This window comes from Streptomyces sp. NPDC057424 (assembly GCF_042803315.1).
In the GTDB taxonomy this organism is placed as follows: domain Bacteria; phylum Actinomycetota; class Actinomycetes; order Streptomycetales; family Streptomycetaceae; genus Streptomyces.
Genome location: NZ_JBHVCP010000032.1, coordinates 1 through 57,671 on the forward strand (window position 1 = coordinate 1; position 57,671 = coordinate 57,671).

The 57,671-nt window shown below is 70.9% G+C and carries 45 protein-coding genes and 2 pseudogenes (1 of these 47 running past the window's edge); 25 read left to right on the top strand and 22 right to left on the bottom strand.

Annotated elements, in window-relative coordinates; translation table 11 throughout:
* Positions 1 to 80 precede the first annotated feature (80 nt).
* The 5 genes from ACFU3E_RS23795 to ngcE all read right to left on the bottom strand — a co-directional run bounded on the left by ACFU3E_RS23795 (position 81) and on the right by ngcE (position 6,384).
* A complete protein-coding gene (locus ACFU3E_RS23795) occupies positions 81 to 1,190 on the bottom strand; it encodes a substrate-binding domain-containing protein (protein WP_384161823.1) in 1,110 nt (369 codons plus the stop codon).
* 134 nt (positions 1,191 to 1,324) lie between these two features.
* Positions 1,325 to 2,536 (bottom strand): ROK family protein, encoded by a 1,212-nt coding sequence (locus ACFU3E_RS23800; RefSeq protein ID WP_384161615.1) that lies wholly within the window; start codon positions 2,534 to 2,536, stop codon positions 1,325 to 1,327.
* Positions 2,537 to 3,033: 497 nt separating this feature from the next.
* On the bottom strand, positions 3,034 to 3,957 hold the full coding sequence (locus ACFU3E_RS23805) for a carbohydrate ABC transporter permease (RefSeq protein WP_384161618.1): 924 nt from the start codon (positions 3,955 to 3,957) through the stop codon (positions 3,034 to 3,036).
* Between the two features lie 3 nt (positions 3,958 to 3,960).
* Positions 3,961 to 4,887 (bottom strand): carbohydrate ABC transporter permease, encoded by a 927-nt coding sequence (locus tag ACFU3E_RS23810; protein WP_384161621.1) that lies wholly within the window; start codon positions 4,885 to 4,887, stop codon positions 3,961 to 3,963.
* Positions 4,888 to 4,929: 42 nt separating this feature from the next.
* Positions 4,930 to 6,384 (bottom strand): N-acetylglucosamine/diacetylchitobiose ABC transporter substrate-binding protein, encoded by a 1,455-nt coding sequence (ngcE, locus tag ACFU3E_RS23815; protein WP_384161625.1) that lies wholly within the window; start codon positions 6,382 to 6,384, stop codon positions 4,930 to 4,932.
* 368 nt (positions 6,385 to 6,752) lie between these two features.
* Here ngcE and ACFU3E_RS23820 point away from each other — a divergent pair, with 368 nt between their 5' ends.
* On the top strand, positions 6,753 to 10,550 hold the full coding sequence (locus tag ACFU3E_RS23820; protein ID WP_384161628.1) for a GH92 family glycosyl hydrolase: 3,798 nt from the start codon (positions 6,753 to 6,755) through the stop codon (positions 10,548 to 10,550).
* A 69-nt stretch (positions 10,551 to 10,619) separates the two neighbouring features.
* Positions 10,620 to 10,939, top strand: a pseudogene (locus ACFU3E_RS23825) (alpha-glucuronidase); the annotation flags it as partial.
* Positions 10,940 to 11,057: 118 nt separating this feature from the next.
* Here the strand turns inward: ACFU3E_RS23825 and ACFU3E_RS23830 are convergent.
* The gene (locus ACFU3E_RS23830) at positions 11,058 to 11,468 is read right to left on the bottom strand and encodes an MmpS family transport accessory protein (protein WP_384161631.1); all 411 of its coding nucleotides are present in this window, start codon (positions 11,466 to 11,468) and stop codon (positions 11,058 to 11,060) included.
* A gap of 452 nt (positions 11,469 to 11,920) precedes the next feature.
* On the opposite strand from ACFU3E_RS23830, the gene ACFU3E_RS23835 reads away from it, so the two are divergent.
* From ACFU3E_RS23835 to ACFU3E_RS23860, 6 genes are all read left to right on the top strand, one after another.
* Positions 11,921 to 13,012, top strand: coding sequence for a lytic polysaccharide monooxygenase (locus tag ACFU3E_RS23835; RefSeq protein ID WP_384161634.1), 1,092 nt, complete (start codon positions 11,921 to 11,923; stop codon positions 13,010 to 13,012).
* A gap of 600 nt (positions 13,013 to 13,612) precedes the next feature.
* The gene (locus ACFU3E_RS23840) at positions 13,613 to 16,459 is read left to right on the top strand and encodes a SpoIIE family protein phosphatase (protein ID WP_384161637.1); all 2,847 of its coding nucleotides are present in this window, start codon (positions 13,613 to 13,615) and stop codon (positions 16,457 to 16,459) included.
* A complete protein-coding gene (locus ACFU3E_RS23845; protein WP_384161640.1) occupies positions 16,459 to 17,538 on the top strand; it encodes a substrate-binding domain-containing protein in 1,080 nt (359 codons plus the stop codon). Before ACFU3E_RS23840 ends, ACFU3E_RS23845 begins: the two co-directional genes overlap by 1 nt.
* 14 nt (positions 17,539 to 17,552) lie before the next feature.
* Positions 17,553 to 18,332, top strand: coding sequence for an ATP-binding cassette domain-containing protein (locus ACFU3E_RS23850; RefSeq protein ID WP_384161643.1), 780 nt, complete (start codon positions 17,553 to 17,555; stop codon positions 18,330 to 18,332).
* Complete coding sequence (locus ACFU3E_RS23855) at positions 18,329 to 19,582, top strand: sugar ABC transporter permease (RefSeq protein ID WP_384161646.1); 1,254 nt, start codon at positions 18,329 to 18,331, stop codon at positions 19,580 to 19,582. The genes ACFU3E_RS23850 and ACFU3E_RS23855 overlap by 4 nt, the downstream gene beginning before the upstream one ends.
* 84 nt (positions 19,583 to 19,666) lie before the next feature.
* On the top strand, positions 19,667 to 21,022 hold the full coding sequence (locus tag ACFU3E_RS23860; RefSeq protein WP_384161649.1) for an ABC transporter substrate-binding protein: 1,356 nt from the start codon (positions 19,667 to 19,669) through the stop codon (positions 21,020 to 21,022).
* Between the two features lie 101 nt (positions 21,023 to 21,123).
* On the opposite strand, the gene acnA is transcribed toward ACFU3E_RS23860, so the two are convergent.
* Positions 21,124 to 23,841 (bottom strand): aconitate hydratase AcnA, encoded by a 2,718-nt coding sequence (gene acnA / locus ACFU3E_RS23865; RefSeq protein ID WP_384161652.1) that lies wholly within the window; start codon positions 23,839 to 23,841, stop codon positions 21,124 to 21,126.
* 292 nt (positions 23,842 to 24,133) lie between these two features.
* Between acnA and ACFU3E_RS23870 the strand changes: the two genes are divergently transcribed.
* Positions 24,134 to 24,886: a TnsA-like heteromeric transposase endonuclease subunit gene (locus tag ACFU3E_RS23870; RefSeq protein WP_384161655.1), complete on the top strand. Its 753-nt coding sequence runs from the start codon at positions 24,134 to 24,136 to the stop codon at positions 24,884 to 24,886.
* Between the two features lie 493 nt (positions 24,887 to 25,379).
* Here ACFU3E_RS23870 and ACFU3E_RS23875 read toward each other — a convergent pair whose 3' ends face one another.
* Entirely contained in the window at positions 25,380 to 25,850 is a 471-nt protein-coding gene (locus ACFU3E_RS23875; protein WP_384161658.1) for a hypothetical protein, read from the bottom strand.
* A 201-nt stretch (positions 25,851 to 26,051) separates the two neighbouring features.
* Between ACFU3E_RS23875 and ACFU3E_RS23880 the strand changes: the two genes are divergently transcribed.
* Positions 26,052 to 26,774, top strand: a complete 723-nt coding sequence (locus tag ACFU3E_RS23880) for a Mu transposase C-terminal domain-containing protein (protein ID WP_384161661.1) — start codon at positions 26,052 to 26,054, stop codon at positions 26,772 to 26,774.
* Positions 26,775 to 26,902: 128 nt separating this feature from the next.
* Here the strand turns inward: ACFU3E_RS23880 and ACFU3E_RS23885 are convergent, their stop codons facing one another.
* The 5 genes from ACFU3E_RS23885 to ACFU3E_RS23905 all read right to left on the bottom strand — a co-directional run bounded on the left by ACFU3E_RS23885 (position 26,903) and on the right by ACFU3E_RS23905 (position 30,940).
* Positions 26,903 to 27,262, bottom strand: a complete 360-nt coding sequence (locus ACFU3E_RS23885) for a hypothetical protein (RefSeq protein WP_384161664.1) — start codon at positions 27,260 to 27,262, stop codon at positions 26,903 to 26,905.
* A gap of 197 nt (positions 27,263 to 27,459) precedes the next feature.
* Positions 27,460 to 27,849, bottom strand: coding sequence for a hypothetical protein (locus ACFU3E_RS23890; RefSeq protein WP_384161667.1), 390 nt, complete (start codon positions 27,847 to 27,849; stop codon positions 27,460 to 27,462).
* A gap of 606 nt (positions 27,850 to 28,455) precedes the next feature.
* Positions 28,456 to 29,016, bottom strand: coding sequence for a nitroreductase family protein (locus ACFU3E_RS23895; protein ID WP_384161670.1), 561 nt, complete (start codon positions 29,014 to 29,016; stop codon positions 28,456 to 28,458).
* Positions 29,017 to 29,799: 783 nt separating this feature from the next.
* Positions 29,800 to 30,012, bottom strand: coding sequence for a hypothetical protein (locus tag ACFU3E_RS23900; protein ID WP_384161673.1), 213 nt, complete (start codon positions 30,010 to 30,012; stop codon positions 29,800 to 29,802).
* A 37-nt stretch (positions 30,013 to 30,049) separates the two neighbouring features.
* Positions 30,050 to 30,940, bottom strand: coding sequence for an aminoglycoside phosphotransferase family protein (locus ACFU3E_RS23905; RefSeq protein ID WP_384161825.1), 891 nt, complete (start codon positions 30,938 to 30,940; stop codon positions 30,050 to 30,052).
* 279 nt (positions 30,941 to 31,219) lie between these two features.
* On the opposite strand from ACFU3E_RS23905, the gene ACFU3E_RS23910 reads away from it, so the two are divergent.
* Complete coding sequence (locus tag ACFU3E_RS23910) at positions 31,220 to 31,420, top strand: DUF4236 domain-containing protein (RefSeq protein WP_030838640.1); 201 nt, start codon at positions 31,220 to 31,222, stop codon at positions 31,418 to 31,420.
* An 83-nt stretch (positions 31,421 to 31,503) separates the two neighbouring features.
* Positions 31,504 to 33,033 (top strand): helix-turn-helix domain-containing protein, encoded by a 1,530-nt coding sequence (locus tag ACFU3E_RS23915; protein ID WP_384161677.1) that lies wholly within the window; start codon positions 31,504 to 31,506, stop codon positions 33,031 to 33,033.
* 220 nt (positions 33,034 to 33,253) lie between these two features.
* On the opposite strand, the gene ACFU3E_RS23920 is transcribed toward ACFU3E_RS23915, so the two are convergent.
* Both ACFU3E_RS23920 and ACFU3E_RS23925 read right to left on the bottom strand, forming a co-directional pair.
* Positions 33,254 to 38,536 (bottom strand): sacsin N-terminal ATP-binding-like domain-containing protein, encoded by a 5,283-nt coding sequence (locus tag ACFU3E_RS23920; RefSeq protein WP_384161680.1) that lies wholly within the window; start codon positions 38,534 to 38,536, stop codon positions 33,254 to 33,256.
* Positions 38,537 to 38,612: 76 nt separating this feature from the next.
* Positions 38,613 to 38,813: a hypothetical protein gene (locus ACFU3E_RS23925; protein ID WP_384161683.1), complete on the bottom strand. Its 201-nt coding sequence runs from the start codon at positions 38,811 to 38,813 to the stop codon at positions 38,613 to 38,615.
* 75 nt (positions 38,814 to 38,888) lie between these two features.
* Between ACFU3E_RS23925 and ACFU3E_RS23930 the strand changes: the two genes are divergently transcribed.
* Positions 38,889 to 39,443, top strand: a complete 555-nt coding sequence (locus ACFU3E_RS23930) for a DUF488 family protein (protein ID WP_384161686.1) — start codon at positions 38,889 to 38,891, stop codon at positions 39,441 to 39,443.
* A gap of 5 nt (positions 39,444 to 39,448) precedes the next feature.
* Here ACFU3E_RS23930 and ACFU3E_RS23935 read toward each other — a convergent pair whose 3' ends face one another.
* Positions 39,449 to 40,090: a hypothetical protein gene (locus ACFU3E_RS23935; protein WP_384161690.1), complete on the bottom strand. Its 642-nt coding sequence runs from the start codon at positions 40,088 to 40,090 to the stop codon at positions 39,449 to 39,451.
* Positions 40,091 to 40,378: 288 nt separating this feature from the next.
* Between ACFU3E_RS23935 and ACFU3E_RS23940 the strand changes: the two genes are divergently transcribed.
* From ACFU3E_RS23940 to ACFU3E_RS23960, 5 genes are all read left to right on the top strand, one after another.
* Entirely contained in the window at positions 40,379 to 41,845 is a 1,467-nt protein-coding gene (locus ACFU3E_RS23940; protein ID WP_384161693.1) for a Y4yA family PLP-dependent enzyme, read from the top strand.
* Positions 41,842 to 43,161 (top strand): pyridoxal-phosphate dependent enzyme, encoded by a 1,320-nt coding sequence (locus ACFU3E_RS23945; protein WP_384161696.1) that lies wholly within the window; start codon positions 41,842 to 41,844, stop codon positions 43,159 to 43,161. The genes ACFU3E_RS23940 and ACFU3E_RS23945 overlap by 4 nt, the downstream gene beginning before the upstream one ends.
* Before the next feature lie 5 nt (positions 43,162 to 43,166).
* On the top strand, positions 43,167 to 44,363 hold the full coding sequence (locus ACFU3E_RS23950; protein WP_384161699.1) for an aminotransferase class V-fold PLP-dependent enzyme: 1,197 nt from the start codon (positions 43,167 to 43,169) through the stop codon (positions 44,361 to 44,363).
* 90 nt (positions 44,364 to 44,453) lie between these two features.
* Entirely contained in the window at positions 44,454 to 45,215 is a 762-nt protein-coding gene (locus ACFU3E_RS23955; RefSeq protein ID WP_384161702.1) for a class I SAM-dependent methyltransferase, read from the top strand.
* Positions 45,216 to 45,361: 146 nt separating this feature from the next.
* Positions 45,362 to 45,661 carry a hypothetical protein gene (locus tag ACFU3E_RS23960; RefSeq protein ID WP_384161705.1) on the top strand — a complete coding sequence of 100 codons (300 nt, stop codon included), beginning with the start codon at positions 45,362 to 45,364 and terminating at the stop codon, positions 45,659 to 45,661.
* Between the two features lie 48 nt (positions 45,662 to 45,709).
* Here ACFU3E_RS23960 and ACFU3E_RS23965 read toward each other — a convergent pair.
* Positions 45,710 to 46,096, bottom strand: a pseudogene (locus ACFU3E_RS23965) (ATP-binding cassette domain-containing protein); the annotation flags it as partial.
* A gap of 75 nt (positions 46,097 to 46,171) precedes the next feature.
* Complete coding sequence (locus ACFU3E_RS23970) at positions 46,172 to 46,612, bottom strand: DUF6299 family protein (protein ID WP_384161708.1); 441 nt, start codon at positions 46,610 to 46,612, stop codon at positions 46,172 to 46,174.
* Positions 46,613 to 46,857: 245 nt separating this feature from the next.
* On the opposite strand from ACFU3E_RS23970, the gene ACFU3E_RS23975 reads away from it, so the two are divergent.
* Entirely contained in the window at positions 46,858 to 47,052 is a 195-nt protein-coding gene (locus ACFU3E_RS23975) for a DUF5999 family protein (protein ID WP_384161712.1), read from the top strand.
* 30 nt (positions 47,053 to 47,082) lie between these two features.
* On the opposite strand, the gene ACFU3E_RS23980 is transcribed toward ACFU3E_RS23975, so the two are convergent.
* Together ACFU3E_RS23980 and ACFU3E_RS23985 are read right to left on the bottom strand one after the other, a co-directional pair.
* Positions 47,083 to 47,481 carry a RidA family protein gene (locus tag ACFU3E_RS23980; RefSeq protein ID WP_384161714.1) on the bottom strand — a complete coding sequence of 133 codons (399 nt, stop codon included), beginning with the start codon at positions 47,479 to 47,481 and terminating at the stop codon, positions 47,083 to 47,085.
* Positions 47,478 to 48,659 (bottom strand): acyl-CoA dehydrogenase family protein, encoded by a 1,182-nt coding sequence (locus ACFU3E_RS23985; RefSeq protein ID WP_384161717.1) that lies wholly within the window; start codon positions 48,657 to 48,659, stop codon positions 47,478 to 47,480. Before ACFU3E_RS23985 ends, ACFU3E_RS23980 begins: the two co-directional genes overlap by 4 nt.
* Before the next feature lie 127 nt (positions 48,660 to 48,786).
* Here ACFU3E_RS23985 and ACFU3E_RS23990 point away from each other — a divergent pair, with 127 nt between their 5' ends.
* From ACFU3E_RS23990 to ACFU3E_RS24015, 6 genes are all read left to right on the top strand, one after another.
* The gene (locus tag ACFU3E_RS23990; protein WP_384161720.1) at positions 48,787 to 50,397 is read left to right on the top strand and encodes an AMP-binding protein; all 1,611 of its coding nucleotides are present in this window, start codon (positions 48,787 to 48,789) and stop codon (positions 50,395 to 50,397) included.
* Positions 50,398 to 50,412: 15 nt separating this feature from the next.
* Positions 50,413 to 51,225 (top strand): PaaX family transcriptional regulator C-terminal domain-containing protein, encoded by an 813-nt coding sequence (locus ACFU3E_RS23995; protein ID WP_384161723.1) that lies wholly within the window; start codon positions 50,413 to 50,415, stop codon positions 51,223 to 51,225.
* A gap of 174 nt (positions 51,226 to 51,399) precedes the next feature.
* Complete coding sequence (locus ACFU3E_RS24000) at positions 51,400 to 52,170, top strand: ribonuclease BN (protein WP_384161726.1); 771 nt, start codon at positions 51,400 to 51,402, stop codon at positions 52,168 to 52,170.
* A 144-nt stretch (positions 52,171 to 52,314) separates the two neighbouring features.
* Positions 52,315 to 53,130 carry a molybdate ABC transporter substrate-binding protein gene (gene modA / locus ACFU3E_RS24005; protein WP_384161729.1) on the top strand — a complete coding sequence of 272 codons (816 nt, stop codon included), beginning with the start codon at positions 52,315 to 52,317 and terminating at the stop codon, positions 53,128 to 53,130.
* On the top strand, positions 53,127 to 53,978 hold the full coding sequence (modB, locus tag ACFU3E_RS24010) for a molybdate ABC transporter permease subunit (RefSeq protein WP_384161732.1): 852 nt from the start codon (positions 53,127 to 53,129) through the stop codon (positions 53,976 to 53,978). Before modA ends, modB begins: the two co-directional genes overlap by 4 nt.
* The gene (locus tag ACFU3E_RS24015; RefSeq protein WP_384161735.1) at positions 53,975 to 55,057 is read left to right on the top strand and encodes an ABC transporter ATP-binding protein; all 1,083 of its coding nucleotides are present in this window, start codon (positions 53,975 to 53,977) and stop codon (positions 55,055 to 55,057) included. The genes modB and ACFU3E_RS24015 overlap by 4 nt, the downstream gene beginning before the upstream one ends.
* A 104-nt stretch (positions 55,058 to 55,161) precedes the next feature.
* On the opposite strand, the gene ACFU3E_RS24020 is transcribed toward ACFU3E_RS24015, so the two are convergent.
* The gene (locus ACFU3E_RS24020) at positions 55,162 to 57,582 is read right to left on the bottom strand and encodes a bifunctional salicylyl-CoA 5-hydroxylase/oxidoreductase (protein WP_384161738.1); all 2,421 of its coding nucleotides are present in this window, start codon (positions 57,580 to 57,582) and stop codon (positions 55,162 to 55,164) included.
* Positions 57,567 to 57,671, bottom strand: the end of a protein-coding gene (locus ACFU3E_RS24025; RefSeq protein WP_384161741.1) for an enoyl-CoA hydratase family protein. It continues 723 nt past the right edge of the window; 105 of the gene's 828 nt are visible here — the last part of the coding sequence; its start codon lies off the right edge, out of view — the gene reads right to left on this strand; it ends in the stop codon at positions 57,567 to 57,569. Before ACFU3E_RS24025 ends, ACFU3E_RS24020 begins: the two co-directional genes overlap by 16 nt.

The window sequence follows — 57,671 nt, forward strand, 5'->3', positions numbered from 1 at the left end:
GGGGGGGGGGGGGGGGGGGGGTGGGGGTGGGGGGGGGCCCCCCCGGGGGGGGGGGGGCCGGCCCCACGACCGCGGGACCGCTACTTGAGGCCGAGCTTGTCGCAGGCCGCCTTGAACTTGGCGGTGCAGATCTCGTTGACGGTGTAGACGCCGTCCTTGATGACGGTGTCCTGGATGTTGTCCTGGGTCAGCGAGACGACCGGGACGAGGACGGAGGGGACGCCCTTGGTGGTGGGGCTGTCGACCTTGTCCTTGGCGACGGAGTCGAGCGACTCGCCGTGAGCCAGCGCGACGGCCATCTTCGCGGCGGCCTCGGCCTCGGGGGCGTACGGCTTGTAGACGCTCATGTACTGCTCACCGGCGACGATGCGCTGCACACCGGCGAGTTCGGCGTCCTGGCCGGTCACGGGCGGCAGCTTGTCGAAGCCGCCGGCCTTGAGCGCGGTGATGATACCGCCGGCCATGCCGTCGTTGGCGGAGTAGACGCCGACGATCTTGTCCTTGCCGAGGGCGGAGATGGCGCCCTCCATGTTCTTGTTGGCGTTCTCCGGCTTCCACTCCTTGGTGTCGTACTCCTTGCCGATCTTCACCTTGCCGTCGAGCACGGAGTGGGCGCCCTTCTTGAACAGGGCGGCGTTCGGGTCGGTGATCGACCCGTTCATCATGACGATCTGCCCGTCCTCGGCCTTGTCGCCCAGGGCCTCGAGCAGGGCCTCGCCCTGGGTCTTGCCGACCTGCTCGTTGTCGAACGAGGTGTAGGCGTCGATCGGGCCCTCGGCCAGACGGTCGTAGGCGACGACCGGGATGCCGGCGTCCTTGGCCTTCTTCACCGAGTTGGCGACGGCCTTGGCGTCCACCGCGTCCAGGATGAGCACGTCCACCTTGTTGGTGATCATGGTCTCGACCTGCTGGTTCTGGGTCGTGGCGTCCTGCTTGGCGTTGGCGTAGACGACCTCGCCCTTGTTGTTCGTCAGCTCCTTGATCTGCTTCTCGATCAGGGGCCGGTCGAACTTCTCGTAACGAGCGGTCTGGTTCTCCGGGAGCAGGAGACCGACCTTGATGTTGTCGCCCTTCTTGGCGGCCGCGTCCGACGAGGAGTCACTACCGCCGTCGGCCTCCTTGGCACTGCCACAGGCGGCGAGGGAAACGGCCATGGCGGTGGTGGCAACGGCAACGGCGGCACGGCGCATACGGGTGTTCACTTCTAGAAACCTCCCTGACGAGGCCGCGACATTGCGGCCGAGGTGGCTGGAAGTCAACTCGGCCACACGTGCGACGTCAAGAAGTAAATCCTTAACGAGATGGCAACGGTGCCATCCGTTCTCTAAGTGAAGGCAGGGGTCGCCGCCTGCAGCGCTCCGGCGGCAGTCCCGTCCAAAAGGGTCGAATCACCCATCTCACTGAGTGCGAGAGCGAGCGCTCCGAGCACCTCCGCACGGCCGCCGAGAGCCCCGGGGAGAACGGACAACTGGCGCGCCGCACTGGGAATGGCGTAGCGGCCGACGGACTCCCGGATCGGCCCGAGCACCAGCTCACCGGCCTCGGCGAGATCACCACCGAGGACCACACGGCTCGGGTTCAGCAGGTTGCAGAGATTGGCCACTCCACTGCCGATGTGACGGCCGACGTCGGCGATCACCCGACGGCAGCCCGGGTCTCCGTCCCGCGCGAGCCGTACGACGCCTTCCATGGTCAGGTCGGTGCCGTGGCTGGACTGGAGGAGCGGGAGCACGTAGCGCGCGGCCGCGAAGGTCTCCAGGCAGCCGCGGTTGCCGCAGCGGCACACGGGGCCGGATTCGTCGAGTGTAATATGCCCGATTTCTCCAGCGGTGCCGCCGGGGCCTCGGTAGATCCTGCCGTTGATCACCAGGCCGGCGCCGACGCCACTGGCGACCTTGATGTATGCCAGATCGCGGACACCCCGGCCGCTGCCCCAGACCATCTCGCCCAGGGCCCCGAGGTTGGCGTCGTTGTCCACGTGCACGGGGACGCCGAGGCGGCCGTGGAGCTCCTCGGCGGGCTTGGTGCCCGTCCAGCCGGGGAGGATGGCGGTCGAGCCGAGGGTGCCGGACTCCACGTCGATGGGGCCGGGGACGCCGAGGCCGACGCCGGCGATCTTGGAGCGGTCGACGCCGGTGGCCTCGATCAGGCGTGTGACCAGCTGTTCCGCGCGGTCGAAGCCCTGGGTGGAGGAGGCGTCGACGTCGAGGGGCTCGGACTCCTCCGCCAGGACCTGGTGGGCCAGGTTGCCGATGGCGACGCGGAGGTGGGTGTGGCCGAAGTCGACGCCGATGACGATGCCGGCGTCGCCGCTCAGCGACACGCTGCGGGCCCTGCGGCCGCCGGCGGAGGTCGGTGTGACCTCGACGGTGCCGCCGTCCTTCAACTCCCGGACGATGTTGGAGACCGTCGCCGCGGACAGACCTGTCGTCCGCGCGATCTCGGCCTGGGTGAGGGAGCCCGCCAGGCGCACGGCTCGTACGACCCGCTCCAGGTTGGCTCGGTGCAGCGATGACTGCGACCCCGGAGTCTCCACGACGACCTCCTGCGCACGGGGCCGCTTCGATGAGGCCCCGTCTATGTCCAACTAGTGAACTCTAAGCTGAGCCGTTCGGGTTGCCTCCCGTCAAGAGGTTGAACTGATTCCGGGGGGTGTGCGGGTGATTGCGGAGGGCTACGTGGTGGTTCGCGCTTTCTGTCGGCGGGTGCCTGCCGGGTGCCTGCGGCGGCCTGTGCGGTGAAGTGGGGGCGCGGGTCTGCGCCTCTGTGCCGGGTGGTGGGTCGGGGCCGCGCCGGGGGGTGTCCGTCCTCGGAACGGCGCGACGGGGTTGCGTGCCGACTGACTGTTCGGGGACGCGCCGACCGCTGCGGGCGGGCACCCCCCGACACGTCCCCTTCTCGCCGTACGCGGCTGCAGGCCGTCGTGGTCCCGCCCAGCCACGGACGACGGCCCCGCGCGGCGTCCGGCGGCTGCGGGCCCCTCGTGGTCCCGTCCGGTTCCCCGGGTGCGGGCATCGTGCCGCGTGGGCCGGGCTACTTCAGCGCGCCCGCCGTCAAGCCCTGTACCACCTGGCGCTGGAAGATGATGTACGCCGCGAGCACCGGCAGCATGGCCATCACCAGGCCCGCGAAGAGGCCCGACCAGTCGCCCTTGTAGCCCTGGCTGACCGCCAGCTGGACCAGGCCCTGGGTGAGGACGCGTTTGTCGGGGTCGGTGTTGAGGACCGTGGGGAGCATGTACTGGTTCCACTGGCCCAGGAAGTTGAAGATGCCGACGCTGATCAGGCCCGGCTTGGCCATGGGGAGCATGATCTGGAAGAACGTGCGGCTGTGGGACGCGCCGTCGACGAAGGCCGCTTCGGCGATCGACGTCGGCAGTGTGCGGAAGAAGGCCGTCAGGAAGAACACCGTGAACGGCAGCGAGTAGGCGATGTAGACCAGGATCAGGCCGTGGATGGTGTTCAGCAGGCCCATGTTGTTCACGACGTAGAACAGCGGGACCAGCGCGAGCATGATCGGGAAGCTCATACCGCCGATGAACAGGTAGTAGATGAAGCGGTTGCCCGGGAAGTCGAAGCGGGCCAGGACGTAGGCCGCCATGGAGCCCAGGACCAGGGTGCCGATGAGTGAACCGCCCACCACGAGGACGGTGTTGAGGAAGTAGTCGCTCATGTTGGCCTGGGTCCACGCCCGTGACCAGTTGCCGAAGTGCAGGGAGTCCGGGAGCGACCAGGGGGAGCTGAAGATGGAGCGGTCGTCCTTGAAGGACGTCATGACCGCCCAGAGCAGCGGAAGAACCACCATGAACGCCCAGATGACCAGGACGCCGTGGGAGAAGACGTTGAGGACCGTGCCCTCCTTCTTCTCCTTCGGGGGTGGAGGTGGTGGCGTGTCCGTCTTGGCGATCGGTGCGCCGGACTCGGCCGGGAGCGGGGCGGGGGTTTCGGTCGTCTTCATCGATCAGTACTCCAGCCGCTCGCGACGGCCCAGCCGCATCACCACGGCGGCGAAGGCCAGCGTGACGACGAGCAGGGCGACACCGATGGTGGTGGCGTAGGCGGCCTGCCCGTCGCGGAACGCCTTCTGGTACACGTACAGGACCATGACGGTGGTCGAGTAGTCGGGGCCGCCCGGCCCGGTCGTCATGATCTGCACGACCGCGAACGACTCGGCGCCCAGGGCGAGGATGCCCATGTAGACCCAGCCGGACTGCACGGTGTCCCACAGCAGGGGCAGGGTGACCCGGAAGAAGGTCGTGACACGGTTCGCGCCGTCCAGGAGCGCGGCCTCGTACATCTCCGCCGGGATGGAGGCCATGCCGGCGGAGAAGAGGACGACGAAGAAGCCGACCGTGGACCAGACGAGGACCGCCATGACTGCCCAGAGCGCGAGGTCGGGGTCGCCCAGCCAGAGGGGCTGGAGGTTGTCGAGCCCGATGCCGCGCAGGAGCGAGTTGATCGCGCCGCTGTCCGGGTTGTACGCGAACGCGAACAGCAGCGCGACGATGGCGATCGAGAGGACCTGCGGGAAGAAGTAGACGATCTTGTAGAAGGAGGAGCCGCGGACTCCGGTGATGACCGGGCCGTTCTTTCTCTTTCTGCCGCCCACGTTGATCATGAAGGCGAAGAACAGCGCGAGGCCGATCGTCACCACCGGCAGCAGGAGGGCGAACAGCAGGCTGTGCTGCAACGACTTCCAGAAGATGTCGTCGTCGAGCATGCGGCTGTAGTTGTCGAAACCGACCATCGTGAATTCGGGGCTCAGGCCGGTCCAGTCCGTGAAGGAGTAATAGATGGACTGGATGAACGGCCAGACCACGAAGAGCGCGTACAGTCCCAGGGGCAACGCGAGGAAGCCCACGATGAACCGGTACTTGCCGTGCTGCATCGCCACTCCGGTGCCGTTGCGGAAATCGGGTTTCCGGTGCCGTTACTGGTGCTTGTAGTGCTTGATGGAGTCGTCCTTGGCCGCCTCGTCGGCAAAGCCCTGGATCTTCTTGACGGCCTCGGCCGGGGTGAGGCGGCCGGCCATCATCTCGCCCAGACCGGACACGCCGATCTTCTCCTTCTGCAACTGCACGTACCAGTCCTGGAGACGGGGATTCACCACGTTCTCTCCGGCCTTGTCCAGCGCCGCGACACCCGACTTCAGGCCGGGGGTGAGGGAGATGCCGTCGGTGCCGCCGTCGAACGCGGTCAGCGACTTCACCTTGCCGGTGAAGTTCTTCGAGGAGGCCTCGCTGAGCATGATGCGCAGCTGCTCCATGCCGCCGGCGGCGTTCTTCGCCTTGGCCGGGACGATGAAGGGCTCGCCGCCGGAGGCCCAGATGGTCCCGAAGGGCAGCTTGTCGGAGGAGTCGAGGCCGGTGGGCGCTGAGACGGCCAGGTCGAAGTCCTCGGGGATGACGTTGGCCGACTCGTTCTCCACCCAGGAACCGTTCGGGATGAACAGCGCCTTGCCCTCGGCCCACGCGGTCTGCGACTGGATGTGGTCCAGGCCGGGGGTGCCCTTGAGGACGTAGCCCTTCTTGTAGAGCTCGTAGTACGCGTCGAAGCAGGCCTTGACGGCCGGGTGCTTCCAGGCGCCCGGCTCCAGGTTGTCGATCGCGTCGAGGACCTCGCGGCCGCCGACCTTGCCGATCATCGGGTAGAGCGAGAAGGGGAGGTAGTACGGGTATTTGCCCGCGTACGTCCAGCCCGCCATGCCCTTCTTCTTGGCCTTCGCGCAGACCGCGAGCATCTGGTCCCAGGTCTCGGGGTACTGCTCGTCGAGCGAGTCAAGGGCCTTCTGCGAGTACCAGACGCCGTACACCGTGTAGGCGTAGTACAGGATCCAGACCTTCTCGCCGTCGAACTGGCCCATCTCCACGATGCCGGGGCGCAGCGTGTCGCGGACCTTCGTGTCCGGGTCGTCGTAGGAGGGCGCGTCCAGCAGCGGGGTGAGGTCGGTGAGCTGGCTCTTGCCGACCAGGACGCCCATGTCCATCTGCTCGGCGCCGGAGTTGTCGATGAGGTCCGGCGGGGTGCCCTGGTTGAACCGGGGCTGGAGCGTGGACTGGATCTTCTGCGTGGCGGCGAACTTCACCTGCGCCTCGGGGAAGTTCTTCTCGTAGATCTCCACGGCGTCCTCGGCGTACTCCTTGCCGAAGCCGCCGTCGAAGAGGACGAATTCCATGCCGGCCGTGTCGTTGACGGCGAGCGGGTTCTTCGCCGTCTTCTTGCCGGCCTTGGCCTTGTCTCCGCTGTCGCCGCCGCCGCTGCTGGCGCAGGCGGACAGGAAGCTCATGGTGGGGACGGAGATCAGCCCGAGCGCGGCGGACCTTCTGATCAGATCACGGCGGCCGACACCTTCGGTGCCGTGGCTCTCGGCGGAAGTGGATCCCATGCTCAAGTCCTCGCCTTCTCCAGGACTCAGGCGGTGAACCGGATCCTTCCCGGCACCGCGATCGGGTCGAGCTGGTTCGTGCAGGAAAGTGCGGGTGGTGATGTGCGGATCGTGTGAATCGCCCGACAGGTATAGTCCACTTCCCGTCAGCGGATCAAGATCGAACACAAGGTTGGCCGTGGGTCTTATCCGAGTTGAGACCTCGCGGAAGTATGAGCGGCCCGCGGGTGCTCCGCCGGAAATACCCCGGTCGCCGCGCCCGAATTCCACAGGCAACACCCTTGACACTCCTCGCCACTTGGGCAACTACTGGTCCTTGCGCATCGAAGGTGACAACGTTGTCCACTGCGCAGGGAGGGTACCCGTTGATGCAACGGAAAGCTCGGCACAGATGGGGATCGGCGGTCGTGTCGGCGACCGCCTTCGCTTTGGCCCTGGGCTCACAGGGCGTTGCGGTCGCACTGCCTCAAGCCCCGGAGAAGCCCGATCGGGAGTTCACCTCCTCCTTCGAGCCGGACGACCCGGTTCCGGACTGGCTGAGCACCGTTGACACCACCCCTGGCGGTGACAGGAGGGCGTCGGGCGTCGACGGCGGCTACAGCAGTGGCATACCGGGCAATGTGACGGACCAGGTGACGGACGTCCGGGCCAGCGCCGAGAACGCGAGCGGCGGCGAGGTGAAGGAGAATCTCGTCGACGGCGAACCGAGCACCAAGTGGCTCGTCTTCGAGCCCACCGGCTGGGCCGAGTTCGACCTGGACAAACCGGTCAGAATCACGCGTTACGCACTGACGTCCGCCAACGACCACGCCGAGCGCGACCCGAAGGACTGGACCCTCAAGGGCTCCGCCGACGGCAAGGACTGGAAGACCCTGGACACCCGCTCCGGTGAGTCCTTCCCGGAGCGGTTCCGGACGAAGACGTACGACCTCGCCGAACCCGGCGAGTACCGGCACTTCCGGCTGGACGTCACCGGGAACAACGGCGGCGCCCTCCTCCAGCTCGCCGACCTCCAGCTGTCCACGGGCGGCAGCGACGGGCCCGCGCCGCAGGACATGCTCTCCCTGGTCGACCGGGGCCCGAGCGGCTCCCCCACCGCCAAGGCGGGCGCCGGATTCACCGGAAAGCGCGCCCTGCGTTACGCCGGCCGGCACACCGCCGACGGGCGGGCGTACTCGTACAACAAGGTCTTCGACGTGAACGTGGCCGTCGGCCGGAACACACAGCTGGCCTACCGGGTCTTCCCGTCCATGGCGGACGGCGACCTCGACTACGACGCGACGAACGTCTCCGTCGACCTCGCCTTCACCGACGGCACCCACCTGAGCGACCTGCGCGCCACCGACCAGCACGGCTTCCCGCTGACCCCGCAGGGGCAGGGCGCGGCGAAGATCCTCTACGTCAACCAGTGGAACGACGTGGCCTCGCGAATCGGGTCCGTCGCGGCCGGGAAGACCGTGGACCGGATCCTGGTGGCGTACGACTCGCCCAAGGGCCCGGCGAAGTTCCGGGGCTGGCTGGACGACGTGACCATCGGGTCCGTCGCCCCCGAGCGGCCGAAGGCGCATCTGTCGGACTACGCGGTGACGACCCGCGGGACCAACTCCAGCGGCGGCTTCTCCCGGGGCAACAACTTCCCGGCGACGGCGGTGCCGCACGGCTTCAACTTCTGGACGCCGGTGACCAACGCGGGTTCGCTGAGCTGGCTGTACGACTACGCACGCGCGAACAACGCGGACAACCTGCCGACGATCCAGGCGTTCAGCGCGAGCCACGAGCCGAGTCCCTGGATGGGCGACCGGCAGACCTTCCAGGTGATGCCGTCCGTCGCCGCCGGCACTCCGAAACCGGGCCGGGAGGCCCGGGAGCTCGCCTTCCGGCACGAGAACGAGACCGCCCGGCCGTACTACTACGGGGTGCGCTTCGAGAACGGGCTGAAGGCCGAGATGGCGCCGACCGACCACGCGGCGGCGCTGCGCTTCACCTACCCCGGCGACGACGCGAGCGTCCTCTTCGACAACGTGACCGACCAGGCAGGGCTGACCCTCGACAAGGAGAACGGGATCGTCACCGGCTACTCGGACGTGAAGTCCGGGCTGTCGACGGGCGCGACCCGGCTGTTCGTGTACGGCGAGTTCGACAAGCCGGTCACCGGGGGCGACTCCAGTGGCGTCAAGGGCCACCTGCGCTTCGAGGCCCACGACCGGACCGTCACCCTGCGCCTGGCGACCTCGCTGATCAGCGTCGACCAGGCCGAGGACAACCTCCGCCAGGAGATCCCGGCGGGCAGGTCCTTCGAAGCGGTGAAGAAGAGCGCCCAGCGTCAGTGGGACCGGCTGCTCGGCAGGGTCGAGGTCGAGGACGCGACCCCCGGCCGGCTGACGACGCTGTACTCCAGCCTGTACCGGCTGTACCTGTACCCGAACTCCGGCTTCGAGAAGGTCGGCGGCAAGCACCGGTACGCCTCGCCCTTCTCCCCCATGCCGAACCCGGACACCCCGACGCACACCGGCGCGAAGATCGTCGACGGCGAGGTGTACGTCAACAACGGCTTCTGGGACACCTACCGGACCACGTGGCCGGCGTACTCGTTCCTGACTCCGTCCCGGGCGGGCGAGCTGGTCGACGGCTTCGTGCAGCAGTACAAGGACGGCGGCTGGACCTCCCGCTGGTCCTCCCCCGGCTACGCGGACCTCATGACGGGCACCTCCTCGGACGTGGCGTTCGCGGACGCGTACGTCAAGGGCGTCGACTTCGACGCGAAGGCGGCGTACGAGGCGGCCGTGAAGAACGCGACGGTCGTGCCCCCGGACTCGGGCGTCGGCCGCAAGGGCATGACCACTTCCCCGTTCCTCGGCTACACGAGCACCGACACCCACGAGGGCCTGTCCTGGGCGCTGGAGGGCTGCCTCAACGACTACGGCATCTCCCGCATGGGCCGGAAGCTCTACGAGGAGACCGGTGAGCGGCGCTACAAAGAGGAGTCGGAGTACTTCCTGGACCGCGCACAGGACTACGTGAACCTCTTCGACGCGAAGGCCGGGTTCTTCCAGGGCCGGGGCGCCAAGGGCGACTGGCGGGCCGAGTCGTCGACGTACGACCCGCGGGTGTGGGGCCACGACTACACCGAGACCAACGGCTGGGGGTACGCCTTCACCGCACCGCAGGACAGCCGTGGCCTGGCGAACCTCTACGGCGGCCGGAAGGGCCTCGCCGACAAGCTCGACGAGTACCTCTCCACCCCGGAGACGGCCTCCCCCGAGTTCGCCGGCTCCTACGGCGGGGTCATCCACGAGATGACCGAGGCGCGGGACGTGCGGATGGGCATGTACGGGCACTCCAACCAGGTCGCCCACCACGCCCTCTACATGTACGACGCGGCCGGGCAGCCCTGGAAGACGCAGAGGAACGTCCGCGAGGTGCTGTCCCGGCTGTACACGGGCAGCGAGATCGGGCAGGGCTACCACGGTGACGAGGACAACGGTGAGCAGTCGGCCTGGTTCCTGTTCTCCGCCCTCGGCTTCTACCCGCTGGTGATGGGCAGCGGCGAGTACGCGATCGGCTCGCCCCTGTTCACCGAGGCGACCGTGCACCTGGAGAACGGGCGCGAGCTGGTGGTCAAGGCGCCCCGGAACAGCGCGAGGAACGTCTACGTGCAGGGGCTGAAGGTCAACGGCCGGACCTGGACGAAGACCTCTCTGCCCCACTCACTGGTCGCCAAGGGCGGTGTCCTGGAGTTCGACATGGGCGCGCGGCCCTCGTCATGGGGCACCGGCAAGCACGCCGCACCCGTGTCGCTCACCCGGGACGACGAGGTGCCCACCCCGCGCGCCGACCTGCTGAAGGGCGACGGCGCCCTGTTCGACGACACGTCGGCGACGGAGGCCGCGGTGACCTCCGTGGACCTGCCGGTCTCCAAGGGTGCCGAGGCGGTGCAGTACACGCTGACCTCGTCGGCGGACCGGGCGAAGGCACCGGCCGGATGGACGCTCCAGGGCTCCTCCGACGGCACGGGCTGGCGGACGCTGGACCGGCGCTCCGTGGAGTCCTTCGCCTGGGACAGACAGACCCGCGCGTTCTCCGTGAGATCGCCGGGTACGTACGAGAGGTACCGCCTGGTCCTCGACGGTGAGGCGACGCTGGCGGAGGTCGAACTGCTCTCCTGAGCAGCCGAGTTGGGGGGTCCGATGCCGCTTCCCGTGCCCGTCCTGCCCGAGGGGGTCGACCCGGCCTGACTGCCGCCCGCGGCCTTCCGGGCAGCCGGCCGCCGGCGGACGCTGATCCGCGGATCGGGTGCGCTGGTGGAGACGGTGCACGGGGAGGTGGCCGAGGCCTGCCGGAGGTTCGGGGGCCGGGTCGTGCGGGACGCCGTGCCGGACGGCGCGTACGACCTGGTCCTCGACGCCGGTGCCGACGGCCTGAGGCTCCTCGGCGGGAGGGTCTCGACCTCGCCGGCGAGGGCGGTACGACGACCGTCACCGCCTCCGGTGGACGCGGGCTCCTGTACGGGTTGTTCCATGTCGCACGGCTCGGGGAGGCGGCGTTCAGCGGTGAGTGGCCGCCGGCCCGGCGCGGCCGGGCCCGCTGGTGCCGGTGGCAGACGGCACCGGTCCAGCCGAGAACGCCGATGGCGCAGCACGGAGGCTGCGCCATCCCGCCGGTACCGCCCCGGGTCACCCGGTGATCGGGGACTCCGCGGTGCAGCCACCGGCGGTCACCAGGCCGTCGGCACTCTGCTCCTCGAGCACCTTGCCCTTGTGGATGATCTTGCAGGTGACCTGGGAGCCGTCGGGGTCCGCGGCGACCGGCATGACCGCCGCGGGCATGATGCCGCGCAGCGTGACCGTCTTCTTCCAGGGCAGCTCGGGCTTCGACACCGACTCGATCTTGGGCTCCATGGCCTTGCCGCCGCCGCCGTGGAATTCGATCGAGTCGACGTTCTTCCCCGTGACCTCGTACGTGACCGTGTACGTCTCGTTCACGGCCTTGTCGACCTGGTCGACGGCCTCGGAGCAGGAGCTGAGGCCCAGCGCGAGACCGGTGACTGCGACGGCGCAGCCGACTGCACGGATGGTGCGGTTCAAAGGGATCCCCCGGATCATGATGGTCGGATCCGCAGCCAACCGCACAGGTATGGCGAAGTCAACTTCCGCTGTGCGGCGGCCTCCTGAGGCTGACGCAGGCGATGCCCCGGCGAACGGACCCTTGCGCCGCTCCGGCCGTCGAATCGGCCGGAGGGCCGGGACGTCCCACTCCGGCACACGAGGCGCCCGCAGAACCGGGCGCACGCCCGTGGACCATCGCACCCGTACGACCCGGCACACGCGTCGCCGACACGGGACACGGGGTTCCGGCGGGCGCCCTTTCGCGCGAGCCGTTTACATCTGCGCCGCCGAGCGCTACCTTCCGCAGCAGGCGGGATGGGAGCGCTCCCATATCGGTGGACCGGAACCCGCCCCTACGAGTCGCTCCCATCCCGCGCATCCGTGCACACGCATCCGCAGGCCCGTACCCCCACGAAACGGATGATGCTGTCATGATCCTGACAAGAAAGCCCGGAGGCTCCACGATGCCCCGATGGGCGCTCCCCACCCGGGCCAGAGCCCTCTTCCTCGTACTGCTCTCCCTCCTCGTCACCGTCCCGGCCATCGGCCTGGTCATGACGGCCGGGGGTGAGGCCGAGGCACACGGCACCCCCATGAAGCCCGGCAGCCGCACATTCCTGTGCTGGCAGGACGGGCTGACGGACACCGGTGAGATCAAGCCGGTGAACCCGGCGTGCAGGAGCGCGCAGCAGGTCAGCGGCACCACGCCGTTCTACAACTGGTTCTCGGTGCTCCGCTCGGACGGCGCCGGCCGCACCCGGGGCTTCGTCCCGGACGGCGAGCTGTGCAGCGGCGGCAACACCAACTTCACCGGATTCAACACGCCCAGCAACAACTGGCCGCTCACCCACCTCACCTCGGGCGCGACCGTCGACTTCTCGTACAACGCCTGGGCAGCACACCCGGGTTGGTTCTACGTCTACATCACCAAGGACGGCTTCGACCCGGCCAAGACGCTCACCTGGAACGACATGGAGGAACGGCCGTTCCTGAGCGTCGACCACCCGCCGCTGAACGGCTCCCCGGGCACGGTCGAGGCCAACTACTCCTGGTCCGGCAAGCTCCCCGACAACAAGTCGGGCCGCCACATCATCTACATGGTCTGGCAGCGCTCCGACAGCCAGGAGACCTTCTACTCCTGCTCCGACGTCGTCTTCGACGGCGGCAACGGCGAGGTGACCGGCATCAAGGAGCCGGGCAACCCCTCCGAGCCGGTGCCCGGCACCTGCACGGCCACCCGGAAGACGACCGGCAGCTGGAACGGCGGGTACCAGTCCGAGGTGACCGTCACCAACACCGGCACGGTCCCCATGCTCGGCTGGATGGTCGACTGGACGCTCCCGGCGGGCCAGAGGGTCGACAGCGTGTGGAGCGGCAGCGCGACCTACAACGGCCGGGCGGTGATGGTCCACAACGCCGACTGGAACGGATCCCTCGCGCCCGGCGGGAGCACGACGTTCGGTTACGTCGTCTCCGGGGCGGGGGGTGACAGTACGAGCAGTCTGCCCTGCCGGGTGGGCTGAGACGCCGGATGGGGGCCCGGTCACCGGAGAGGTCCGGCGGCCGGGCCCGTCGTGCGTGTCCGTCGTGGTGTCGTCGCGGCCGCGTGCGCCGAGCCGCACCGGGCGAACGGCCGGGTCGGGGGCCTGGTCGCGCAGCAGGTTCCGAATCCGGTTGCACGGTGCTCCCGATCGCCGTGTGAGCCCTGCGGCGCCACGCGGGCCGAGCGGCGCCCCGGCCGCCGGGTGTGGGATCGGAGCCCGCGAGGCGTGCCGGCCGGGCCGACCTGGCCGCCCCATATGTCGCGGTTATCCAGGTGTGCGATTCTGTTGTGTGGGTGCCCTGCCGCTCATGAGCGGCGTGGATCCGCCATGGGAGGCGCAACCCCGCGCCGCCGGTCCCGTGCCCGCGTCGTCGTCGCCTGAGTTCCGGGGACTCCCACCTGCCGGTGGCTGCGGCATGGACGGGAGGTGGATGCGGACATGCCCCATTACGGCAACGCCCGGGCCGCTGCCCCCGGACTCCGGGCGCCGGGGAACGGAGGCGCCGGTCCGCCTCGCCCCGCTCCGGAGCCTGCTGCGCGAGCGCGGCTGCTGGCGTTCGCCGGGGTAGCACTGGCGGCGGTGTACGTGCGCAGTGAGGACGGGACGGAACTCCGGCTGGTGGAGTCGGCCGAGGCCGAGTCCGAGCAGCGGTACCCGATGCCGGCGCGTGTGACGGTCCCGGGGTCGGGGGCATCTCCTGGCACGGGCACGAGGCCGAGCGCCTCCCCCGGGCAGGATCCACACGTCGCTTCCCACGGCGCCCCCGCCTCGGTGCCCCCGGGCCCGGCCGACGCTGGAGGCGGCGGCCCTGTCATCGCGGAGGCCTATCTGCGGGGCCGGGCCGTGTGGCTCGCGGGTGCGGTGCTCGGCGGGCGGGAGGAAGGCGCAGCCGCCTCCGCTCCGCTCGGGGCGTTGCCGCTGGGGGCCGCGGGCGGGTGGCTGGGATGTCTCGCCGTGGTGGGAGAGGCCGGGGAGGGGTTCGGGACCGAGCAGCGGGAGTTCCTGGAGCGGTACGCCGAGGCCGTCGCCGAGCGGCTGCGGGGCGAGGCGGACCGGTCGGCGCCCTCCCCCCTGCTGGATTCCGCCCTGCGCGCCATGGGGGTCGGTTCCTTCGCCCTGTCGCCCGGCACCGGGCTGGTCGAGACGGACCCGGCCCTGCTCGAACTCGTCGGCATCCCCGAGGGCGGCTTCGACGGCAAGACCGACACCCTGCTCTCGTACAGCGTCCCGGAGGATGTCCCCGCCCTGATGTCGGTCATCGAACCGTCCGCGCAGACCCCGGGCCGCCGTGAGCTGGAGTTCCGTATCCGCAGGCCCACCGGCGAACTGTGCTGGCTGCGGCTGAGCTGCCGTGTGCTGAAGGGGCCCGACGGCGCCCCGGAGCGGGTGCTGGGTGTGATGAGCGCGGCGCACGTGCTGCGCCGCAGCGCCAGCGACGTCGCCCGGATCCAGTGGCTGACGGCCGCGCTCGACGACGCCGCGACCGTCCGGGACGTCAGCCGTGTCGTGGTCGCCGCGCTGCGCGAGCCGCTGGGTGCCGACCGGGTGGCTCTCGCCGAGCTGCTGGAGGACCGGCTGGCGGTCACCGTGCTCGATCCGCCGGGTGCGGGTGCCTGGCCGGAGCTGTGGCGGAGCGAGTGGCGCTCGGAGTGGCCCGACGCGCCGGTCACCGCACTGCCCACGCTCCAGGCTGCGCTGCGGGACGGGCGGATGAGCCTGTGGCCGGCGGGCTCCGTGCTGGAACCGGGGCTCGCGGGGATCGGCCCCGGCGGGCTCGCGGTGCTGCCGCTGCCGGCCAGGAACGGGGTGGCCGGGGTGTGCCTGGTCGGCTGGGACACCCCGCACGCGTTCGCCCCCGAGGAGCGGGCCCTGCTGACCGCCACCGCGGGCCTGGTCGGGCAGGCCCTGAAGCGCGCGCACGCCTATGACGCCGAGCAGGAGCTCGCGACGATGCTCCAGCGCAGTCTGCTGCCGCGGCGGCTCCCCAAGCTGCCCGGAGGCACCGCCGTGGCCCGCTATCTGCCCGCCCGGCGCGGTCTCCAGGTCGGGGGCGACTGGTACGACGTGATCGCGCTGTCGGAGAACAAGGTGGCGCTGGTCATCGGGGATGTGCAGGGGCACAGCGCCGGAGCCGCGACGATCATGGGCCAGATGCGTACGGCGGTCCGGGCCTACGCCGTGGAGGGGCATCCGCCGGACGTGGTCGTCGCGCACGCCAACCGCCTGCTCGTCGGCATGGAGACCGACCTGTTCGCCACGTGCTGCTACGTCGAGCTGGACATGGAGGAGGGCAACGCGCTGTTCGTGCGGGCCGGGCATCTGGCGCCGCTGGTGCGGCACCCCGACGGCAGTACGGCGGAGATCGCGGTCGAGGGCGGGCTCCCGCTGGGCGTCCTCGCCGACGCGGAGTTCCCGCTGACGGCACTCGCGCTCGCCCCGGGCTCGGTGCTCGCGCTGGTGACGGACGGTCTGGTCGAGTCGGCGGTTCTGCAGGTGGACGAGGGGATGCGGCTCGTACGCCAGGCGCTCGCCGCGGCCGATCCCGCCGATCCGGGGCGGATGGCCGACGCACTGCTCGGCGATGCCGGGCGGCGTGAGGACGACGTGGCGGTGCTGCTGCTGCGCTACGACGGGATGCGGGTCCGGCCGGTGCGGGCGGGCTGGGTGGTGTGGCGGCTGCCGGACGCGGTGATGCACGCCCGCCGGTTCAGTGCGCGCACGCTGCGTTCGTGGGGCATCGCGGCCGAGGCCGACACCGTGCTGCTGGTGGTGTCGGAGCTGGTCACCAACGCGCTGGTGCACACGCAGGGCGCGGTCCGGGTGGAGCTGACCCTGGCGGCGGACCGGTTGCGGGTGACGGCGAGCGACTCCTCGCCCCGGGCACCGGCCAAGCCGGTCGTCGTGGACTGGGAGTCGACGGGCGGACGGGGCCTCTTCCTGGTCGAGGCCGTGTCGGCGGCCTGGGGTTCGGTACCGGTGGGCGGCGGCAAGCAGGTGTGGAGCGAGATCGTCGTGACCCGTCCGGAACGGGAACCGGAGCCGGGCGGGGAACCGGAAGCCGAGCCGGAGGAGCAAGAAGAGGAAGAGGAGCGGAAGCCGGGCCGCGGCTGGGGCCTCGGCCGGACCTGGGGCCTGGGCCGGAACCGCCGCAAGGGCCGGGCCCAGGGCCAGGACCGCGACGGCGAGCAAGCCACGGGCCGCAACCGCGACAGGGCCACGGACCTCACCGGCGACGGGGCCGCGCGCGGGATCGAGGCTCACGCCCCGGGCCGTGGCGAGGGCGGTGGCCGGCGCCCGGCCGAAGGGCGGGGTCAGGACCGGAGCGAGGACGGCCGGGAACGGGGCGAACAGAGCCGGCGGCCGCACACCGGCCGGAGCCAGGAGCCGGGCCCGCGCCAGGCCCGGCCCTTCGAGGGAGGTCCCTGATGCGTGCCCTGTGTCTGCGCGGCGCCGCCGGGCTACTGGCGGTCCTGCTGGCCGTGTCCCTGGCCGGGTGTACCGGCAGCGGCGTGGAGAGCGAGAGCAGCCGGACCATCGGGCTGCTGCTGCCGAGCCGTGCCGTGCCCCGATGGGAGCAGTCCGACAAGCCCTTGATCGAGAAGCGGGTGAAGGAGCTGTGCTCCGACTGCAAGGTCGTGTACGCCAACGCCGAGAACGACGCGGCGAGCCAGCGGCAGCAGATGAACTCCATGATCACCCGGGGGGTCTCCGCCCTGATCCTGGACGTCGTCGACCCCAAGGCCCTGCGCTCCTCGGTCCGCGCGGCGCACCGCGAGGGCATCCCGGTCGTCGCCTACGACCGGCTCGCCGAGGGGCCGATCTCGGGGTTCGTCAGTTTCGACGGCGAACAGGTCGGGAGACTCCAGGGCCAGGCGCTCCTGGAGGGCATGGGCGCCAGGGCCGCAGGCGGCGGTGTCGTCATGGTGAACGGTGACCCGTCCAGCCCCAACGCCGCCTGGTACGAGGGTGGGGCCCGGGCCGTCCTCCGGAACCAGGTGCGGATCCTGAAGTCGTACAACACCCTGGGGTGGCGTACGGAGAACGCGCACGACCACATGTCCGCCGCGATCAGCGACCTCGGCCCGGGCCGGATCGACGGGGTGCTCGCCGCCAACGACTCGATCGCGGCCGGTGTCATCTCGGCACTCAAGAGCGGCCGTGTCTCCCCGCTGCCCCCGGTCACCGGGCAGGACGCCGACCTCGACGCCCTGCAGCGCATCGTCAAGGGCGAGCAGTACATGACCGTCTACAAGCCGTTCCGGCTGGAGACCGACGCGGCGTCCGCGATGGCCGTCGCCCTGGCGCGGGACAACGACGTCGGCGCCCTGGTCACGACGAAGGTGGACAGCCCCACGACCGAGGACGTCCCCTCGGTTCTGCTCGACCCGATCCCCGTGACGCGCGAGACGATCGGCCGGACGCTCGTCCGGGACGGTGTCTACACGCTCGACCAGATCTGCACCCCGGAGCTCCGCACGGCCTGCGACCGGGCCGGGCTCCGGTGAGCGAGGTGATCCTCGTGACCCATCCCCCCGTACTGGCGTTGCGCGGCATCACCAAGCGGTTCGGCGGCGTCCAGGCACTCGTGGACGTGAACCTGCAGGTCCGGGCCGGTGAGGTCGTGGCCCTGGCGGGCGACAACGGGGCGGGCAAGTCCACGCTGATCAAGGTGATCTCCGGGGTCAGCCCCGCCGACCGGGGCATCATCGAGTGGGAGGGGCGCCTCGTGCAGATCAAACGCCCGCACGACGCCCACGCCCTCGGCATCGCGACCGTGTACCAGGACCTCGCCATGTGCGACAACCTGGACGTCGTCGGCAATCTCTTCCTCGGCCGCGAGATCGACCGGGTGGGCATCCTCGACGAGGTGGAGATGGAGCGCCGCGCCCGCGACCTGATGCACGCCCTGTCGATCCGTATCCCCGACGTGCGGATTCCGGTCGCCGCGCTGTCGGCCGGGCAGCGGCAGGCCGTCGCGATCTCCCGCTCGCTCATGGGTGCCCCCAAGGTGCTGCTGCTCGACGAGCCCACCGCCGCCCTGGGCGTGGAGCAGACCAGCCATCTGCTCGATCTGATCGAGGAGGTGCGCGACCGCGGAATGGCGATCATCCTCATCAGCCACAACATGGGCGACATCAAGGCCGTCGCGGACCGGGTCGCCGTGCTGCGGCTGGGCCGCAACAACGGACTGTTCGACGTGAGCACCGTGACCCAGGAGCAGATCATCTCCTCCGTGACCGGGGCGGCGGACAACGCCGTCGCCCATCGTTCGAAGGACGACGAGGAGGCCTGGCCGTGAGCAGCGGCGGGCCGGTCACCACCGGCGGCGAGCGGCGCGCCCGGGGCTGGCAGGACAACCTGCGGGAGTACGCCCTGGAGGTGCGCGGCCGGGTGCGCGACGGCGAGCGGGGGCCGCTCCTGGTCATCACCGGGCTGATCGTGATCTGGATCGTCTTCCAGGGGCTGGACGACAAGTTCCTCTCGCCGCGCAACCTGTCCAACCTCAGCGTGGACATCGTCGGTACCGGGCTGGTCGCCGTCGGCATCGTGTTCGTGCTGCTGATCCGGGAGATCGATCTGTCGGTCGGCTCGGTCAGCGGTCTGGCGGGGGCGGCGTTCGCCGTGCTGAACGTGAACCACGGGGTGCCGGAGTGGCTGGCGGTGATCGTGGCGGTGGCCGCGGGGACGGCTGTGGGCGCCTTCCACGGGGCCTTCCACGCCTGGCTCGGCGTGCCCGCGTTCGTGGTGACACTGGCCGGGCTGCTGATCTGGAACGGTCTGACGCTCTACCTGCTGGGGGCCAGCGGCACGATCAACATCGACGAGGAGGGCCTCGTCGCCTCCCTGACCAGCCGGCACTTCGGCAGCGACCTGGCGGCGTACGCGGTCGCGGCACTCGGCACGGCCGGGTACGTCCTGGCCGCCCGGCGCCGGCGGAGTCGTCACCGGGCGTCCGGGATGCCCTACAGCTCCGAGGGCGAGATCTGGATGCGCACCGGTCTCCTCGCGTTTGTCGCCTTCGCCGCCGCCCACACCCTCAACCGGTTCCAGGGATTGCCGCTCGCGCTGCTGATCTTCCTGGTGGTCCTGGTCGTCTCGGACTACGTGCTGCGCCGCACCCGCTACGGGCGGCGGGTCTACGCGCTCGGCGGCGGGGTCGAGGCGGCGCGGCGGGCCGGCATCGGGGTGGGGCGGGTGCGGGTCGCGATGTTCATGGTGTCGGGGACGCTGGCCGCGGTCGGCGGGCTGTTCGTGGCGTCCGGACTGACCTCGGCGAGCCCCACGACGGCGCGTGCCGCCGGTTCGGGAATGCTGCTGATCAACGCGATCGCGGCGGCCGTCATCGGCGGGACCAGTCTGTTCGGCGGGCGGGGCTCGCCCTGGTCGGTGCTGCTCGGTGTGGTGGTCATCCAGTCGATCGCCTCGGGCATGGGCCTGCTCGGGGTCCAGGACGCCGTGCAGTTCATGATCACCGGCGGGGTGCTGCTGGCCGCCGTCGCGGCCGACGCGCTGTCCCGACGCGCTCAGGCCAGACGCGGCCGACCCTGAGACGCACAGGCCATTGAGTGACCGGTTGACGCATTTATCATGAAATGCCTAATAGGGGCAAAGATGGGTAAGGGCCGAGTTGTCATGAAACGCAGCCGCCTCACACAGGCGGCCGTGGCCGTCGCGGCCGCCGCCGGTCTGGTCCTCGCCGGGTGCGGTGACACCGATCCACCCGGCGGCGAGGAGCAGGCCGACGTCCGTGTGCTCGCGACGGACGTGCCGCAGATCCAGACCCTCAAGAAGCTCACCAAGAAGCACTTCACGGCGGAGACCGGCATCACCGTCGACTACACGCTGCTGCCGGAGAACGAGGCGCGGCGGGAGATGAACCGCGAGTTCGCGACCCAGGCCGGCACCTACGACGTGGCGAGCGTCAGCGCGTACGAGGTGCCGATCTACGCGGACAACGGCTGGCTCGCCCCGCTGGACTCCTATGTGAAGGCGGACGAGAACTTCGACCAGGACGACGTCTTCCCGAACCTGGCGTCCTCGCTGACCGGGGAGGACGGCAAGCTCTACGCCGAACCCTTCTACGGCGAGGGCTCCTTCCTGATGTACCGCAAGGACCTGTTCCGCAAGGACGGGCTGACCATGCCGCCGGACCCGACCTGGAAGCAGGTCGCCGACCTCGCCGCCCGGCTCGACGGAACCGACGGCGCGAGCGGCATCTGCCTGCGCGGCCTGCCCGGCTGGGGCCAGAACCTCGCCCCGATCAACACGGTCGTCAACACCTTCGGCGGCGCCTGGTACGACATGGACTGGAACGCCCGCCTGACCTCACCGGAGTTCAAGGAGGCCGTCGGGTTCTACGTCGGCCTGCTCCGCTCCCACGGCCAGCCCGGCGCCGAGCGGATGGGTGTGCTGGAGATCCTCGACCGTTTCGTGCAGGGCAAGTGCGCCATGATGTACGACGCCACGTCGCTGGCCTCGTCGATCGAGGCCGACAGTTCCTCGGTCAAGGGCAAGGTGGGCTACGTCCAGGCCCCGCACGAGCGGACCGACAAGGCCGGCTGGCTGTGGACCTGGGCCTGGGGCATCCAGCAGGCGGCCGAGAACAAGGACGCCGCCTGGGAGTTCATCTCCTGGGCCTCCTCCAAGGAGTTCCAGGAGCTGGTCGGCGAGGAGGTGGGCTGGACCTCGGCCCCGGCCGGGAACCGCAAGTCGCTCTACGAGAGGCCCGAGTACCAGCAGGCGGCCGGTGCCTGGTACCGGCAGGAGTACACGGCGGCGACGGACTCCGCCGACCCGAAGGATCCCGGCGTCGGCCCCCGCCCCTACGACGGCATCGGCTTCCTGAGCATCCCCGAGTTCGCCGTGCTGGGTACGGCGGTCTCCGAGCAGATCGCCGCCGCCATCGCCGGGCGGCAGTCGGTGGACACGGCCCTGGACAAGTCGCAGGACCTCGCCCACGCCGCGGCGGCGAAGTACCGCGGTGAGTGACCCGCCGGCTCCAGACGGCTTTTGTGTCCCGCCCGTGAACGGCGCGGGCCGCGCCCCCGGTCACCCGGGAACGCGGCCCTCGAACTGCCGTGACGGTCAGCCTACTTGCGGATCAGGCTGCGCAGCACGTACTGCATGATGCCGCCGTTGCGGTAGTAGTCCGCCTCGCCGGGGGTGTCGATGCGGACGACCGCGTCGAACTCGACGCCGGTGTCGGTGGTGACCTTCACCGTGCGCGGGGTGGCGCCGTTGTTGAGCTCCTCGACGCCGGTGAAGTCGAAGGTCTCCTCGCCGGTGAGGCCGAGGGACGCGGCGGACCGGCCCTCCGGGAACTGCAGCGGCAGAACACCCATGCCGATGAGGTTGGAGCGGTGGATGCGCTCGTAGGACTCGGCGATGACGGCCTTGACGCCGAGGAGCGCGGTGCCCTTGGCGGCCCAGTCGCGGGACGAGCCGGAGCCGTACTCCTTGCCGGCCAGGACGACCAGCGGGATGCCGGCGGCCTGGTAGTTCTGCGAGGCGTCGTAGATGAACGACACCGGCGCGTCCGCCTGCGTGAAGTCACGGGTGTAGCCGCCCTCGGTGCCCGGCGCGATCTGGTTGCGCAGGCGGATGTTGGCGAACGTACCGCGGATCATGACCTCGTGGTTGCCGCGGCGCGAGCCGTAGCTGTTGAAGTCGCGGCGCTCGACGCCGTGCTCCGTGAGGTACTTGCCGGCCGGGGTGTCGGCCTTGATGGCACCGGCCGGGGAGATGTGGTCGGTGGTGACGGAGTCGCCCAGCTTGGCGAGCACGCGGGCGCCGGAGATGTCGGAGACCGGGGTGGTCTCCATCGTCATGCCCTCGAAGTACGGGGGCTTGCGCACGTAGGTCGACTCGGCGTCCCACTCGAAGGTGTTGCCGGTCGGGATCGGCAGCGCCTGCCACTGGGCGTCGCCCGCGAAGACGTCCGAGTAGGACTTGGAGAACATGTCCTCGCCGATGGCGTTGGCGACGACCTCGTTCACCTCGGCCTCGGTCGGCCAGATGTCCTTCAGGAAGACCGGGTTGCCGTCCTGGTCGGCGCCCAGGGCGTCCCGGGTGATGTCGACCTTCATCGAGCCGGCGAGCGCGTAGGCCACGACCAGCGGCGGGGACGCCAGGTAGTTCATCTTGACGTCGGGGTTGATGCGGCCCTCGAAGTTCCGGTTGCCGGAGAGGACCGAGGTGACCGCGAGGTCGTGGTCGTTGACGGCCTTGGAGACCTCCTCCGGCAGCGGGCCGGAGTTGCCGATGCAGGTGGTGCAGCCGTAGCCGACGAGGTTGAAGCCGACCTTGTCGAGGTAGGGGGTCAGGCCCGCCTTCTCGAAGTAGTCGGTGACGACCTTGGACCCCGGGGCGAGGGTGGTCTTGACCCACGGCTTGCGGGTCAGGCCCTTCTCCACGGCCTTCTTGGCCACCAGCGCGGCGGCGACCATGACGTACGGGTTGGAGGTGTTGGTGCAGGAGGTGATGGCCGCGACCGTCACCGCGCCGTGGTCGATCTCGTACGAGGTGCCGTCGGGGGCGGTCACGGTGACCGGGTTGGACGGGGCGCCGTTCGGGGCGACGGCCGGGGCGTCGGAGGCCGGGAAGGACTCCTGGCCCGCCTCGTCCACGCTGTCGACGTAGTTGCGGACGTCCTGCTTGAACTGCTCGGCGGCGTTCGCGAGGACGATGCGGTCCTGCGGGCGCTTCGGGCCGGCGATCGACGGCACGACCGTCGACAGGTCCAGCTCGAGCTTCTCGGAGAAGTCCGGCTCGGCCTTCGGGTCCAGCCAGAGGCCCTGTTCCTTGGCGTACGCCTCGACGAGCGCGAGCTGCTGCTCGGAGCGGCCGGTGAGCTTCAGGTACTTGATGGTCTCGTCGTCGATCGGGAAGATCGCGGCGGTGGAACCGAACTCCGGCGACATGTTGCCGATGGTGGCGCGGTTGGCCAGGGAGGTGGCGGCGACGCCCTCGCCGTAGAACTCGACGAACTTGCCGACGACGCCGTGCTTGCGGAGCATCTCGGTGATGGTCAGCACGAGGTCGGTGGCGGTGGTGCCGGGGGTGAGCTCGCCGGTCAGCTTGAAGCCGACGACGCGCGGGATCAGCATGGAGACCGGCTGGCCGAGCATGGCGGCCTCGGCCTCGATGCCGCCGACGCCCCAGCCCAGCACACCGAGGCCGTTGACCATGGTGGTGTGCGAGTCGGTGCCGACGAGGGTGTCGGGGTAGGCCTGGCCGTTCCGCACCATCACGGTCCGGGCCAGGTGCTCGATGTTCACCTGGTGGACGATGCCGGTGCCGGGCGGGACGACCTTGAAGTCGTCGAAGGCGGTCTGGCCCCAGCGCAGGAACTGGTAGCGCTCGCGGTTGCGGCCGTACTCCAGCTCGACGTTCTGTGCGAAGGCCTCGTTGGTGCCGAACTTGTCGGCGATGACGGAGTGGTCGATGACCAGCTCGGCCGGGGAGAGCGGGTTGACCTTCGCGGGGTCACCGCCGAGCTCCTTCACGGCCTCACGCATGGTGGCGAGGTCGACGACACAGGGAACGCCGGTGAAGTCCTGCATGATCACGCGGGCCGGCGTGAACTGGATCTCCTGGCTGGGCTGGGCCTGGGAGTCCCACCCACCGAGCGCACGGATGTGGTCGGCGGTGATGTTCGCGCCGTCCTCGGTGCGGAGCAGGTTCTCCAGCAGGACCTTGAGGCTGTAGGGAAGGCGGGCCGAGCCCTCCACCTTGTCCAGCCGGAAGATCTCGTACGACTCGTCGCCCACCTGCAGCGTGCTGCGGGCGTCGAAGCTGTTCGCCGACACGACAGTCTCCTTCATTGATGTGCGCGTACCACCACGATCCTGCCGCCACGGCATCTTGGCCGATCCGCTAAGGTCAGGCTAAGTTAGGTAACCCTTACCGGGGTGGCGGCTGGGGTGCTCTCTCGGCAGATATCTCGATGTCGAGATAACTCTAGTACACGAGCGCCGAATGGTCATGCCCCGGCACCCGTGACCGCTGTCATCCAGTCGAGGCGTTTGCCAGCGAACCCAGGCGTTTCGACTTCCGTGCCAGCGAACCTAGCCGTACGAGGTGACGTGCTGGGGGTGTTGGGTGGTCGTACCGGTCGGGGCGGATCTTGCAGAGCCGTACGTAGAGCTGTCGTACGTGGATGCGGTACGCGAGCGGCGACGGCGTCCGCTGCTGGACTGTGTGACGGCCCGATTCGAGGACGCGCCCGCGGTGCGGCCGTTTCGCTGGTCGCGTGGTGAGCGTCACTTCTCGGGCTGGTACTGGGCGGCGACGACCGGCCAACACGTCGGTTTCGAGTCGTGGCTGGAGCGGGACCGGCTTGTGCTGATGGACTTCGATCCCGGGGTCGTGGGGATTGCCTCGCAGCCGTTCTGGCTGCACTGCCACGACGGCGAGCGTGAGCGTCGGCACGCTCCGGACTATTTCGTACGTCGCACAGACGGCTCTGCGGTGGTCGTTGATGTCCGTGCTGATGAGCGGATCGGGGCGAGAGACGCGGAGGTATTCGGTGTCACCCGTCTGGCCTGCGGCCAAGCGGGGTGGGGTTTCGAGCGGGTCGGGGTGCCGGAGGCGGTGCTGCTGGCGAATGTCCGATGGCTGTCGCGTTACCGGCATCCCCGGTGTCTGCGCGGGACGGTCCAGGACCAGCTCCGGGAAGCTTTCGCGGCCCCGGTCCCCTTGATGGCCGGCGCCGATGCGGCCGGTGACCGGCTTGGGACACTCCCCGCCCTGTTCCATCTCCTCTGGCTCCAAGAGCTGGTCGCCGAGGGACTGGCGGTCGAGTTGCTGGGGCCGTCCACCGTCGTGCGCTTGGCAGGCGGAGGTGACCGGTGACAGAGGTGGGAAGAGGGCGGCGGGTGCCTGAGACGGCCAGGATCGCGGAGTTCCCGAAGGCCGCTGCCGAACAGGCCCGCTGGTGGGAGAGGCACATTCTGGAGGTTCTGGACGGCTTGCCGCCGGACACTCCCGCGGGGACGGCGCCACGGCCGGAGTTCGACCCGGAACGGAACTCACTGGCTCAGAGGGAGCGGGCCAAGGCCGCCGAGTTGACGGCGGCCGGGCATGCGATGACGGCCAGCGGGATCAAGCAGCGGCGCCAGCGTTACCAGCGGGACGGGCTGGTCGGACTGGCCGACGGCCGGGCGGCCAAGCAGATGCCGTCGTTCGGCCGGGTGGCCCCGGCAGTGGTCGAGGCGATGCGGCAAGCAATCGACGAGACGGCCGAGGCCTCGTCGAAGACGATCGGCTTCGTGGTCTGGCGGGCGACACAGATCCTGGCCTCCCGCGAAGACGCGCAGGACATCGAGGTTCCCTCACAGCGCACCCTCTACCGGCTGTTCGACAGGCTGGCCACCGGCACCCATGCGACGGGCTCGGCGACCACGCGTCGTTCAGTGAACGCGCGTCCGGCCGGGCCGTTCGGGGAGGTGCCGGCCTGCGCGCCCGGCGAGTGGATGCAGATCGACTCGACACCGCTGGATGTGCTGGTGCGGCTGGACGACGGGATTGCCGAGAAGGTCGAGTTGACCGCCATGATCGACCTGGCGACCAGGTCACTGGCCGCCGCGGTGCTGCGACCGACGACGAAGGCGGCCGACGCTTCCGCTCTCCTGGCCCGGAGCATCACCCCTGAGACGATGCGTCCTGGCTGGTCGGACGCCCTTCGGATGTCGAGATCAGTGCTGCCACACCGGCGGCTGCTGACTCTTGACGAGCGGCTGGAACATGCCGCTGCGAGGCCCGTGATCGTGCCGGACACGATCGTCTGCGACCACGGCAAGGTCTTCGTCTCGAACAACTTCCGTGCCTCGTGCCGCTACTTGGGCATCAGTCTCCAGCCGACGCACAAGGCGTCTCCCTTCCAGAAGGGCGCGATCGAGAAGACGCTGGGTTCGGTGGCCACCTTGTTCGCGCAGTTCGTCGCGGGTTACACCGGCCGGTCGGTGGACCGTCGGGGCCGGGGGGCCTGGAGAACGGACCGCTGTGGTCCCTGCCCGAGTTGCAGGGCCTGCTGGACGAGTGGATCGTCATCTGGCAGAACCGTCCGCACGATGCCCTGCGGGACCCGGACGCACCTAAGCGCGCGTTCACGCCGAACGAGAAGTACGCGATGCTGCTGGAGTCGTGCGGCTATGTTCCGGCCCCGTTCAGCGGCGAGGACTACGTCGAGTTGCTGCCCGAGCGCTGGCAGGCCATCAACTCCTACGGCATCCGGATCAACCACCGCACCTACGACGACGCCGAGCTGACCCCGTTGCGCCGACAGCACTCCGGGGTGGCGGACAAGAAGGGGCTGTGGGAGATCCATTACGACCCCTACGACGTCTCCCGGGTCTGGGTACGCGACCGCCGCAGTGAACCGGCCCGATGGATCACGGTGTTCTGGAAGCACCGCGTCGGCGTCCCGTTCGGCGAGATGGCCTGGGACCACGCCCGTGAACAGGTTCCAGGCGGCACGGAGAAACAGTTCGCCGATGCTGCCGCTGCCCTGCTGCGGCGGGCCCACGACGGCCCTGGATCTGAGGAGAAGGACCGCCCGGCCCGACGCTCACGGCGCGACCGGCGGGTCGCCGCCCGCACTCGGGCCACCGCCACCGACCGGCCACCGCCTGAGCCACGCACCACCGAACCCGTGCCCGGCGACGCGACCGGCAGCGAGGTGGCGAAGGTCATCCCGCTGGGCCTGTTCGATCCGCTCGCCAACCCCTGGAGTCGCACATGACCCTGGCCGAACCAGCGACCCGACACCCCGCGCTGCACAAAGTCGATGCCGAGGCCAACCGGCAGCTGACCACCCTGGACGGCTGGCGGAAGTTCATCGAGGGACCACCCCCACCCCCGGCACTTCTGTCATCGCGTGATCTGCGACTCCGGACGCCGGTCGAGCAGGACCTTTACGACGAAGACCGGCTGGACCATCACGCCCGGATGCTTGTGGTTGCTACCTAGTTCGTCGAAAAGACTGTGGTCTGCGTCCGTCGTCTGGTCCTGCTCAATCGCCATGCGATCAGCGCCCGCCGGGGCCTGATGGTCTCCGGGCTGCCCGGAACGGGCAAGACCAGCGCCATCACCCAGCTCGGACGCGCTCACGAGCTCCTCGACCGGGCCCGTCATCCGAACGTTCCCGACCGTATCCCGGGTGCGCACCTCCGGCGAGGCGAACAACTCGATGAACGCCGCACGGTCCCGGGCCTCGGACTCTCGGAGCACGAGCCGCTCGGTCCTTATCGGGGCAGGTGGCCAGGCAACGGGTCCTAACTCGTGATCAACCGGCGGGTTCCCCTCTCGTTGATCTTCGTTCCGGTAGATCGTCCGGTGTGGGTGGTGCCTGTGCTCGCACCGGCCGGAATAGCCTCTCGCGGCCGGCGAGCCTCCCCACCGGCCCCTTCCCGAGTCGGCGACCTCTTTCAGCTCTCCGGTTTGAGCGAGTCCGCGTACTCGCTCATGTCACGGGAGAGCTTCTTCGGTGACCAGCGCTTCGGGTCGTCGTACTCGAACCGGATCCGTATCCGGAGGTCCGGCCTGGTGATGTGGATCAAACACTGATGCCAGGCTCCCTTCCCCTCCTGCTTCATTTCGCCGTGCAACATGCCGATCGTGCGCAGAGCATCCATGGTCGCGGGCGTGCGAGCCTCGAAATCCCCGTCCGCGAAGTACACATAGCCGTTCATACTCTCGGTTCCCCCGGTGACCTGACCGACCAGCGCAATCCCCTGCCACCGGTCGTCCGCGTACTTCTTGTCCGTGAGAATCTCCGACCCGAGCTTCAGCACCAGCTCGTCACTGCGCGATCCCATCGATCCCCCCAACTGTCTTCGGCGAGGCCGGACTCGGTTGCCCGCCATGGTGCCACCACCGTCTCCCACGCCACTGACACGCGCCTCCGCCAAGGCGAGGTGGCAAGGTCGGCGAGCCCGGCCGAGGAGGAGACGGCCCGCTTCGCCGTCCGGCTCACCGACCGTACGACCGCCAGTGGCGTCGGGCGTCACGCGGGTCCGTGAGCCGCAAGTGCCCGTGGCGGGGTGCCGCTCGGCGGACTCACCGTGTCCAACGCGTCGGTGAGCGCGTCGCGTGAACCCTGGCGGGGCTGGTTCGTAGGGGTTGGTGTGGGCTTTCGGGAACGCCGCCAGAAGTGTGAGGTTCCCGGCGGATCGGGCGTCGTGTGGGGCAGGCCGGTGGCAGGCTTGGCGGGGTGGCCGTGCCGGGGCATCGAGGCTGGCCGTTCTTGACGCCCTGCACCCGCCCGCCACCGGCAGCGCGTCAAGGCCCGCACAGCAAGTACGGACCGAGCGCCGGACAACACCCCGCGACCAGTCAGGACTACACCGTCCACACCACCGTCACGTTCTTCGAACACAGGCTCTCGAACCGCTCACAGACGTGAACGCAACGGTTTTTGGCCGCTACTCCGCCGGTGTCCAGGGAGCGGAGCGCAGGTGCGCGACGCTGCGCCGGTCACGGCCCTCCGGAGGTCCGCAGGCCGCCTTGCCCACCGCGACCATGGAGACGATCACCCAGCCTGGGTTCGGGTCCAGCTCCTTGGTGAGCCCTTCCAGGTCGAAGGCCCGGAACTGGTGCGTGGCCAGTCCCATGGCCTGGGCCTGAACAGTCATGTGGGCGATGGCCTGGCCGAGGTCGTAGTCCGCGAACTCGGAGTAGAGCAGTTGGGTGTCATCGACGTGCCGACGCGTCAGCGTGACGACGAGCAGAGCCGCATCCGTCGCCCAGCGGGCCGAACTCGGCGCGAGGTGAGGGATCACCCGGTCGTGTTCCGGCTCACCCGGCCTGCCGACGAAGAAGCCCCACGGCTGGGAGTTCCCCGCCGACGGTGCCCACCGCGCGGCTTCCAGCAGCAGCCCGAGGGCGTGGTCGTCGACAACCGCCGACGGATCGAACCGGTAGGGGCTGAAGCGCCCGGCAAGCAGTGGGTGTATACCGCTGGGCGGTTCCTGAGGATGGTGCATGTTCCGCTGCAACCGGCCACAGCGAGAGCGTATTCCGGCCAGTGCGAGCACAGGCACCACCCACACCGGACGATCTACCGGAACGAAGATCAACGAGAGGGAGACCCGCCGGTTGATCACGACTCGATACGCGCCCTGAAGGCTCAGGCCCGAGGTCTGTCCCGGGCCCTGTCATTCAACACAGTCGCCGCAGCTCAGCGCTCACTCACCGACTAACTCCATTGTCCAAGGACAACCCGCGTCCGCTGTCATCCGATCGAGGCGTTTGACAGCGAACCCGGCCGTTTCGGTTTCCTTGCCGGCGAACCCAGTCGCACGAGGGGACCGTACTGGGGGGTGCCGGGTGGCCGTACCGGTCGGGTGGAACCTGCGGAGCCGTACGTCGAGCCGTCGTACGTGGATGCCGTGCGCGCGTGTCGGCGGCGGCCTCTGCTGGACCGCGTAACGGCCCGGTTCGAGGACATGCCGCGCGGTGCGGCCGTTTCGCTGGTCGCGCGGTCAGCGTCACTTCCCGGGCTGGTACTGGGCGGCGACCGTGAGCGCCGGCACGCGCCGGACTACTTCGTGCGCCGCACGGATGGCTCGGCGGTGGTCGTCGACGTCAGTGCCGATGAGCGGATCGAGCCACGAGACGCGGAAGCGTTCGAGGTGACGCGCCTGAGCCCGGAGTTCGCCCCGGAACGGAACTCGCCGGCTCAGCGGGAGCGGGCCAAGGCATCCGAGCTGACGGCAGCCGGGCACCCGATGACGTCCAGCGGCGTCGAGCAGCGGGCGCCGGCGCTATCAGCGGGACGGGCTGGCCGGACTGGCCGACGGCCGGGCGGTCAGGCAGATGCCGTCCTCCGGCCGGGTGGCTCCGGCGGTGACCGAGGCGATGCGGCAGGCGATCGGCGAGAGAGCCGAGGCGTCGTCGAAGACGGTCGGCTCCGTGGTCCGGCGGGCGACGCAGATCCTGGCCTCCCGTGAGGACGGGCAGGACATCGGTGGGGGCGACAAGCGATCGTCTCCGCCACGGCTTACGACCGGGACGACATCACTTCGTCGACTCCAGAATGCGGTCGAGTGTCCGGCGCCCCGTTCCGCTCATCGTCGGGTTGCTCTCGACGTAGTACCAGACGAGCCCCATCGCCTGTTCGAAGGCCCATGCCTTGCCGCGCTCCCACTCCAGATCGTCGCAGGCCAGTGTCCGCCGGAGCACTTCCCGTGGGCCCGGCTGCAACAGGTGCCAGGCGCTGACCAGATCCAGCGCGGGGTCGGCCGGGCCGAATCCGCCGGTGTCGAGGACGCCGCCGAGCCGGTCTCCCGCGACGAGTACATTGCCGGGAATCAGGTCGCCGTGGCTCATCACGTCGGCACTCGTGCGCGGCAACTCCCGGTAGTGGCTCCACAGTCGGCGCAGCCGGGGCACGTCGAGAAGCCCCTGGCTCGCCTCGAAGCACTTCTCCATCCAGGCGTCGTGGTGAGCGAGAACGCCGCCGCGATTGTCGCCGCTGAAAAGCCGACCCCGCGTCTCGGCTTCCCGCAGGGCCGCGATGAAGGCGGCAAGGTCCTCGGCGAAAGCGTCCGACCCACTCGGGTCGGCATCGAAGGCGACCGTTCCCGGCAACCACGTCTGGACCGACCACGGCATGGGACAACCCGCTCCAGGCTTTCCCAGGGCGACGGGTTCCGGAACGGGAAACCGAGACACCTGTGCCAGCTCCGCGCTCGCCCGGGCTTCCCGTTCCAGAACCGCCAGCGCCTCCGCGGCATCGGTCCGACGCAGCGGGAAACGCGCGCAGAGGTCGTCCCCGATGCGGAAGATGGCGTGCACCGTCCCGGTCGACGACAGGAGTCGGATCGCCTTGCCGCTCCACTGAGGGAACTGTTCTCGGATCAAGATCGCAACGATGCCGGTGGTCACGTCCACTTGGTCATCGTGCATGGTCAATCTCGCAGGCCCTTCTCCTAGTTCAGTTCGAAACGACGGAGGCAGTCCAGATCAACTGAGACGACAGCCAGTATTCAGACGCCAGGTTCCAGATCAACTGAGTTTTCTTCGGCCACCCGGGTGGCTCATCCGTTCCGGTCGGCTCAAGGTCAGGGCATCGCAACCGACCGACTTCGCTGTCACAGGACCCCCGCCACCCGCCATGCGGCCATGTGCGCCCTCTTCCCGGGTATCCGAACCAGGTATCCACGCCCAACGGAGGAGGAGAGAGGCATGCCGCTCACGTTCCGCAAGAGTTTCCGGATCCTTCCGGGGGTGCGGCTGAACATCAACAAGCGCTCCTGGTCCATCACCACCGGCGGCGGAAAGAACGGCCCGCGCCACACCCGCAGCAGCACCGGACGCCGGACGACATCGATGGACCTGCCCGGACCCTTCGGGTGGCGGCGCACCACGAAGGCGCGTCGACACTGAGGCCACCGGGCGGGGCTGACGTCCCGTCACCCCTTCGGACCCCCTGGCGGGCACCATCTCATATCTGAGATAACCTCAAGCACATGACAGACGACTACCTCGTACGCATCGGCAAGCTCATCCGTGACGCCCGGCAGCACCGGGGCTGGACCCAGTCGCAGCTGGCCGAGGCGCTCGGCACCAGCCAGAGCGCCGTCAACCGGATCGAGCGCGGCAATCAGAACATCAGCCTTGAGATGATCGCGCGCATCGGGGAGGCCCTCGACAGCGAGATCGTGTCGCTCGGCTACGCCGGTCCGATGCATCTGCGGGTGGTCGGCGGGCGCCGGCTGTCCGGCGCCATCGACGTGAAGACGAGCAAGAACGCGTGCGTGGCGCTGCTGTGCGCCTCACTGCTCAACGAGGGGCGCACGGTGCTGCGCCGCGTCGCACGCATCGAGGAGGTGTACCGCCTCCTGGAGGTGCTGGGCTCCATCGGCGTGCGCACCCGGTGGATCAACGACGGTGTCGACCTGGAGATCGTGCCGTCGGCCGAGCTGGACCTGGCGGCGATCGACGCGGACGCGGCCCGCCGCACCCGTTCCATCATCATGTTCCTCGGCCCGTTGCTGCACCGCATGGACTCGTTCAAGCTGCCGTACGCCGGTGGCTGCGACCTCGGCACGCGCACGGTCGAGCCGCACATGATCGCGCTGCGCCGCTTCGGCCTGGACATCGCCGCCACCGAGGGCCAGTACCACGCCCAGGTCGATCGCGCGGTCAGCCCCGACCGCCCGATCGTCCTGACCGAACGCGGCGACACGGTCACCGAGAACGCGCTGCTCGCCGCCGCCCGGCACGAGGGCACCACCGTCATCCGCAACGCCTCGTCCAACTACATGGTCCAGGACCTGTGCTTCTTCCTGGAGGCCCTCGGCGTCAAGGTCGACGGCATCGGCACGACCACGCTCACCGTGCACGGCGTGCCGACCATCGACGTCGACGTGGACTACTCCCCCTCCGAGGACCCGGTCGAGGCGATGAGCCTGGTCGCGGCGGCCGTCGTCACCGAGTCGGAACTGACGGTGCGCCGGGTGCCGATCGAGTTCCTGGAGATCGAGCTGGCGGTCCTGGAGGAGATGGGCCTCGACCACGACCGCACGCCCGAGTACTTCGCCGACAACGGCCGCACCCGCCTGGTGGACCTCACCGTCCGGCCCTCCAAGCTGGAGGCGCCCATCGACAAGATCCACCCCATGCCGTTCCCCGGCCTGAACATCGACAACGTCCCGTTCTTCGCGGCCATCGCGGCGGTCGCCCAGGGCCAGACCCTCATCCACGACTGGGTCTACGACAACCGCGCGATCTACCTGACCGACCTCAACCGCCTCGGCGGCAGGCTCCAGCTCCTCGACCCCCACCGTGTCCTGGTCGAGGGCCCGACCCGCTGGCGCGCCGCCGAGATGATGTGCCCGCCGGCCCTGCGCCCCGCCGTGGTCGTCCTGCTGGCGATGATGGCGGCCGAGGGCACGTCGGTGCTGCGCAACGTGTACGTCATCAACCGGGGCTACGAGGACCTGGCGGAGCGGCTGAACTCGATCGGGGCGCAGATCGAGACGTTCCGGGACATCTGAAGGCCTCACTCGAGCGCGGTCCGCGCGGTCATCTCCGTCAGGTGTTCCTCGAAGCCCTCGGCCTCGACCACGGAGGGGCCCCGCAGGGAGGCGGGCATTCCGGGCAGCACGCGCCGCCGCACGTCGTACAGCGCGTCGCCCGATCCGCTGCGGAGACAGCGCCTTCACCCCTCAGCATCCGCTGTGCACCGGCCGCACTTCGTCGGCGCAGGCCGGCGCGCTACCCCTTCCCCAAGGGCGAGCACTGATAGCGCACCCCTCGGCTGACCATCCTGAAGCGGTCGCGCCCCTGGGCGGAGAACGGGTTCGGCAGGTCGAAGACGCGGCGTTCCTCCGGGACGAGGGCCGAGGTGATCAGCAGGATGCGGTAGCGGTTGCTCCGGGCGTGGCGGCGGGCCGCGTCCACCTCGGACGGTCCGAGTTCGAACTCCACCCGCTCGGCGCTCGGGTCGCTCAGCGCCTTCACCTCGTACAGCCGGGTGGTGTCACGCCAGGCGACCTCGAAGTCGTAGCCCAGGGAGTCGGACGCCTCGTCGTCGCCGTTGACGACGGCCGCGTAGCCCGAGACCCACCTCACGTCGGGGTAGTGGCGCTGGAGCCAGGCGCGCGCGGCCACCTCCCCGACGAGGCCGATGGCGGACCGCTGGTCCTCGCTGGCCCGCTTCGTCTTCGCGACGACGATGCGCGGCTTGGCAGAGGAGTTACCTCCGCTTCGTGGCCGGGGCACACCGGCCACGGTGTCCAGGCGCACCCTGCCCGACTGGGCGAGGAAGGCCTCGTCGACGCTCTTCGAGGCGATGTCCGCGATGGTGGGGAGCTGGTCGCTGCCCACTCTGACCTCGGCGTCGCCGATGGTGATCGTGCGCGGAGCGACGATGGTGGAGCCTCCGGAGTCCCGGGGCCGTGCCGCCGTCTGCGCGAAGTCCTTGTCGGTGAGGCCCAGCGCCGTGGGGTCTGTGGCGTGCGGCATTCCGCCGGGCCATCCCACGGCGCGTTCCACTGCGTCGAGCAGGTGCTTCTCGCTCAGTGGCAGCAGGTCACCCAGCCCGGTCCCGTCGATGAGGCTCCTGCATTCCATCAGCACCGCTCCGTGCCATCCCGCGGGCACCCGGACGCCGTGACGGCGGCACCAGGCGGTCACCAGGGGCACCAGTGCGGGCACGAGCGCGTCGAGTGCGGCCGCGTTGCGTGCCCGGAGCCGGTCGACGGGCTCGAGTTCGGTGGGCCGATCGAGGTCGTCGTCGGCTCCGTGCGCCCGGAGCCATTCCCGCACCCTGTCGCGCATCGCCTCCACGGGCGGGGTGATGAAGCGGGGAAGCCAGTCCGCGTCCGGCTGGAGGTCGTGGAGACCGCGGGCCGCGGCGTAGCCGGAGATGTCCTCGCCCTGCTGCGCGGCGACGGCGTACCGCTCGCGGAGCCGGTCGAGGAGGATCCCGGAGCGAGCGCGTACGAAGTCGCCGAAGACCTGTTCGTGGCGGTCCGGGTAGTAGTCGGGTGAGGACCCGAGGGCGACCAGTGCGGTGTTGAACTGCACGAAGTCGAGAGCCAGTTCGTCCCTGAGCTCCGCCGGCCTCGTGCACGAGCGTGCGAGGGCGACCAGCTCCGCCGATGGCAGTGGGAGACCGGGCGCGAGCCGGTCGATGATCCCGACGAGTTCACGCTCGCCGGACGCCCGGGCGAGGAGGTGGGCGGCCTGCTCGTTCCAGGCGTCGGCGGCCAGGCACGCCAGCACCGGGCGGAGCAGTCTCACCGTGTCCTGCACGTCACCGGTGAGGTTGCGCCGGATCTCGGCGACCTTGGCCTCGGTCGTGTCGAGAGCGGCGGCGAGGACGCCGTCGTCGACGAGCGTCGGGCTGATACCGCCGAAGCTCCGCTCGAGCTTGACGAGAACCAGTTCCAGCGCGTCCTGCAACCACGGCCTGCCCAGCAGTTGTGCGACGGCGGGTGTCGCCGCCTGCAGCTCGTCCCAGCCCTCGGCGCTCCTCCAGACGACCACCGTGGGGTGTTCGTCGTCCGGCAGCGGCAGAGCGCGCGTGGACGACGGCGGTTCGGCCGGCGTCCCGGAGAGGGTGATCTCCACGTCGTCGGCGTGTACGACGCGGATGGCGCGAAGCCGTTCGAGCGCCGCACGGACACCGCGCTCGCTGCGACGCACGAAGGCTCCGGACTTGAGTTCCATGGCGAGGGCGACCACGGTGACCAGCCACTCCCGTTCCCGGATGAACACCGCTGCCTGGCTCGAGGGCGCGATGGGGGCGCCGTCGCGATGACGTACCTGCACGTGGGTGGCCGACGTGCGCCGCGCCCTCAGCCCGTTCGTCTCGGCCAGGAGGACCACGGCGTCACCGGAGTCCGCCGGAACGACGAGTACGGGATGCCCCGCCGGCTCGATGAGCGCTTCCTTCAGCGGGTCCGCCTCGTCACAGACGATGACAGGTGCGTCGTCGGCCGACGGGGTGAAGGTGCCGAGGACGTGGGTGCGGCTGACCACGAGGCGGACCTCCTCACCCGGTGCCCAGGGCCACCGGCCAGTCCGCACGATGTTCGACCACGCCCGTTCGTAATGCCGTTTGAAGGAGACACTGAGGTACTCGGGCACCTCGCCCTTGTCGAGCACGTCAGCGAGCTGTTTCACCACCGCCCCGGCGTGCTGCCGTTCTTCCCACCTGCGCAGGCCGAGCCGGAGCATCCGCTCGACGACAGCCCTGTCGGTGAGCAGGCGGCGCGTCGACAAGGGCAAGGCGGCTACGAAGGCCGGGAGTTCACCGTCGGTGCTGAACCAGGCCCGCCGGGGTGGGACGAAGGACGGGCCGTCCGGCTCCTCCACGGGCAGCCAGGCCATGCCTCGGAGGTAGGAGGCGAGAGGAGTGGGCCAGTCGTGCGCGTCCCTGAAGGAGTAGGTGGGCCTGTGCACGGTGACGGTGAAGACCTCCTCACCCCAGGTGCGCAGCCCGTGCAGCAGCAACTCGGCGAACTCGCGTCGGGCGGCGGGGCCGAGCCCGGCCACCTCGGTCGCTCCCGCCAGATGGGCGGGCGGGTGTGTGAACTCGTAGAGCGTGTAGGGGTGCTGGAATCTGGTCCATCCGCTCCTGACATCGGCGGACCAGGTATCGGCGAGCGCGTCCCCCAGCCCGAAGCCCGCAGCGAGTTCCGCGAGCCGCAGTTCGTGTCCCTGGCGGGCTCCGAGTCGTTCCCCGACGGCCCCCGGCCTCAGGCCGTCGCACACACCGAGGGATTGCAGGAACTCGGTGTAGGCCGCCCGGTCCCGTACCGGCGCGGGCCAGTCGTCGGGGCCGCTGATCCACTGGTCCCGCTGTGCGGCCAGGGCCGGGATCCGGGATCCGCCCTCGGCGAGGAACCGCTCCAGTCGCCGCGCTCCCTCGGTGCCCCAGGCGGGTGAGAAGGAGCAGCGTGCCGCTCTGCCCCACCGGCCGGCGTCGGCCAGCGGCAGCCGGAAGGGGATACGGGCCAGCCGCCGGCGCTGGGCCTGGGTGAGCAGTGGGTACTGCCGGAAGGCGAAGGTGAGGGCATCGCGGCCGAGCGCCTCCGAGGGGTGGCCGCCGAGCAGGTCGTCCAGTGCGTCGAAGACGCGGTCCAGTTGGTAGGGGCGCACCAGTTCGTTGCGCTCGAGGAATCCGCGTCCGGCAGCGTCCCAGGCGATCGCCGGGTGGGTGAAGGAGATACGGCGCCGGAGCGCCTTGAGGTCGCCCGGGACCCGGGTGGCGGAGTCGCCGTCCGCGTGGTCGCCGGGCTCGGGGTGGAAGAAGACGGTCGCGTCCTGCCTGCCGGACTCGGTGCGGCCGCCGAGGGCGCGTCTCAGCCGCATGTCCTGGTCGAGGATGATGCGCCGGCCTCGCAACACGCCCTGGTCCCGGGCGAACGCATGGGACAGGTCGCTGTAGAAGTCCGCCCACACCCGCCCTGCCGTTCCCGAACCGCCGAGCAGAGACCGGGCTACGGTTTCGGCCCACTCGGCGGCCAGGAGCGCCGGCGGACGGAAGGGCCTGGAGAGGACGGCTCTGGACAGCTTGTCCAGACGCGTGTGGCGGACCGGGCCGACCGACGGGGTCAGCAGGTCTGCGCCGGACCTCGTGAGTGCCTCGGTGGTGAGTACGCGCCAGGAGCGTTTGCCGTCGGGCCATCCGTAGGAGTTCTGCAACGAGCCCCACGCCTCGCTGCCGAGCAGGGGCACGATCGGTTCGGCGGCGAGCTTCCCGTCCAGGGCCGCGTCCAGCCGGTCCGGTAAGTCCCAGCACATGAGGTCCAGCACGAGGTCAGCGGCGAGGAGGTGCGGTGTCTCCGAGCGGAGGCGCCTGCTCAGTTCCACCGTGAGTGCGGCGAGCTGGTCGAGGAGGAAGGCGTTCAGGGCCACCGTCTCGCTGATGTCGAGGCGGGCCAGTTTGGTGAAGAAGGGGGCGTGGGCATGGCCGGGGAACGGGGCGTGGACGCCTTCGGCCATCGGCAGGAAGGTGTACATGCGACCGTGGGCGAGCGATGCGTCGAGTCGCAGTGCGACCGCCACCCATGCCTCGGCATCCCAGTTCTCCCAGGCGGCGTCGATCTCGCGCGCCGTGACGCTGCGGCTGATCGCTCCGCTCAGGGCCCCGGGATCGAGAGTGCGACGTGCCAGCAGGTAACGGCCCGCTCCGGCGAGATCGACCTCCCGTACCCAGTCGCTCTCGCCTGCGGTGACCAGGTCCGAGGTGCGCTCCGTACGCGAGAGGGCCTGCCGGAAAGCGGTGTCGGAGCCGTCGCGCACCTCGACGAGGAGTCCGGCCACCCGGTCGAGGAAGAGCAGCAGCGGCGCCTCGCCGTTCACCATGTCCTGCGCCTGCGCCACGGCGAGTCCCCAGGCGTGCCGGTCGCGCAGTGGCAGCCGCACGACCGTGGAGTACCCGTCCTCGGCGAGTTCCTTGAGTACGGGGTCGGTGACGTCGGCCGGTACCGGCAGTGCCAGGGGGGAGATGTCCTCGATCACCCGGGCCGCGAGTGCCGGGTCGTCCACCAGGGAGCGCACGTCCTCGGGCCCGGCGAAGCGGAAGCAGTAGCCGTCGAGAACCGGCGAGCCGGGGGAGGACTTCGAGTAGATCTCGGGCCAGTCCGTCAGTTGCAGCACGCTGCGGAAACCGAGGCCCTTGTTGCCGATGCCCTCACCGGCCGCCTTGCTCGACAGAGCCAGTTCGGTGATGGCGCGGAAGTTCGCCTCGGCGAACACCGCCCCCTCATTGGCGACGTAGAGGAAGCCGCCGTCGTCCCGGTTGACCGCCAGGACGGCGATCCTTCCCGGGGCGGCCTGGCCGAGTGCGTCGTGGCCGTTCTGGACGAGTTCGAGGATCGTGCGGCCCTCGTACTCCTGAGCGGTGTCCTCGCTGACCGATTTCAGGCTCTCGGCGAACCGCCATGTCTCGCCGGCGTCCCTGTAGATCTCGACGCGCCGCCGGGTCAGGGCGAGTACGGCCGACCGGAATCCGTCGTCTTCCGCGGCATCCCACATCGATGTCATGGCTGTTCCCCCTCGTACGCGCACAGCCCTGTGCCTACGCCTGCCAGAAGCCTCCTGGCAGTGTCATCCAACCGAATCAGGGGGCACGTTTTCCGGTGAATTCAACATCGAGTGACATAGAGGTGATCTGGCCGCCCTCGTCGTGGACGGTGGGCAGTTCGCGTCGTATCGCCCTGCGGGCCGGGACGGGGGTGGCGGAGGCGAGCAGCTCACGTAACCCGCCGACCGGACCGGAGACGGCGTGGCCATCGCTGGAGCCGGGGCTCTGGGACGTCATGGCCACGCCCCCGGGAGTTGAGTACGACCTTCTGGGCGCAGGTGTGATCCCCCCGAAACGGGAAAGTCCGCCCCTGTGGACGCGCTCCTGCTGACCTTCGGGCACAGCACCGCCGGCCGGGAGCGGATCGCCGGGCTGCTGCGTGACGCCGGCGTCTCGGCCGTCGTGGACGTGCGGACCGCTCCCGGCAGCCGTCGCGACCCCGACCTGCTGCGGGAGCGGCTCGCCGATTGGCTGCCGGGTGCCGGGGTCGCCTACCGGTGGGAACCGGCCCTCGGCGGGTTCCGTCCCCTGCCCCCGGACAGCCCGGACATCGTGTGGCGCAACGGCTCCTTCCGCGGGTACGCCGCCCACACCCGCTCCCCCGAGTTCGTCACCGCCATGGACCGCCTGCTGCGCGAGGCCGCGGGCGCCCGGACGGCCGTGATGTGCAGCGAGGCGGTGTGGTGGCGCTGTCACCGCCGCCTGATCGCCGACTTCGCGGTCCTCGCCCGCGGCGTACCGGCCCACCACCTCATGCACGACGGACGCCTGAGCGCCCACACCCCGACGCCGGGCGTCCGCCTGCGCGACGACGGGCTGCTCGTGTACGACGGATACGACGGCCGCACCGGGGCTTCCCGCGGCTGAGGCCGTCAGTACAGCTTGTTCACCGCCGTGGCGGTCGTGGCCTTGAAGTCGGATACCCGGGCATGCTGGAAGTTGCCCATCTGGCCCCAGCGGACGACCGTCACGGTCGTGCCGTCGCGGCCGACCGAGAAGAGGCCGATGTCGGAGGAGCCCCAGGCGGAGGCGGTGTGGATGCCGTAGACGTGTGCTCCCTCCTCGACGTTCAGCCGGCCGTAGTACTTCTGCGTCGCCGTGATGTCGGGGTCCTGCCGCATCAGCTTCTTCGCGCAGCCGGCGAGGTCCTTGCGCAGCAGCGCCGCGAAGTCCTTCGCGCGCTGTTCGCTGCGCTCCACGACCGTGATCTGCTGGGCGTTCGTGTCGTACTCCGTCCAGTACTCCCGGTGCGTGGTGGTGGACGGCAGCGCGTCGCCCACGCACATCGGCAGCGGGTCGGGCTGTCCGGCGGTGACCGGGCCGGCGTACCAGGGCGAGGCCGGGTGCGGCGGCAGTTCGGCCGGCTCCAGGAACCGGGGTGTGCCGGGCGCCGGTGCGGTGGCGGCGGTGGCCGGGACGGCGGCTGCGGCGACACCGGCCACGGCCGCCAGCGCTGCCACGGTGGTACGGACTACTCGGATTCCTCGGGCGCGGATCTGCATGGTCTCCCCCATTGGTTTCACCGGTCGAACGCGCGGGCTTCAGCCCTCGCCCCCCGTACGACCCGTCACCGGCCGCATCCGTTGCCCTGTACGCCTGCTACGGATCCGTCCCGAATGTCACCGGCGTGCAACCGGCTTCGCCGTCCGGCCCGTGATCCACTTCACACCGGCGACGGGACAGGCCCGGCCCTTTCATGGCGTAAAGCGACCGAAGAATGGATATGGGCTATACGGCGAAACGCGGGGAGTGTCCGACGTGCCCGGATGCCGGGCGCTGCGGCTTCAGGAGGGGGAGCGCGCATGGACGGCCGGCCCTTGTATCTCGAACCGCGGCTGGAGCCACGGCTGAGGTCGCTCGTGGCGGCGCACGGCACGCTGCACTCGCTCACCGGCGCGCTGGGCTCACCTGTGCACGTCGTGGTGCCGGACCAGATCGTCGAGAACCTGGAGCGGTTCCGGTCGGTGTACCGGGCGCACCATCTGCCGGGGCAGGTCTTCTACGCCCACAAGGCCAACCGGTCCAGTGCGCTGCTGCGGCGGCTCGCCGCCACGGACGCGGGCGTGGACGTCGCGTCTCTGGGCGAGTTGCAGCACGCGCTGGGTGCCGGGTTCGGTGCGGACCGGATCACGGCCACGGGGCCGAAGAACCCCGAGTTCCTGTGGCTGGCGGCCCGTTCGGGGGTCACGGTCGGCGTCGATGCCGTGGCCGAGCTGGACCAGCTCGCCGCTCTGGTGCGCAAGCACGCGCTCGCCCCGGTGCGGGTGCTGCTGCGGCTGTCGGGCTTCGAGACGCCGGGTGTGAAGGTGCTGAGCCGGCGCAGCCGCTTCGGCACGCCCGTACGGGAGTTGGCGTCACTGCTGGAGGCGGTCGAACGGCATGGTGACGCGGTCGATGCGACGGGGGTGGCCTTCCATCTGGACACCACGAGCGTCGCGGAGAAGGCGACCGCCCTCGAAGGGTGCCTGGCCGCCCTGGAGTTGTGCCGGAGCCGGGGGCTGCGGCCCCGGGCCGTGGACGTCGGCGGCGGGTTCGGCATCAGCTATCTCGCCGAGCGGGAGCAGTGGGAGGCGTACACGACCGGGCTGACCGCGGCCGTCCTCGGCCAGGGCCCGCCGCTGACCTGGGGCGGGCACGGCTACGGGCTGCGCAACGAGTCCGGCACCCTGCGCGGCACGCTCGGCCTCTACCCCGCCCACCGGCCTGTCGCCGGCGCCGCCTACCTGGAGGAGCTGCTGGCCCAGCCCGCCGCCTCGCTGGGCGGGCGCCCGCTGGCCGCGCTGCTGCTGGAGCACCTGTACGACCTGTACACCGAGCCCGGCCGGGCGCTGCTGGACCAGTGCGGACTCACGCTGGCCCGGGTCCTGGAGGTCCGTACCCAGGAGGCCGGCGGGGAACTGCTCGTACGGCTGGCCGCGAAGGCGGACGACATCGCCCTGGAGGACCACGGAGTGCTGATGGACCCGGTCGTCATCCCCAGAAGCGGAAGCGGGCCGGGCGAGGGGCCCGTCGCCGTGCACCTCTTCGGCAGCCTCTGCCTGGAGACGGACCTGATCACCCGGCGTACGGTGTTCCTGCCGCGCCGCCCGGAACCCGGCGACCTGCTGGCCTTCGCCAACACCGCCGGCTACGCCATGGACTTCCACGCCACCCGCGCCCAGCACCAGCCCGCCGCCCGCAAGGTCGCCGCCTGGCAGGACGGCGACGCCTGGCGCTGGTGCCTCGACGACCAGTTCTGGCCGATCACGCCCGCGAGGGGAGCTCAGTGAGGTACGACAGCATCACCGAGGCGATAGGCAACACCCCTCTGGTGCGGATAGATCCGGCGGTGCACGGCCTGCGCACCATCGATCTGTACGCGAAGCTCGAAATGCTCAACCCCTTCGGCTCGGTCAAGGACCGGGCCGCCTGGAGCATGGCGGGGCCTCTGCTGGCCGAGGCGGTCGAACACGGCAGCCAGGTGGTCGAGTTGTCCAGCGGCAACACGGCCAAGGCCCTCGCGGTCATCGCGGGCATGCACGGCCTGGGCTTCAGGAGCGTCACCAACCGGATGCGGGTCCCGGAGATCAAGGACCTTCTGCTGCTGCTCGGCGCGGAGATCGAGGAGCTGCCGGGGCAGAGCGAGTGCCTGGACCCGACCGCCACGGACGATCCGCTGACCCTGTTCCACCGGACGCTGTCCGCCTCCGGCAGCGCCTATCTGCACACCGACCAGTACTTCAACCCGCGCAACACCGAGGCCCATCTCACGGGCACGGGGCCGGAGATCGTCAAGGACCTGGACGGCCGGGTCCCGGACTGGTTCGTGGCCTGTGTGGGCACGGCCGGTTCCTCCACGGGCGTGGCGCGTGCCCTGCGGGAGGAGGACCCGTCGGTGCGGGTGGTCGGGCTGGTCGCGGCCAAGTCCGACTTCATCCCCGGCATCCGCACCATCGACGAGGTGCAGGAGGTGGGCCTGTTCGACCCGGAGACGTACGACACGATGGAGTCGGTCAGTGCCGACGAGGCGATCGAGGGGATGCTGACCCTGAACCGCCGCTGCGGCATCCTCGGCGGGCCCACCGGAGGGGCGGCCTATTTCGGCGCCGTGCGCCATCTGCGGGCACTGGACGAGGAGTCCGGCGAGCGGCGGACGGCGGTGTTCATCGTCTGCGACCGGGTGGAGAGCTATCTGAGCTACGTCCGGCAGCGGCGGCCCGATCTGCTGGGCCGGCCGCCCCGGCAGAACTCGGCGGCCGACCTGTCCGACGCCGAGGTCGGCAAGGCCCCGGCGATCGGTGTGGCCGAGGCCCGGCGCTGGATCGAGACCGACCGGCCGCTCGTGGTCGACCTGCGCAGCTCCTACGCCTACGCGGCCCTGCACATCGACGGATCGGTCAACATCGTCGACGAGTTGTTCGCCGAACTCGTCCGGGGCGGGCTGCCGTTCAGCCGGCGTCAGCCGGTGCTGCTGGCCTGCCCGGTCGGTGAGCAGTCCGCCCGGTACGCGGCGCTGCTGACCCGGATGGGCCACCCGGACGTGCGCAGCCTGGCCGGCGGCATCATCGCCTGGCGGGACGCGGGCGCGCCCCTGGTGCGGGACTGACCGGCATGGCCGCACCGATCACCCGCGAAGACCTGAGTCAGTGGCAGCAGGCGCTGCGCGCACAGTTCCCCATCGTCACCGGGCACCCGGAGCTGGCGTACCTGGACAGCGCGGCCACGGCTCAGAAGCCGCAGGCCGTCCTGGACGCCGTGCAGACGTACCTGACCACGTCCAACGCCAACTCCGCGCGCGGCACCTACACCTGGGCCAACCGGACCACCGAGCTGGTCGAGCGGACCCGCGGGCGTGTCGCCCGGTTCCTCGGGGACGACCGGCCGGAGCGCTCCGCCGTCCACTTCACCGGCGGCACCACCGAGGGACTGCGCACCATCGCCCGCGACTGGCTGCCGGGCTTCCTGCGCGACGGCGACGAGATCGTCGTGCCGGACGCCGACCACCAGGCCAACATCGCGCCCTGGCTGGAGGTCCGGCAGATGCTCGCGCGGGAGGGCGTGCACGTCCGGGTGGTGCCGATGCCGTACCAGAGCGGTTCCGGGGACTACGACCACCGGGCGCTGACCGAGCGGGCGGGGCCGCGCACCCGGTTCGTCGCCACCACCCATGTGCACCACGTGTACGGCGGCGACATGAACGTGCAGCGCATCCGCGAGGCCGTCGGCCCGGAGGCGGTCATCTGCCTGGACGCCGCGCAGAGCGTCGGCCATCTGCCGGTGTCCGTGGCCGAGCTGGACGTCGACTTCGTCGTCTTCTCCGGGCACAAGGCGCTGGCCCTGCCCGGTTCCGGGGCGGTGTGGGCCCGGCAGGCTCGCGGGCCGCAGTTCGAGCCCGGCGGGTGGAGCGGCACCCCGAACACCGTGGGCGTCGCCTCGCTCGAAGCGGCCCTGGACTGGCTGGAGGCGGCCGGTGTCGACCGGATCGAGCGCTGGACGGCGGACCTCGCGGCCCGGCTCACCGACGGGCTGCGCCGGCTGGACGCCTACGAGATCCTCGGCTGCCCGCTCAGCCTCGCCGCCGACACGAGGATGCAGCGCCGTCAGGGCATCGTGACCCTGCGGCACCGTGCCATCGACTCGGGCGACCTGGGGTTCATCCTGTTCAGCCACGGGTTCATGGTCCGCTCCGACCATCACTGCCAGGGCGACGCGGGCGAGCGGACCGGTTCGGTGCGGGTGAGTCTGCATGTGTACAACACCGTTGAGGAGATCGACCGTCTGCTGTCGGTTCTCGCCTCACTTCCGTGACACCGCCCACAACACGTAATGGGAACCGTTTCCACCTGTAGGCTCGGACCGGCAGGAGTCAGGTGCGATACGGCGAGGTGGCGCGACCGGATGGGGCTGAGTCTGGCGACGGCGGAGCGATGGGTGGAGCGCTGGGAGCTCCAGCAGCAGCGGTACGCCGTCGACCGCGAGGAGCGGTTCACGGTGATCGCCGATGTCGTCGAGCACGCCACGGCGGGTTGTGCCACCCGCCCCCTCGTCGTGGACCTCGGCTGCGGGCCCGGCTCCCTCGCGGCCCGGCTGGTCCGGCGGCTGCCCGACGCGGAGGTCGTGGCCGTGGACCGGGACCCCCTCCTGCTGGAGCTGGGCCGCACCCACCACCCGGACGCGGCCCGTTACGTCGACGCCGAGATCGGCGCGCCCGGCTGGACGTGGGCCCTGGACCTGGACCGGCCCCTGGACGCGGCAGTCTCCACCACGGCCCTGCACTACCTCGACCGTGACACCCTGCTCGCCACCTACCGGCAGCTCGCCGTGCTGCTGCGCCCCGGGGGCGTTCTCGTCAACGGCGACCACTTTCCGCCTGGTGAGACGGGCCCGGCCCGGATCGCCGCCCACGTCGGGCGGTGCCGGGCCGACCGGCAGCGCGTGTTCACCCAGGAGGACTGGGACTCCTGGTGGGCCGGGGCCGGAGACGACCCGGAGCTGACCGACCTGCTCGCGGAGCGCCGCCGCCGCGCGGCATCCGGCACCGGCCGCCCCGCCGACCTCCCCCTCCCCACCCACGTGGAGCTGCTCCGGCAGGCCGGCTTCGCCCAGGCCGGGCCGGTGTGGCAGTACGGCGACAGCTGCGTGGTCGTCGCGGTGCGCTAGGGGGCTTCACTCGCCCGCACCACACCGGGTGCGCACGGGGGCGTGCGCTCCGACACTGTTTGCGGAGACCGCTCCACGTCGACATCGCCCCGCCGGTCTCGGCGCAAGCCCCGCGAGCGGTCACGCGCACACGCGAGGAGCCCCCCATGACCACCGCCGAGCACGACACCCACGACAACCACGGACACACCCACGGCGACGACTGCGGTCATCTCGCCTTCCCCCACGGCGACCACACCGACTACGCCCACGACGGCCACATCCACCGGATGCACGAGGGGCACGCCGACGAGTGCGCGAACACCGGCCACACGGTGCACCGGAACCACGACCACGAGCACGGCGACACCTGCGGCCACCTGGCCGTGCGGCACGGCGACCACACGGACTACGTGCACGACGGCCACCGCCACGCCGCCCACGACGGCCACTGGGACGACCACTGACCGGCGTCCGGGTCCGTTGACGGACGCGGACGCCCGGGCCGGCGCGTCTCAGGCCAGGGCGTCCCAGTGGACGGTGCGGTCGCACCAGCGCTCCGGCAGGGTGCGGTCGTGGCCCACGGCCAGCAGGGCGGCGCCGGTCGAGGCACGGTAGTCCTCGACGGCCGCGACCAGGGCGGCGGCAGTCGAGGCGTCGAGCATCGCGGTCATCTCGTCGCACACCAGCAGACGCGGACGCAGCACCAGGGCCCGGGCGAGACAGGCGCGTTGTGGCTGACCGTCGCTGACCTCGTGCGGCCGCCGGGTGAGCAGGTCGGAGGTGAGGCCGACGGCCGGTGCCAGCTCGGCGCCCCGGGCCGGGGCTTCCCCGGCGCGGCCGGTGGCACGCCGAGGCTCGGCGATCAGGTCGGTGAGCGGCAGCCGGGGGTCCGCGGAGAGTGCAAAGACATCGCAACCCAACAGGACCGGCGGGCGTCCCCACACGGGGCGCCCGCCGGTCCCTCACCGTCGCGCTCAGGGCTGGGTCAGGGTGATGTCCTGCCCCTGGACCGCGTGGAAGCTGGGCAACGGCAGTCCGCTGAAGGTGCGCAGCTCCATGAGGGTGGCCTCGACGTGGGCCGCCCCTGCCACGAGTGCGCCGGGCACGGTCCGTCCCGTGTTCACCCAGCGGTGCTCCGCGCCGTCGCACACGGCCCGGGTGCCGCCGATGCCGTGACGGGCCGTGGAGACGCCCTGGCGCACGGAGGAGCTGACGAAGACCGGCCCGCTGGAGCTCACGCAGCGGTAGGTGCCGGACAGGGTGACGGTGCCGTCGGCGGCGATCCGGCCCACCGCGTCGACCGTCACCGAGCCGGCCGGGGCGAGGACGGACGCGGTGGCGGGCGCCGCGCCGGCACCGGTGAGCAGGAGCAGCGCGGCACCGGCAGCCGCGCCGAGAAGGGGACGAACACGCATGGGGGGAACCTCCCGAAAGGAGTGGAATTGCGGCTTCCACTCGTACCGGCCGTCCGGGCCGGCGCCCGTGACCCTCACCCCTTCGGTGGCGAGTCCGCGCCGGCCGTCGTGGAACCGTCCTGGGAATGTCCTGGGCGTGTCACGCTTCCCGCCGGGCCGTTCCGGCGCGTTCGGCACGGGAGGATGGTCTGGCTGTACGAGTCGTCCGAACCCTTCGGACGGCCCTACCGACGTGGAGGTGCGCCATGTGTGCCCACCAGCCCCTGTGCCCCGCGACCGACTCCCCCGCCGCGCACGTCGTGGCGGCCCGCCCCGAGCAGGGATGGAGCCTGCTGTGCGACGGGACGGTCCTCTTCGACGACACCGGCGAACTGCTGCCGGACGGGCGCGTGGTGCAGCCGCTCCGGGTGACGGCGCAGGTGCTGGCCGTGGCGGCCTGACCGGCGCTCCACGGCGGCCCGACGGCCTCGTCACGGCAGGACCGCGAAGCCGTCCAGTTCCACCATCGCCTCCGCGTCCCACAGCCGGACGACCTCGACGACCGCCATGGCGGGATAGTCCCGCCCGGCCAGCTCACGCCACAGGAGGCCCAGTTCGTGCGCGTGCGCGCGGTACGCCCGGACATCCGTGGCGTAGACGGTGACGCGGGCCAGGTCGGACGGCGTGCCGCCGGCCGCGGAGAGGGCGGCCAGCAGGTTGGTGAGGGCCTTTCCGAACTGCTCGGGCAGGGTGCGGCCGACCACCTTGCCGTCGGCGTCGAGGGCGGTCTGGCCCGCCAGGAACACCACCCGTGACCCGGAGGCCACGACGGCGTGGGAGAAGCCGGCCGGCGGGGACAGGCCGGGCGGGTTGACGCGCTCGATGTTCACCGGGCCTCCTGACGGGCGTACAACTCCTTGGCGATGATGCCGCGTTGCACCTCGCTGGCCCCTTCGTAGACGCGCGGGGCGCGCACCTCACGGTAGAGGTGTTCGAGCAGGTGGCCGCGTTGCAGGGCCCGCGCGCCGTGCAGCTGGACGGCCGTGTCGACGACGTACTGCGCGGTCTCCGTGGCGAGCAGTTTCGCCATGGCGGAGCGCTGGGGCACGTCCGGGGAGTCCGCGTCGTACGCCGACGCCGCCGCGTGGACCATCAGCCGGGCCGCCTCCGTGCGCAGGGCCATCTCGGCGACCTGGTGCGAGACGGCCTGCAGGTCCCGCAGCTTCCCCCCGAAGGCGTCCCGCCCTGCGGTGTGGGCGAGGGTCGCGTCGAGGGCCGCCTGCGCCATGCCGACCGCGAACGCGCCGACGCTGGGCCGGAACAGGTTGAGCGTCCCCATGGCGACCCGGAAGCCGCGGTCCACCTCGCCCAGCACATCGTCGGCCGTCACGGGCACGGCGTCGAAGTCGAGCGCGCCGATGGGGTGCGGCGAGAGCATGTCGAGTCCGCGGCCGGTCAGGCCCGGCCGGTCGGCGGGCACGAGGAAGGCCGTGACGCCACGGGCTCCGGCAGCCGGGGTGGTCCGGGCGAAGACGGTGTAGAAGTCGGCCTCGGGGGCGTTGGAGATCCAGCACTTCTCGCCGGTGAGACGCCAGCGGGCGACGCCCTCGGGGGTGGCGGTGAGTGCCGTGGCGGCCGATGGCCGGTTGCCCCGCGCTGCGTCCGGCTCCGCCCGCAGCTCCAGCGCCGCCGCGTCCGAGCCCGCCCCCGGCTCGCTCAGCGCGAAGGCCGCGATCGCCGCGCCGGCGGTGACCCGGGGGAGCCAGCGGGCGCGCTGCTCCCGGGTGCCGTACGCGTGGACCGGGTGGGCGCCCAGGCCCTGGAGGGCCAGGGCCGTCTCCGCCTCCGTGCAGGCGTAGGCGAGGGATTCGCGCATGAGGCACAGGTCGAGCGCACCCGAGGTGAACAGGCGTCCGAGCAGCCCGAGGCTGCCGAGTTCGGCGACCAGGGTGCGGTTCACATGCCCCGGTTCGCCCTTGCCGGCCAGCGGGCGGAGCCGTTCCGCGGCCAGGGTGCGCAGTGCGGCGCACCAGGCGAGTTGTGCCGGTTCGAGTGAGAATGCGGTCATCGCCGGTCCCTTCTCCGCCACCCTGCGTTCCGGCTGGGCCACTCCGAGGCTATCGCGGACCGTTGACTGTCGTCACCAACACGATACGCTCCAGGGGCGAGCCCACCACGCCAAGGGGGCGAACCGTATGCATCCACGGGGCACGGCCCACGTCGACACCTTCGCCCGGGACCATCTGCCACCCCCGGGCCAACGGCCCGAGCTCCGCTTCGATCTGCCGGAGCTGCACTACCCCGAACGGCTCAACTGCGCCGCCGAACTGCTGCACGGCCCGCCCGACGACCGCCCGGCGTTCCTCACCGCCACCGGCGTGCCGTGGACGTACGGCGAGCTGCGCGCCCGCGTCGACCGCGTGGCCCATCTGCTCACCGGCGAACTCGGGGTCGTCCCCGGCAACCGGGTGCTGCTGCGCGGACCCACCACGCCCTGGCTCGCGGCCTGCTGGCTGGCGGTGCTGAAGGCCGGGGCCGTGGCGGTCACGGTGCTCGCCCAGCAGCGCCCGCACGAACTGAGCACGATGTGCGAGATCGCGCGGGTGCGGCACGCCCTGTGCGACATCCGGGCCGTCGACGACCTCGCCGAGGCCGGGATCCCCGGCCTGCGGATCACGGCCTACGGCGGCGACGCCCCGGACGACCTCCTCAACCGCCCGGCGCCCGGCATACCGTACGAGGCCGTCGCGACGGCGGCCGACGACGTGGCACTGATCGCCTTCACCTCCGGCACCACCGGCCGCCCCAAGGGCTGTATGCACCTCCACCGGGACGTCCTGGCGATCGCCGACACCTTCTCCCGGCACGTCCTCAAGCCCCGCGCGGACGACGTGTTCACGGGCAGCCCGCCACTGGGCTTCACCTTCGGCCTCGGCGGGCTGGTGGTCTTCCCGCTGCGGGCCGGCGCGAGGGCGCTGCTGCTCGAACAGGCGGGAGCCCGGCAGCTGCTGCCCGCCATCGCCCGGCACCGGGTCTCCGTGCTGTTCACCGCGCCGACGGCGTACCGGGCGATGCTCGACGAGCTCGACGGGTACGACGTCTCCTCCCTGCGGCGCTGCGTCTCGGCCGGCGAGAACCTGCCCGCGGCCACCTGGCAGGCGTGGCACGAGCGCACGGGCCTGCGCGTCATCAACGGCATCGGCGCCACCGAGCTGCTGCACATCTTCATCTCCGCGGCCGACGACCGGATCCGGCCCGGGACCACGGGCGTTCCCGTGCCGGGGTGGCACGCGCGCGTGCAGGACAGGGAGGGCCGGCCCGTGCCCGACGGGCAGCCGGGGCTGCTGGCCGTGCGCGGGCCGGTCGGCTGCCGTTACCTCGCCGATCCGCGGCAGCGGGACTACGTGCGCGGCGGCTGGAACATCACCGGCGACACCTACGTCCGCGACGCCGACGGCTACTTCCGCTATGTCGCCCGCGCCGACGACATGATCATCTCGGCCGGGTACAACATCGCCGGCCCCGAGGTGGAGGAGGCTCTGCTGCGGCACCCGGACGTGGTGGAGGCGGCGGTCGTGGGGCGGCCAGACGAGGCCCGCGGGCAGGTCGTGCTGGCCTTCGCCGTCCTCAAGGAGGGCGCGCGGCGGGACGCCGCGGCGCTGCGCGCCTTCGTGAAGAGCGAGCTGGCGCCGTACAAGTGCCCGCGCGAGGTCGTCTTCCTGGACGCGCTGCCGCGCACGGCCACCGGCAAGCTCCAGCGGTTCAGACTGCGCGCCCCGGGGGTACCGGTAGGCGACCGGGACTGATCCGTACGACCTAAGATGATCAACGTGTCCGACCAGCATGCACCACGGTCTCTCATCGTCACGCTCTACGGCGCGTACGGGCGCTTCATGCCCGGCCCCGTGCCGGTGGCCGAACTGATTCGGCTGCTGGCCGCGGCCGGCGTGGACGCCCCGTCCGTACGCTCCTCGGTGTCGCGGCTCAAGAGACGCGGACTGCTCGTGCCGGCCCGCACCGCTCAGGGCGCGGCCGGGTACGAACTGTCCCCGGATGCGCGCCAGTTGCTCGACGACGGTGACCGCCGCATCTACGCCTCGGCACCGCCCGGGGACGAGGGCTGGGTGCTCGCGGTGTTCTCCGTGCCGGAGTCGGAGCGGCAGAAGCGGCACGTGCTGCGCTCCCGGCTGGCCGGGCTCGGTTTCGGCACGGCCGCTCCGGGTGTGTGGATCGCGCCCGCGCGGCTGTACGAGGAGACCCGGCACACGCTCCAGCGGCTGCGGCTCGACGCGTACGTCGACTTCTTCCGCGGTGACCACCTCGGTTTCGCCCCGACGGCCGAGGCCGTCGCGCGATGGTGGGACCTGGCGGCCATCGCCAAGGAGCACGAGGCGTTCCTCGACCGCCACGCGCCCGTGCTGCACGGCTGGGAGAAGCGCGAGGACACCCCCGCCGAGGAGGCCTACCGGGACTACCTCCTCGCCCTGGACTCCTGGCGCCACCTCCCCTACACGGACCCGGGCCTGCCGTCCGAACTGCTTCCGGCGGACTGGCCGGGGGCCCGCTCGTCGGCGGTGTTCCGGGGGCTGCACGAGCGGCTGCGGGACGCGGGGGCGGACTTCGTGGGGCTCTGACCACCGCCGGCGCCGCCCGGTTTGCCGCGTTTGCTCCGCCGTGGAACGGTCAACGATGTCCGCGACCGGACGGAGCACGCAGCGGGAGGCGGACCGAGGGATGACCGTCACCACACCACCGAGCACGGCCGTCGTCCGCGCGGACCGGCGCCCGTGAGGGGGTGGGGGCGCTCGGTGCGCGGCGGGTGGGAGCGGGCCGGTGCGCACACCCTCGTCCGGCAGGGCCGCGACGTGGAGTTGCTGCACCGGGCCATGGGGTTCGCCACGCTCGCGCTGGTCACGCTGGCCCCGCTGCTGATCGTGGTCGCCGCCGCCGACCCTCTGGAACAAGGCGGTTTCGCGTTCTGGCTGGCCGACGGCATGGGGCTGTCCGGGCGGTCCGCGCAGGTGCTCACGGACATCATCAGCCCCCCGCGCAAGATCATCGGCACCACGAGCGTGCTCGGCGGGGTCGCGCTCGCCGTCTTCGGCGTCGCGTTCGGCGGGAGCGTGCAGAACGGCTACGAGCGGATCTGGGGCCTGCCCTCGGGCCCGTGGCATCGCATCTGGCGGCAGGCGGTGTGGATGATCGCGGTCACGGCGTACCTGTACCAGGAGGTGCAGACGCGCAGCCTCGCCTCCGGGCCGGAGCGGATCGCGCTGAGCGCGGCGTCCGGCGTGCTGTTCTTCTGGTGGGGGCAGCGCTTCCTGCTGGGCGGGCAGGTCCGCTGGAGCGATCTGCTCCCCGGGGCGGTGGCCACCATGGCGGGACTGGTCGGCCTGCGCATGTTCTCCTACTTCGTCTTCACCCCGCTCATCGTCACCAACGCGATCAGCTACGGAGCGGTCGGCGTCGTTCTCGTCGTGGAGTCCTGGCTCATCGGCGTGGGCTACGTCGTCTACGGCGGGGCCCTCCTCGGCCGCTGGGCCCTGGAGCACCACGGACCCCGGCACCGCACCGGATAGAACGGGCCCGCCGACCCTCCCGTACTAACGCACATGCCACCCCCAGAGATACCAGCCCCGGCTCATGCGAACCCACAGGGGGACTTCCCCTAGCATCTGCGGCATTATCATCGGCACATACCCGGCAGAGGGAGCAGACCCGTGATGACCCGTACCGTGCGGCGGACCCGCCGCCCGCTCCAGGTGGCCGCGGGGGGAGCCGCAGCGCTGCTGACCCTGAGTGCCTGCTCGTCGTCCGGCTCCGACTCCCCGGCGAAACCTGACTCCTCCGGGCCTGGCAGGCTCTCCGGCGAGGTGACCGTGTTCGCCGCGGCCTCGCTGCAGGAGAGCTTCACGACACTGGGCGAGCGGTTCGAGAAAGAGCACCCCGGCACGAAGGTCACCTTCAGTTTCGGCGGCAGCGACTCCCTCGCCGCGAGCATCACCGGCGGCGCCCCGGCCGACGTCTTCGCCTCGGCCAGCCCCCGGACGATGAAGATCGTCACGGACGCCGGAGACGCCTCGGGCACGCCCGCGGCCTTCGTCCGCAACGAGCTGGAGATCGCCACCCTGCCGGGCAACCCGCACAAGGTCACCTCCCTCGAGGACCTCACCGCACCGGACCTGAAGGTGGTGCTCTGCGACAAGAAGGTGCCGTGCGGCACCGCCGCGCAGAAGGCCCTCGAGGCGAGCAGGCTGACGCTCACCCCGGTGTCGTACGAGCAGGACGTCAAGGCCGCGCTGACCAAGGTCGAGCTGAAGGAGGCCGACGCCGCCGTCGTCTACAAGACCGATGTGCGCGCCGCCGGTGACAAGGTGGAGGGCGTGGAGTTCCCCGAGTCCGCCGACGCCGTCAACGACTACCCGATCACCCTGCTCGAGGACGCACGGAACGCCGAGGCCGCCACGGCGTTCATCGCGCTGGTACGGTCCGCCGAGGGCCGGAAGGTCCTGAGCGGGGCCGGGTTTCTCACGCCATGACCTCCCCGGCCGGCAAGCCCGGCACCATGCCCGACTCCCCCCGCGGCGCTCCGCGGCGCCGGCGCGTCCGGACCGGCGTCCCGCTGCCCCTGCTACTCCCCGCGCTGATCGGCCTGGCCTTCCTGATCGTGCCGCTGATCGCCCTGCTCGTACGGACCCCGTGGCACAGCCTGCCCGAGCAGCTGACCAGCGCGGAGGTGTGGCAGGCCCTCAGGCTGTCCCTGCTCTGCGCGACGGCTGCGACCGCGGTGAGCCTGGTCCTCGGCGTGCCGCTGGCCTGGCTGCTGGCCCGCGTGGACTTCCCGGGCCGCGGCCTGGTACGCGCCCTCGTGACCCTGCCCCTCGTCCTGCCTCCGGTCGTCGGCGGTGTGGCGCTGCTGATGGCACTCGGCCGCAACGGCATCGTCGGGCAGTGGCTCGACGCGTGGTTCGGGATCACGCTGCCCTTCACCACCGCCGGGGTCGTGATCGCGGAGGCGTTCGTGGCGATGCCGTTCCTCGTCATCAGCGTCGAAGGCACCCTGCGGGCCGCCGACCCCCGCTACGAGGAGGCGGCCACCACCCTGGGTGCGTCCCGCTTCACCGCGTTCCGCCGGGTCACGCTGCCCCTGATCGCGCCGGGCATCGCGGCGGGCGCGGTCCTCGCCTGGGCACGGGCGCTCGGCGAGTTCGGCGCGACGATCACCTTCGCCGGCAACTTTCCCGGCCGCACCCAGACCATGCCCCTGGCCGTCTACCTGGCCCTGCAGAGCGACCCGGAGGCCGCGATCGCCCTCAGCCTGGTGCTGCTGGCGGTGTCGATCGCGGTACTGGCGGGGTTGCGCGACCGCTGGATGAGCGCCGGATGACCGAGACCCACGAGCACGACGCGCACGCAGGCACCGCGCCGGACGGGCTCGACGCCCGCCTGGTCGTGGACCGCGGCGGCTTCCGCCTCGACGTGGCACTGGCGGTCGCGCCCGGCGAGGTCGTCGCCCTGCTGGGGCCGAACGGCGCCGGCAAGACCACCGCGCTGCGCGCCCTCGCCGGCCTAACCCCGCTCTCCGGCGGCCATCTGCGGCTGGACGGCACGGAGCTGGACCGTACGCCGCCGGAGGCCCGTCCCGTCGGTGTCGTCTTCCAGGACTACCTGCTCTTCCCCCACCTCTCGGCCCTCGACAACGTCGCCTTCGGCCCCCGCTGCCAGGGCGCCACCAAGGCGGAGGCCCGGGCGCAGGCCGCCGAGTGGCTCGCCCGCCTGGGCCTGGCGGCGCACACCGGCGCCAAGCCGCGCAGGCTCTCCGGCGGCCAGGCCCAGCGCGTCGCCCTCGCCCGTGCCCTGGCGACCCGCCCCCGGATGCTGCTGCTCGACGAGCCGCTGGCCGCGCTGGACGCCCGCACCCGCCTGGAGGTCCGCGCCCAGCTCCGGCGCCATCTGGCCGACTTCGAGGCGGTCGCCGTGCTCGTCACCCACGATCCGCTCGACGCCATGGTGCTGGCCGACCGGCTGGTGGTCGTGGAGCACGGCCGGGTCGTCCAGGAGGGCAGCCCGGCCGGCATCGCCCGCCATCCCCGTACGGACTACATCGCGCAGCTGGTCGGCCTGAACCTCTACCGGGGCGAGGCCGACGGCCACACCGTCCGACTCGCCGACGGACCGCCCCTCACCACCACGGAGGTCCTGTCCGGCCCGGTCTTCGTGGCGTTCCCGCCCAGCGCGGTCACCCTCCACCGCGACCGGCCCACCGGCTCCAGCGCGCGCAACCTGTGGCGCTGCGAGGTGGCCGGTCTGGAGACCCACGGCGACCAGATCCGGGCCGACCTCACCGGTGAACTCCCTCTCGCCGCCGACCTCACGACGGTCGCCGCGGCCGAGCTCGGCCTCCACCCGGGCGCGGAGGTCTGGGCGACGGTGAAGGCGACGCAGACCCACGCGTACCCGGTCTGAGGCGGACGGCATCCCGAGGCTCAGGCCGCGGCCCCGGCCGGCGAGTCCTCCACAGCCTCCAGTCGCGGCCTGAAGGCTTCGAACCAGGTCCACGCCGTCCAGGGTCAGGGCCGTGCCCCGGGTCCCTGACCGCCCTGCGCGCGGCGGTTCTGGAGACTCAGCCGCGGTTTCGGGACGTCCGCACGACCCGTCCGGGGGCGGCGGCTGCCCGCGCGGTACGGGGCCGGCCAGGTCGCGCCCGGGCCGGTGTAGCCCTGCTCGGCCGCCGCGTGCAGGGTCCAGTGCGGGTCGTAGAGGTGAGGGCGGGCGAGGGCGCAGAGGTCGGTACGGCCCGCGAGGATCAGGGAGTTGACGTCGTCCCAGGACGAGATCGCACCGACGGCGATCACCGGGATGCCGGTCGCGTGACGGATCCGGTCCGCGAAGGGCGTCTGGTACGACCGTCCGAACTCCGGCCGCTCGTCCGCCACGACCTGGCCCGTCGACACGTCGATCGCGTCGGCGCCGTGCGCGGCGAAGGCCCGGGCGATCTCGACGGCGTCCTCGGCGGTCGTCCCGCCCTCTGCCCAGTCGGTGGCGGAGATCCGGACGGTCATGGGCCGCTCCCCCGGCCACACGTTCCGCACGGCGTCGAAGACCTCCAGCGGGAAGCGGAGCCGTTTCTCCAGGGAGCCGCCGTAGGCGTCGGTGCGCCGGTTGGTCAGGGGGGAGAGGAACCCGGACAGCAGGTAGCCGTGCGCGCAGTGCAGTTCGAGCAGGTCGAAGCCGGCCCGGGCGGCGCGGACGGCCGAGGCCGTGAACTGCTCGCGAACGTCGGTGAGTTGGGCGCGGGACAACTCGCGCGGAGTCTGGCTGAACCCCTTGTACGGGAGTGCCGAGGGGGCCACGAGCGGCCAGTCGCCCTCCTCCAGCGGCTCGTCCATGCCCTCCCACATCAGTTTCGTGGAGCCCTTGCGTCCGCTGTGGCCGAGCTGCACGCCGATCGCGGTGCCGGGGGCCTGGGCGTGCACGAAATCGGTGACGCGCTTCCAGGCCTCGCCCTGCCGGCCGGTGTAGAGGCCGGCGCAGCCGGGGGTGATCCGGCCCTCCTCGCTGACGCACACCATCTCGGTCATCACCAGCCCGGCCCCGCCCAGCGCCCGCGCGCCGAGGTGGACGAGGTGGAAGTCGCCGGGGACGCCGTCGGCCGCCGAGTACATGTCCATGGGCGAGACGACGACCCGGTTGCGCAGGGTCACACCACGCAGCCGGAACGGCGTGAACATCGGGGGCGTACCGGGCGGGCAGCCGAACTCGCGCTCCACCGACTCCGTGAAGTGCGCGTCGCGCAGCCGCAGGTTGTCGTGCGTGACGCGGCGGCTGCGGGTGAGCAGGTTGAAGGCGAACTGGCGGGGCGGCTGGTCCAGGTACAGGCCGAGGTTCTCGAACCACTCCAGGCTGGCCCGGGCCGCGCGCTGCGTGGAGGCGACGACGGGACGCCGCTCCGCCTCGTAGGCGGCGAGGGCTTCGGGCAGCGAGTCCCGTTCCTCCAGACAGGCGGCCAGGGCGAGAGCGTCCTCGACGGCGAGCTTGGTGCCGGAGCCGATGGAGAAGTGGGCCGTGTGGGCGGCGTCCCCGAGGAGGACGACGTTGCCGTGCGACCAACGGTCGTTGACGACCGTGCGGAACGTCGTCCACGTGGAGTTGTTCGACTTCAGGGGACGGCCGTGGAGCGCCGCCGCGAAGATCTTGGCGCAGCGCTCGATCGACTCCGCTTCGGCGAGCACGTCGAAACCGGCCGCGCGCCAGACCTCTTCGCGCATCTCGACGATCACCGTCGACGCGTCGGGGGCGTAGGGGTAGCCGTGGAGCTGCATCACGCCGTGCTCGGTCTCGGCGATCTCGAAGCGGAAGGAGTCGAAGGGGAAGTCGGCGGCGAGCCAGATGTAGCGGCAGCGGTGGGTCGTCACCCGGGGGCGGAAGACGTCCGCGCGGGTCTCGCGGGTGGTGCTGTGGATGCCGTCCGCGGCGATGACCAGGTCGTGGGTCCGGGTGAGGTCGTCAGGGGCCTCGGTGCGGAAGCGGAGGTCGACGCCGAGTGCGCGGCAGCGGGCGTGGAGGATCTCCAGGAGGCGTTGGCGGCCCAGGGCGGCGAAGCCGTGTCCCTGGGAGGTGTGGCGGGTGTCGCGGTGGACGATGTCGATGTCGTCCCAGCGGGTGAAGTGCTGCTGGAGGGCCTCGTGGACCTGGGGGTCGGCGTGTTCTATGCCGCCGAGCGTCTCGTCGGAGAGGACCACGCCGAAGCCGAAGGTGCTGTCCGGGGGGTTGCGTTCCCAGACGGTGATGTCGCGGGCGGGGTCGAGGCGCTTGAGGAGGGCGGCGGTGTAGAGGCCCCCGGGGCCGCCGCCGATGATCGCCACACGCAGGGGGTGGCTCTGGTCGTGGGGCTGCCGCGGGTGCGTGGGGGCTTGTCGCGCCCCGCGGCGGAGCCGCACCTCGGCACAGCCCCGCGCCCCTGGGGGCGACGCACTCACCGCCCGCTCCACTTGGGAGGGCGCTTCTCCGTGAACGCCGCGTGGAACTCCGCGTAGTCCGCTCCGTTCATCAGGAGTGCCTGTGTCGAGGCGTCGAGTTC

What these genes read in the sequence shown, in the direction of transcription:
- ACFU3E_RS23860 (WP_384161649.1), top strand. Translation starts at nt 19,667, where the DNA reads ATGAAACGCAGCCGCCTCACACAGGCGGCCGTGGCCGTCGCGGCCGCC.
- ACFU3E_RS23950 (WP_384161699.1), top strand. Translation starts at nt 43,167, where the DNA reads ATGGCCGCACCGATCACCCGCGAAGACCTGAGTCAGTGGCAGCAGGCG.
- ACFU3E_RS23990 (WP_384161720.1), top strand. Translation starts at nt 48,787, where the DNA reads ATGCATCCACGGGGCACGGCCCACGTCGACACCTTCGCCCGGGACCAT.
- ACFU3E_RS23905 (WP_384161825.1), bottom strand. Translation starts at nt 30,940, where the DNA reads ATGCACGATGACCAAGTGGACGTGACCACCGGCATCGTTGCGATCTTG.
- modB (WP_384161732.1), top strand. Translation starts at nt 53,127, where the DNA reads ATGACCTCCCCGGCCGGCAAGCCCGGCACCATGCCCGACTCCCCCCGC.
- ACFU3E_RS23895 (WP_384161670.1), bottom strand. Translation starts at nt 29,016, where the DNA reads ATGCACCATCCTCAGGAACCGCCCAGCGGTATACACCCACTGCTTGCC.
- ACFU3E_RS23810 (WP_384161621.1), bottom strand. Translation starts at nt 4,887, where the DNA reads ATGCAGCACGGCAAGTACCGGTTCATCGTGGGCTTCCTCGCGTTGCCC.
- ACFU3E_RS23820 (WP_384161628.1), top strand. Translation starts at nt 6,753, where the DNA reads ATGCAACGGAAAGCTCGGCACAGATGGGGATCGGCGGTCGTGTCGGCG.
- ACFU3E_RS23835 (WP_384161634.1), top strand. Translation starts at nt 11,921, where the DNA reads ATGATCCTGACAAGAAAGCCCGGAGGCTCCACGATGCCCCGATGGGCG.
- ACFU3E_RS23935 (WP_384161690.1), bottom strand. Translation starts at nt 40,090, where the DNA reads ATGGGGGAGACCATGCAGATCCGCGCCCGAGGAATCCGAGTAGTCCGT.
- ngcE (WP_384161625.1), bottom strand. Translation starts at nt 6,384, where the DNA reads ATGGGATCCACTTCCGCCGAGAGCCACGGCACCGAAGGTGTCGGCCGC.
- ACFU3E_RS23910 (WP_030838640.1), top strand. Translation starts at nt 31,220, where the DNA reads ATGCCGCTCACGTTCCGCAAGAGTTTCCGGATCCTTCCGGGGGTGCGG.
- ACFU3E_RS23805 (WP_384161618.1), bottom strand. Translation starts at nt 3,957, where the DNA reads ATGAAGACGACCGAAACCCCCGCCCCGCTCCCGGCCGAGTCCGGCGCA.
- ACFU3E_RS23940 (WP_384161693.1), top strand. Translation starts at nt 40,379, where the DNA reads ATGGACGGCCGGCCCTTGTATCTCGAACCGCGGCTGGAGCCACGGCTG.
- ACFU3E_RS23920 (WP_384161680.1), bottom strand. Translation starts at nt 38,536, where the DNA reads ATGACATCGATGTGGGATGCCGCGGAAGACGACGGATTCCGGTCGGCC.
- ACFU3E_RS23925 (WP_384161683.1), bottom strand. Translation starts at nt 38,813, where the DNA reads ATGACGTCCCAGAGCCCCGGCTCCAGCGATGGCCACGCCGTCTCCGGT.
- ACFU3E_RS23960 (WP_384161705.1), top strand. Translation starts at nt 45,362, where the DNA reads ATGACCACCGCCGAGCACGACACCCACGACAACCACGGACACACCCAC.
- ACFU3E_RS23975 (WP_384161712.1), top strand. Translation starts at nt 46,858, where the DNA reads ATGTGTGCCCACCAGCCCCTGTGCCCCGCGACCGACTCCCCCGCCGCG.
- ACFU3E_RS23995 (WP_384161723.1), top strand. Translation starts at nt 50,413, where the DNA reads ATGATCAACGTGTCCGACCAGCATGCACCACGGTCTCTCATCGTCACG.
- ACFU3E_RS23795 (WP_384161823.1), bottom strand. Translation starts at nt 1,190, where the DNA reads ATGCGCCGTGCCGCCGTTGCCGTTGCCACCACCGCCATGGCCGTTTCC.
- ACFU3E_RS23985 (WP_384161717.1), bottom strand. Translation starts at nt 48,659, where the DNA reads ATGACCGCATTCTCACTCGAACCGGCACAACTCGCCTGGTGCGCCGCA.
- ACFU3E_RS24015 (WP_384161735.1), top strand. Translation starts at nt 53,975, where the DNA reads ATGACCGAGACCCACGAGCACGACGCGCACGCAGGCACCGCGCCGGAC.
- ACFU3E_RS23970 (WP_384161708.1), bottom strand. Translation starts at nt 46,612, where the DNA reads ATGCGTGTTCGTCCCCTTCTCGGCGCGGCTGCCGGTGCCGCGCTGCTC.
- ACFU3E_RS23955 (WP_384161702.1), top strand. Translation starts at nt 44,454, where the DNA reads ATGGGGCTGAGTCTGGCGACGGCGGAGCGATGGGTGGAGCGCTGGGAG.
- modA (WP_384161729.1), top strand. Translation starts at nt 52,315, where the DNA reads ATGACCCGTACCGTGCGGCGGACCCGCCGCCCGCTCCAGGTGGCCGCG.
- ACFU3E_RS23890 (WP_384161667.1), bottom strand. Translation starts at nt 27,849, where the DNA reads ATGGGATCGCGCAGTGACGAGCTGGTGCTGAAGCTCGGGTCGGAGATT.
- ACFU3E_RS23915 (WP_384161677.1), top strand. Translation starts at nt 31,504, where the DNA reads ATGACAGACGACTACCTCGTACGCATCGGCAAGCTCATCCGTGACGCC.
- ACFU3E_RS23845 (WP_384161640.1), top strand. Translation starts at nt 16,459, where the DNA reads ATGCGTGCCCTGTGTCTGCGCGGCGCCGCCGGGCTACTGGCGGTCCTG.